The 57,671-nt window shown below is 31.5% G+C and carries 57 protein-coding genes (2 of these 57 cut by a window edge); 47 read left to right on the forward strand and 10 right to left on the reverse strand.

All coding sequences use genetic code 11. The features are described 5' to 3' along the window. From EQM05_RS03865 to EQM05_RS03880, 4 genes are all read left to right on the forward strand, one after another. Positions 1-752 carry the 3' portion of a D-alanine--D-alanine ligase gene (locus tag EQM05_RS03865; RefSeq protein ID WP_128748819.1) on the forward strand. It extends 154 nt beyond the left edge of the window, so the window shows 752 of its 906 coding nt (coding positions 155-906); its start codon lies off the left edge, out of view; its stop codon occupies positions 750-752. Between the two features lie 247 nt (positions 753-999). Then, positions 1,000-2,457 carry a PLP-dependent aminotransferase family protein gene (locus tag EQM05_RS03870; protein WP_128748820.1) on the forward strand — a complete coding sequence of 486 codons (1,458 nt, stop codon included), beginning with the start codon at positions 1,000-1,002 and terminating at the stop codon, positions 2,455-2,457. Positions 2,458-2,517: 60 nt separating this feature from the next. Beyond that, on the forward strand, positions 2,518-3,087 hold the full coding sequence (locus EQM05_RS03875; RefSeq protein ID WP_128748821.1) for a LemA family protein: 570 nt from the start codon (positions 2,518-2,520) through the stop codon (positions 3,085-3,087). 10 nt (positions 3,088-3,097) lie between these two features. After that, positions 3,098-3,922 (forward strand): TPM domain-containing protein, encoded by an 825-nt coding sequence (locus EQM05_RS03880; RefSeq protein WP_128748822.1) that lies wholly within the window; start codon positions 3,098-3,100, stop codon positions 3,920-3,922. 494 nt (positions 3,923-4,416) lie between these two features. Here EQM05_RS03880 and EQM05_RS03885 read toward each other — a convergent pair whose 3' ends face one another. Next, positions 4,417-4,863: a helix-turn-helix domain-containing protein gene (locus EQM05_RS03885; RefSeq protein WP_128748823.1), complete on the reverse strand. Its 447-nt coding sequence runs from the start codon at positions 4,861-4,863 to the stop codon at positions 4,417-4,419. A gap of 709 nt (positions 4,864-5,572) precedes the next feature. Then, positions 5,573-7,045, reverse strand: coding sequence for an IS66 family transposase (locus tag EQM05_RS03890; protein WP_128748824.1), 1,473 nt, complete (start codon positions 7,043-7,045; stop codon positions 5,573-5,575). A 616-nt stretch (positions 7,046-7,661) separates the two neighbouring features. Between EQM05_RS03890 and EQM05_RS03895 the strand changes: the two genes are divergently transcribed. From EQM05_RS03895 to EQM05_RS03910, 4 genes are all read left to right on the forward strand, one after another. Next, positions 7,662-7,937, forward strand: a complete 276-nt coding sequence (locus EQM05_RS03895; protein ID WP_128748825.1) for a hypothetical protein — start codon at positions 7,662-7,664, stop codon at positions 7,935-7,937. 75 nt (positions 7,938-8,012) lie between these two features. Beyond that, positions 8,013-8,447 (forward strand): GNAT family N-acetyltransferase, encoded by a 435-nt coding sequence (locus EQM05_RS03900; RefSeq protein WP_128748826.1) that lies wholly within the window; start codon positions 8,013-8,015, stop codon positions 8,445-8,447. 261 nt (positions 8,448-8,708) lie between these two features. Next, positions 8,709-9,200 carry an NUDIX hydrolase gene (locus tag EQM05_RS03905; protein WP_128748827.1) on the forward strand — a complete coding sequence of 164 codons (492 nt, stop codon included), beginning with the start codon at positions 8,709-8,711 and terminating at the stop codon, positions 9,198-9,200. A 165-nt stretch (positions 9,201-9,365) separates the two neighbouring features. After that, the gene (locus tag EQM05_RS03910; RefSeq protein WP_128748828.1) at positions 9,366-10,112 is read left to right on the forward strand and encodes a MerR family transcriptional regulator; all 747 of its coding nucleotides are present in this window, start codon (positions 9,366-9,368) and stop codon (positions 10,110-10,112) included. Between the two features lie 382 nt (positions 10,113-10,494). Here the strand turns inward: EQM05_RS03910 and EQM05_RS03915 are convergent, their stop codons facing one another. Next, positions 10,495-11,319 carry an MBL fold metallo-hydrolase gene (locus EQM05_RS03915; protein ID WP_128748829.1) on the reverse strand — a complete coding sequence of 275 codons (825 nt, stop codon included), beginning with the start codon at positions 11,317-11,319 and terminating at the stop codon, positions 10,495-10,497. A 1-nt stretch (position 11,320) separates the two neighbouring features. Next, on the reverse strand, positions 11,321-12,109 hold the full coding sequence (locus tag EQM05_RS03920; RefSeq protein WP_164917185.1) for a putative ABC transporter permease: 789 nt from the start codon (positions 12,107-12,109) through the stop codon (positions 11,321-11,323). 162 nt (positions 12,110-12,271) lie between these two features. Between EQM05_RS03920 and EQM05_RS03925 the strand changes: the two genes are divergently transcribed. The 3 genes from EQM05_RS03925 to cobO are packed head-to-tail and all read left to right on the forward strand — an operon-like array spanning position 12,272 to position 14,306. Next, positions 12,272-12,868, forward strand: a complete 597-nt coding sequence (locus EQM05_RS03925) for a GDSL-type esterase/lipase family protein (protein ID WP_128748831.1) — start codon at positions 12,272-12,274, stop codon at positions 12,866-12,868. A gap of 17 nt (positions 12,869-12,885) precedes the next feature. After that, positions 12,886-13,749, forward strand: a complete 864-nt coding sequence (locus EQM05_RS03930; RefSeq protein WP_128748832.1) for an aldose epimerase — start codon at positions 12,886-12,888, stop codon at positions 13,747-13,749. A gap of 35 nt (positions 13,750-13,784) precedes the next feature. After that, positions 13,785-14,306: a cob(I)yrinic acid a,c-diamide adenosyltransferase gene (cobO, locus tag EQM05_RS03935; protein WP_128748833.1), complete on the forward strand. Its 522-nt coding sequence runs from the start codon at positions 13,785-13,787 to the stop codon at positions 14,304-14,306. Positions 14,307-14,336: 30 nt separating this feature from the next. Here the strand turns inward: cobO and EQM05_RS03940 are convergent, their stop codons facing one another. The 3 genes from EQM05_RS03940 to pdaA form a co-directional block, all read right to left on the reverse strand. Continuing rightward, a complete protein-coding gene (locus EQM05_RS03940) occupies positions 14,337-15,134 on the reverse strand; it encodes a metal ABC transporter permease (RefSeq protein WP_128748834.1) in 798 nt (265 codons plus the stop codon). Then, positions 15,127-15,786 (reverse strand): metal ABC transporter ATP-binding protein, encoded by a 660-nt coding sequence (locus EQM05_RS03945; protein WP_128748835.1) that lies wholly within the window; start codon positions 15,784-15,786, stop codon positions 15,127-15,129. Before EQM05_RS03945 ends, EQM05_RS03940 begins: the two co-directional genes overlap by 8 nt. A gap of 150 nt (positions 15,787-15,936) precedes the next feature. After that, the gene (gene pdaA, locus EQM05_RS03950; protein WP_128748836.1) at positions 15,937-16,833 is read right to left on the reverse strand and encodes a delta-lactam-biosynthetic de-N-acetylase; all 897 of its coding nucleotides are present in this window, start codon (positions 16,831-16,833) and stop codon (positions 15,937-15,939) included. A gap of 114 nt (positions 16,834-16,947) precedes the next feature. Between pdaA and EQM05_RS03955 the strand changes: the two genes are divergently transcribed. The 4 genes from EQM05_RS03955 (at position 16,948) to EQM05_RS03970 (ending at position 22,024) form a co-directional block, all read left to right on the forward strand. Next, positions 16,948-18,720 (forward strand): N-6 DNA methylase, encoded by a 1,773-nt coding sequence (locus EQM05_RS03955; RefSeq protein ID WP_128748837.1) that lies wholly within the window; start codon positions 16,948-16,950, stop codon positions 18,718-18,720. A gap of 173 nt (positions 18,721-18,893) precedes the next feature. After that, complete coding sequence (locus EQM05_RS03960; RefSeq protein WP_128748838.1) at positions 18,894-20,162, forward strand: maltose ABC transporter substrate-binding protein; 1,269 nt, start codon at positions 18,894-18,896, stop codon at positions 20,160-20,162. 66 nt (positions 20,163-20,228) lie between these two features. Further along, on the forward strand, positions 20,229-21,158 hold the full coding sequence (locus EQM05_RS03965) for a sugar ABC transporter permease (protein WP_128748839.1): 930 nt from the start codon (positions 20,229-20,231) through the stop codon (positions 21,156-21,158). Positions 21,159-21,169: 11 nt separating this feature from the next. Then, complete coding sequence (locus tag EQM05_RS03970) at positions 21,170-22,024, forward strand: sugar ABC transporter permease (protein WP_128748840.1); 855 nt, start codon at positions 21,170-21,172, stop codon at positions 22,022-22,024. 416 nt (positions 22,025-22,440) lie between these two features. Here EQM05_RS03970 and EQM05_RS03975 read toward each other — a convergent pair whose 3' ends face one another. Continuing rightward, a complete protein-coding gene (locus tag EQM05_RS03975) occupies positions 22,441-24,162 on the reverse strand; it encodes an ABC transporter ATP-binding protein (RefSeq protein WP_128748841.1) in 1,722 nt (573 codons plus the stop codon). 381 nt (positions 24,163-24,543) lie between these two features. Here EQM05_RS03975 and spoIIAA point away from each other — a divergent pair, with 381 nt between their 5' ends. From spoIIAA to spoVAE, 6 genes are all read left to right on the forward strand, one after another. After that, a complete protein-coding gene (gene spoIIAA, locus EQM05_RS03980) occupies positions 24,544-24,879 on the forward strand; it encodes an anti-sigma F factor antagonist (RefSeq protein ID WP_128748842.1) in 336 nt (111 codons plus the stop codon). A 13-nt stretch (positions 24,880-24,892) separates the two neighbouring features. Next, on the forward strand, positions 24,893-25,324 hold the full coding sequence (gene spoIIAB / locus EQM05_RS03985; RefSeq protein WP_128748843.1) for an anti-sigma F factor: 432 nt from the start codon (positions 24,893-24,895) through the stop codon (positions 25,322-25,324). A 9-nt stretch (positions 25,325-25,333) separates the two neighbouring features. Next, entirely contained in the window at positions 25,334-26,089 is a 756-nt protein-coding gene (gene sigF / locus EQM05_RS03990; protein ID WP_128751024.1) for an RNA polymerase sporulation sigma factor SigF, read from the forward strand. An 87-nt stretch (positions 26,090-26,176) separates the two neighbouring features. Then, complete coding sequence (gene spoVAC / locus EQM05_RS03995) at positions 26,177-26,632, forward strand: stage V sporulation protein AC (RefSeq protein WP_128748844.1); 456 nt, start codon at positions 26,177-26,179, stop codon at positions 26,630-26,632. A 38-nt stretch (positions 26,633-26,670) separates the two neighbouring features. Continuing rightward, on the forward strand, positions 26,671-27,678 hold the full coding sequence (spoVAD, locus tag EQM05_RS04000; RefSeq protein ID WP_128748845.1) for a stage V sporulation protein AD: 1,008 nt from the start codon (positions 26,671-26,673) through the stop codon (positions 27,676-27,678). 27 nt (positions 27,679-27,705) lie between these two features. Beyond that, the gene (gene spoVAE, locus EQM05_RS04005; protein ID WP_128748846.1) at positions 27,706-28,065 is read left to right on the forward strand and encodes a stage V sporulation protein AE; all 360 of its coding nucleotides are present in this window, start codon (positions 27,706-27,708) and stop codon (positions 28,063-28,065) included. Positions 28,066-28,108: 43 nt separating this feature from the next. On the opposite strand, the gene EQM05_RS04010 is transcribed toward spoVAE, so the two are convergent. Then, positions 28,109-30,595 (reverse strand): PBP1A family penicillin-binding protein, encoded by a 2,487-nt coding sequence (locus tag EQM05_RS04010; RefSeq protein WP_128748847.1) that lies wholly within the window; start codon positions 30,593-30,595, stop codon positions 28,109-28,111. 290 nt (positions 30,596-30,885) lie between these two features. Here EQM05_RS04010 and yunB point away from each other — a divergent pair, with 290 nt between their 5' ends. Beyond that, the gene (yunB, locus tag EQM05_RS04015) at positions 30,886-31,530 is read left to right on the forward strand and encodes a sporulation protein YunB (protein WP_128748848.1); all 645 of its coding nucleotides are present in this window, start codon (positions 30,886-30,888) and stop codon (positions 31,528-31,530) included. A 41-nt stretch (positions 31,531-31,571) separates the two neighbouring features. On the opposite strand, the gene hpt is transcribed toward yunB, so the two are convergent. Continuing rightward, positions 31,572-32,099, reverse strand: coding sequence for a hypoxanthine phosphoribosyltransferase (hpt, locus tag EQM05_RS04020; protein ID WP_128748849.1), 528 nt, complete (start codon positions 32,097-32,099; stop codon positions 31,572-31,574). A 148-nt stretch (positions 32,100-32,247) separates the two neighbouring features. On the opposite strand from hpt, the gene hflX reads away from it, so the two are divergent. The 25 genes from hflX to EQM05_RS04145 form a co-directional block, all read left to right on the forward strand. Beyond that, complete coding sequence (gene hflX, locus EQM05_RS04025) at positions 32,248-34,032, forward strand: GTPase HflX (RefSeq protein WP_128748850.1); 1,785 nt, start codon at positions 32,248-32,250, stop codon at positions 34,030-34,032. Between the two features lie 11 nt (positions 34,033-34,043). Beyond that, a complete protein-coding gene (locus EQM05_RS04030) occupies positions 34,044-35,324 on the forward strand; it encodes an amidohydrolase (RefSeq protein ID WP_128748851.1) in 1,281 nt (426 codons plus the stop codon). A 147-nt stretch (positions 35,325-35,471) separates the two neighbouring features. Then, complete coding sequence (locus tag EQM05_RS04035; protein WP_128748852.1) at positions 35,472-36,368, forward strand: nucleotidyltransferase domain-containing protein; 897 nt, start codon at positions 35,472-35,474, stop codon at positions 36,366-36,368. Positions 36,369-36,449: 81 nt separating this feature from the next. After that, positions 36,450-37,865 carry a PLP-dependent aminotransferase family protein gene (locus EQM05_RS04040; RefSeq protein WP_128748853.1) on the forward strand — a complete coding sequence of 472 codons (1,416 nt, stop codon included), beginning with the start codon at positions 36,450-36,452 and terminating at the stop codon, positions 37,863-37,865. A gap of 13 nt (positions 37,866-37,878) precedes the next feature. After that, positions 37,879-38,553 (forward strand): HEAT repeat domain-containing protein, encoded by a 675-nt coding sequence (locus EQM05_RS04045; protein WP_128748854.1) that lies wholly within the window; start codon positions 37,879-37,881, stop codon positions 38,551-38,553. A 26-nt stretch (positions 38,554-38,579) separates the two neighbouring features. Beyond that, positions 38,580-39,233: a YigZ family protein gene (locus EQM05_RS04050; RefSeq protein ID WP_128748855.1), complete on the forward strand. Its 654-nt coding sequence runs from the start codon at positions 38,580-38,582 to the stop codon at positions 39,231-39,233. Between the two features lie 201 nt (positions 39,234-39,434). Next, on the forward strand, positions 39,435-40,709 hold the full coding sequence (locus EQM05_RS04055) for a transposase (protein ID WP_128748436.1): 1,275 nt from the start codon (positions 39,435-39,437) through the stop codon (positions 40,707-40,709). Positions 40,710-40,821: 112 nt separating this feature from the next. After that, a complete protein-coding gene (locus tag EQM05_RS04060; RefSeq protein ID WP_128748856.1) occupies positions 40,822-41,562 on the forward strand; it encodes a YebC/PmpR family DNA-binding transcriptional regulator in 741 nt (246 codons plus the stop codon). A 228-nt stretch (positions 41,563-41,790) separates the two neighbouring features. Further along, a complete protein-coding gene (locus EQM05_RS04065) occupies positions 41,791-42,369 on the forward strand; it encodes a hypothetical protein (RefSeq protein ID WP_128748857.1) in 579 nt (192 codons plus the stop codon). A 574-nt stretch (positions 42,370-42,943) separates the two neighbouring features. Beyond that, a complete protein-coding gene (ruvA, locus tag EQM05_RS04070; RefSeq protein WP_128748858.1) occupies positions 42,944-43,537 on the forward strand; it encodes a Holliday junction branch migration protein RuvA in 594 nt (197 codons plus the stop codon). Between the two features lie 12 nt (positions 43,538-43,549). Then, the gene (gene ruvB, locus EQM05_RS04075) at positions 43,550-44,587 is read left to right on the forward strand and encodes a Holliday junction branch migration DNA helicase RuvB (RefSeq protein ID WP_128748859.1); all 1,038 of its coding nucleotides are present in this window, start codon (positions 43,550-43,552) and stop codon (positions 44,585-44,587) included. A 34-nt stretch (positions 44,588-44,621) separates the two neighbouring features. Next, entirely contained in the window at positions 44,622-45,647 is a 1,026-nt protein-coding gene (queA, locus tag EQM05_RS04080; protein WP_128748860.1) for a tRNA preQ1(34) S-adenosylmethionine ribosyltransferase-isomerase QueA, read from the forward strand. A gap of 12 nt (positions 45,648-45,659) precedes the next feature. Beyond that, complete coding sequence (gene tgt, locus EQM05_RS04085; protein WP_128748861.1) at positions 45,660-46,790, forward strand: tRNA guanosine(34) transglycosylase Tgt; 1,131 nt, start codon at positions 45,660-45,662, stop codon at positions 46,788-46,790. Positions 46,791-46,840: 50 nt separating this feature from the next. Then, positions 46,841-47,179, forward strand: a complete 339-nt coding sequence (gene yajC, locus EQM05_RS04090) for a preprotein translocase subunit YajC (protein WP_128748862.1) — start codon at positions 46,841-46,843, stop codon at positions 47,177-47,179. A 62-nt stretch (positions 47,180-47,241) separates the two neighbouring features. After that, positions 47,242-47,610, forward strand: coding sequence for a TIGR04086 family membrane protein (locus tag EQM05_RS04095; RefSeq protein ID WP_243108113.1), 369 nt, complete (start codon positions 47,242-47,244; stop codon positions 47,608-47,610). Positions 47,611-47,677: 67 nt separating this feature from the next. Beyond that, entirely contained in the window at positions 47,678-47,815 is a 138-nt protein-coding gene (gene scfA / locus EQM05_RS04100) for a six-cysteine ranthipeptide SCIFF (RefSeq protein WP_128748863.1), read from the forward strand. 58 nt (positions 47,816-47,873) lie between these two features. Then, the gene (scfB, locus tag EQM05_RS04105; RefSeq protein WP_128748864.1) at positions 47,874-49,241 is read left to right on the forward strand and encodes a thioether cross-link-forming SCIFF peptide maturase; all 1,368 of its coding nucleotides are present in this window, start codon (positions 47,874-47,876) and stop codon (positions 49,239-49,241) included. An 84-nt stretch (positions 49,242-49,325) separates the two neighbouring features. Next, complete coding sequence (secD, locus tag EQM05_RS04110) at positions 49,326-50,597, forward strand: protein translocase subunit SecD (protein ID WP_128748865.1); 1,272 nt, start codon at positions 49,326-49,328, stop codon at positions 50,595-50,597. Beyond that, entirely contained in the window at positions 50,597-51,463 is an 867-nt protein-coding gene (gene secF / locus EQM05_RS04115; RefSeq protein WP_128748866.1) for a protein translocase subunit SecF, read from the forward strand. The genes secD and secF overlap by 1 nt, the downstream gene beginning before the upstream one ends. Positions 51,464-51,594: 131 nt before the next feature. After that, complete coding sequence (locus tag EQM05_RS04120) at positions 51,595-52,464, forward strand: DHH family phosphoesterase (RefSeq protein WP_128748867.1); 870 nt, start codon at positions 51,595-51,597, stop codon at positions 52,462-52,464. Between the two features lie 104 nt (positions 52,465-52,568). After that, positions 52,569-53,087 (forward strand): adenine phosphoribosyltransferase, encoded by a 519-nt coding sequence (locus EQM05_RS04125; RefSeq protein ID WP_128748868.1) that lies wholly within the window; start codon positions 52,569-52,571, stop codon positions 53,085-53,087. 127 nt (positions 53,088-53,214) lie between these two features. Then, the gene (locus EQM05_RS04130; protein ID WP_128748869.1) at positions 53,215-55,401 is read left to right on the forward strand and encodes a bifunctional (p)ppGpp synthetase/guanosine-3',5'-bis(diphosphate) 3'-pyrophosphohydrolase; all 2,187 of its coding nucleotides are present in this window, start codon (positions 53,215-53,217) and stop codon (positions 55,399-55,401) included. A gap of 13 nt (positions 55,402-55,414) precedes the next feature. After that, positions 55,415-55,864 (forward strand): D-aminoacyl-tRNA deacylase, encoded by a 450-nt coding sequence (gene dtd / locus EQM05_RS04135; protein ID WP_128748870.1) that lies wholly within the window; start codon positions 55,415-55,417, stop codon positions 55,862-55,864. 21 nt (positions 55,865-55,885) lie between these two features. Beyond that, a complete protein-coding gene (locus EQM05_RS04140) occupies positions 55,886-56,485 on the forward strand; it encodes an MBL fold metallo-hydrolase (protein ID WP_128748871.1) in 600 nt (199 codons plus the stop codon). A 33-nt stretch (positions 56,486-56,518) separates the two neighbouring features. After that, positions 56,519-57,671: the 5' portion of a coproporphyrinogen III oxidase gene (locus EQM05_RS04145; protein WP_128748872.1), read on the forward strand. The gene runs 275 nt beyond the window's last position; 1,153 of the gene's 1,428 nt are visible here — the first part of the coding sequence; it begins with the start codon at positions 56,519-56,521; its stop codon lies beyond the right edge, outside the window.

Raw genomic sequence — 57,671 nt, forward strand, 5'->3', positions numbered from 1 at the left:
GAATTGATTTTGCATTTATAGCACTACATGGTAAGTTCGGAGAAGATGGAACTGTTCAGGCTGTATTGCAGACACTTAATATTCCATATTCAGGATGCGGACCATTGACAAGCGGAATTTGTATGGACAAGGATATGACAAAGAAGGTTCTTAAGTCTCAAGGCATATTAACTGGAAAATGGATAAACTTAAAATCAGCTGAAGAAATTGACTATAGCAGAATTGAAGAATTAGGTTATCCAGTAGTAGTAAAGCCAAACAATGGAGGTTCCAGTGTGGCAACATCAATAATAAAGAAAAAAGAACATGTTAAAGCTGCAGTAATTGAAGCCTTAAAATATGACAATGAGGTTATGATTGAGGAATATATAAAGGGAGACGAAATAACCTGCTGCATGTTCAACGGTGAAATGTATCCAATCTTAGCCATAAAGCCTAAGGCAGAATTCTTCGATTATACAGCAAAATATGCTGATGGCGGATCAGATGAAATCATTGTTGAACTTGAAGAAAAATTACAAAGCAAAGTCAGAGATATGTCTATAAAATGCTGGGACTCATTAAAGTGCAGTGTATATGCCAGAGTTGACATGATAGTCAGGGAAGGAGTCCCATATGTATTGGAATTAAATACACTTCCAGGTATGACAAAAAACAGCTTGTTTCCAAAAAGTGCAGCATCCAAAGGTATATCCTTCGGTGAGCTGTTAAATATGATTATTGAACAATCACTTAAAGAGAATAGAAAGTAAATATCTAATCACCTTTAGCAGTCCCAAAAATCCTTGAGGATTGGATATTTTGTGACAGCTACGGTGAAGATATTTATTACTTTCTATATAGATAGAAAAGCGTAAATAAAGTAAGAAAATTCATGGTTAAATCTGAAATAAAATCATTTTAGGTTTTTACTGTGGTTTCTTACTTTTTATTTTGCACTTTATTATTTATAAGGTTATAGTATTAGTATAACTTTTTTAGGAATCAGAGGTGAAAAAATTGTTTGTAGATTTTAAACCTAATGGTAAAGCACCTGTTTACATTCAAATTAAAGATTATATTAAAGATATGATATTAAGAGGAATGCTTCAAAAAAATGAAAAACTTCCATCTACAAGGGATTTAGCTGCTGCATTAAATGTAAGCAGAAATACAGTAGTTACCTCATATGAATTTTTACAGGATGAAGGCTTTATTTACATGATAAAAGGTAAAGGAGCATATGTGGAGGATCTTCATATAGCATCTGAGGAAAACTGGAATGTTGACTGGAAAGATAAAATAAATCAGTACTGCACTATGGCAGAAGAACTTGATATTATAAAGCATGAAGCAAAATGGGTTAAAGGAATGATATCATTTAAGAGTATTTCTCCTGATGAAAAACTATTCAATATAGGTGATTTTAAAAAAGCATTTCTTAACAGGATTAGTTATGAGGGGGAAAAGCTTCTAAATTACGGATATGCCAAAGGATATAAACCATTAATTGAATATCTGCTTAAATATTTGAAAAATAAAGGTATTAATATAGAAAATAAGGATATTTTAATTACCAATGGGTTTACTGAAGGATTTGATATAGTTTTATCATGCTTAACTGAGAAAGGTGACAAAATAGTCTGCGAAAATCCAACTCATAATACTGCAATTAAAATAATGAAGCTCCATAAGCTTGATATATGCGGAATTTCTATGGACAGTACTGGAATTAATGAAGAAGAGCTTGAAAAGCTGCTTTCAAAGGAAAAGGTTAAACTTTCTTATTTAATTCCCTCTTATCATAATCCAACGGGAACAGTAATGAGTTCAGATAAGAGAATTAATGTATACAAAATTCTTAAGAAGTTCAATGTACCAATTATTGAAGATGGTTTTAATGAGGAATTAAGATATTCAGGAGCTCATTTGTCACCATTAGCAGCTTTATCAGCCCATGGCAACAGTGTTATTTATATCGGCAGCTTTTCTAAGGTGCTTTTCCCAGGAATGAGGATAGGATGGATTCTGGCAGATAAAAAGCTTATAAGTTATCTTGAAAGTGTAAAAAGAAGCAGGAATATCCACACTTCATTTATAGATCAGGGAATTTTATATGAGTACCTTATTGAAGGAAATTTTGAAAAGTATATAAAAAAGGTTAGAAAAGTGTATAAAGAGAAGTACGAAATTGCAATAAAGTGTGTTGAAAAATACATCCCTTCAGCTGAAATATTTGGTGAAGGAGGACTGCATATCTTTATTAGGATAAAAGGATTGGATTCAAGAAAACTTTTAAATTCATGTATGAAAAATGGAGTTATTTTTACTCCAGGGGATATTTTTTATACAGACGGACAAGGCAAAGATACCTTTAGATTAGGCTTTGCAAGATTAAGCGATGCTGAAATAGAAAAGGGTATTAAAATCATTGGAGAAGAGGCGTGTAAATATAAAACATGTTTGACTAATTTATAAAAATAAATTAGAATATTTTTTATAAATTGCTCTTATAATAGAATAAGGATGGTGTTAAAATTGAATAAAACTTTAAAAACCATATTAATTATCATAGCAGTTCTTGCAGTTATTATACTTCCTATAGCTGGAACATATAACAGCATGATAAGCTTAGAACAACAGGTTAATACATCAGAATCAAATATAGATACTCAGCTTCAAAGAAGATCTGACTTAATACCAAATCTGGTTGAAACAGTAAAGGGATATGCAGCACAGGAAAAGGGTATTTATACTGACATTGCCAATGCCAGGGCAAAACTTGCAGGTGCACAGACTGTAACTGATAAGGCCAATGCTGACAGCCAATTGTCTTCAGCTTTATCACGATTACTAGTGGTGGTAGAAAATTACCCAGATCTTAAGTCCAGTCAGAATTTCAGAGATCTGTCTGTGGCACTGGAAGGAACAGAAAATAGAATATCCGTTGCAAGGCAGCAGTATAACAATGCAGTAAATGAATATAATACCAGCATAAGAAAGTTCCCAAATTCCATTATAGCTGGGATATTTAGATTTAATGAAAAACCTTATTATAAAGCCAGCAATGGAGCTAAGGAAGTCCCCAAAGTAAACTTTACAAAGTAGGCATATTAATATGAATAAAAAAATAGTAAATAATAAAATATTAATTTTAATTTTTACTGTATTATACTTAGCTTTTAACTTTAACATAGTTTCAGCAGCAGATATTCCAAAGCCAACATCACTAAAATATGTTAATGATTATGCTGGTGTAATTGATAATGATACATCTAATTATCTTGTGTCAGTAGGAAAAGAAGTTGAAGATAAAACAGGAGCTCAAATCACTGTTGTTATTATAAACTCATTAAATGGCAGTGATATAGAGTCCTATTCAAACCAGCTATTTAATGAATGGGGCATTGGTCAGAAAAATAAAGATAATGGATTATTAATACTTTTATCTATGAAAGACAGAAAATGGAGAGTAGAAGTAGGAAAAGGACTTGAAGGAGCTATAACAGATATTTATTCTGCCAGAGTTATGGACAGTGTAGCTGCCCCTCTTTTTAAGCAGGGTAAGTATGGCGATGGGATTAAACAGGTATTTTCTATTTTTGCAGATGATATTGCTAAAGAGTATAACGTTAAATTAGATAAGAATATTAAAGTTACAGCACCAGATACTAATGCTGAAGATTCTAATAAAAGTACTCCCATTATTGCTTATATTATTGGAGGACTGTTTCTTATAGACTTATTGTTTAACAGAGCCAGAGTCACAAAAACACTAATTCAACTGATATTCTGGTCTTCATTCTTTGGAGGAAGAAGAGGAGGACGAGGCGGAAGAGGCGGTGGAGGTTTTGGCGGCTTTGGAGGAGGAGATTCCTCAGGAGGCTTTGGTGGATTCGGAGGAGGATCTTCCGGCGGCGGCGGGTCCTCTGGAGGCTGGTAGAAACTAAAGATTAAAGATTAAAGAACAAAGAACAAATAAGGTAGTTTTTCTTTACAGAAAAACTTAAAACTCAATTGATTAAGTGGGTCATAGGTTTTAATAACTAAAAATGATTTCAATTACAGTTTTGTCAGGTGATAAAAAAGACGCGGGAACGTAAATAGATTTGTGTAAAATTAAATCTATTTACGTTTTTTTTGTAAGGTACCTGTGACTTGGTTAAAGTTGGAAGCAATGATCTGTTTGCTTTTTTGTTTAAATAAATATTATTTTTTTGTATTTATTCGCAGCTACCCCATGTCGCTAAGCTGATAAAAACATGTCACTTTTAATGCGACATATTTATAGCAGCAAAGATTAAAGATTAAAGAACAAAGATCAAATAAGGATACTTTTTGCTGGCATCAAAAATTTATAATCAAATCAAGTAATTTAGGGAAACACAAAAAGCACTTCCGTAAAAGTGCTGAAAATTTATAGAATTTTAGATACGATTAACTTTTCTTTTTTATTTTCCTGAAATACTCCTTTTCCTCTTCGCTGTAGAAGCAGTCTTTAAATTCATCATCTTCTTCTTCAGTTTCAAAATAGGCAGGTGCTGTTTTATTTTTTGACTTAGGATTTTTCTTTGGAGATTTTCCAAATAAAGAAGCAGCAGTTTGTTTTGATTTTTCTGCTGTCCTTGTTAAAATCTGATATAAATTGCTTACGGAGCCTCTCCTCTTTATTATAATTATTCCATTTTCTATTAATTCCTTCATATACCTTTGAATTGTTCTGATGCACTTTTTCATTTGATCAGCTAAGGTTTTCTGAGATGGAAAACAGGTATCCTTATTTCCATAACAATATCTGTTTAAAATACAATACAATTTAAATGCCCCCTGGCTGATGTTTTTATTAGATATAATTTCATTTGGAATCATTGTAAAATTGATCATTTTATACACCCCCGAATTCAGTTATAAGTTAAAAGTTGGAAGTTCAAAGTTAATTAGTATAGAATTTTACTTCTTACTTCTAATTATCATATATGCATCAATAGGGAAAATAGGACAAGTTAAATTATAGACATATTTCGGGTGCTGCCTGGTTACATTCGACAAAAAATAACAAAGGTTAAAGAACAATTAACTAAATTTAAAGATTAAAGAATAAAGAACAAAGAACAAATAAGGTAGTTTTTCTTTACAGAAAAACCAAAAACTTAATTCATTAAGTGGATCATAGGGTTTAATAACTAGGAATGATTTCAATTACAGTTTTATTAGGTGATAAAAAAAGGATTTGTAAAAATCCTAAGTCGGTAGGCAGTCAATTAGCATAAAGAACGTAAATTAACAAATACCGATAACAAAAAAATAAGTTATGAGGGGCTGTTGCATTAGTTTAAGCTAAGCATCATAAACAATAAATTCTATGACGCTTTAATGTTCTAGATAATTAACCATAGATATGTATTTGCGAATTTTATATTTACTTGTATGTTAAAAAATGCTAATATTTAATAATAGGTAACTATTCAGCTACCCTAAAAAGTATATAAAAAAGCACCTTACTGTCAAATTCTTATGCATCTGACAGTAAGGTGTTAATATTAATTTTAGGTTCACCAAAAAGAGGTACTTCGTCCCTCTTTAAGCGGAGCTTTTACGTCAAAGTTGGATCAAATTGATTCACTGTAAATGTTGATTTTATGCAATCCAAAGCATTTTTGCCTTGTTTTCTTACAGTAGATACATATCCACGGATTCTAGTAAAAGCGTTAGCTCCAGCAGAACTTCTAAAGGTGCCTGAAATCTTTTGCTTAACTTTAGCCATACGTAAATCACGTTCTGCTAAATTATTATCAAAAGGTATATCAAAGTCATACATGAAAGCAAGTATTTGTTCCTTATAGCCATTTAATCTATTGAGTAAATTAAGACTGGCACTTTTCTTTACCTTCTTTTTAGAATATAATTCAATGTTTTTAGCATAGTCTTCATCAATGCCAGCTTTAAGTATTTTATCATACTTAGTTTCAAAATCCTGAATTTTATCTAAAGGTAAAGCATTTTGTTTGTCTTTAGCTAAATCTACCCCTTTTTTTATTTCTAACAATAGATTTTTCATTGGCTTTGCCCAATTTTGACCTTGTAATTCAGTTATACCATTCAATTCTCTTAATATATGAGCATTACATAGAGCATGATTGCAGTTAGTATACTTAAAATAAGTTTTAAAACCATCATGGACTGCCGTCCCAGTAAAGTTTGGAAGTATCGTAATATCATCAATAGCCTTTTTACCACGCTTTTCATGGCATTCATAATATGTAAGATTTTCATTAGAAGCAACATGAAGCCACTGGCGTTTTTTATCTATATAAATACCAGTTTCATCAAAATGAACTGCTCCTGTAGATGAGGTAAGGCTATTTCTAATCCTATTTGTTATAGCTTGTAAATTATCATGACAGTCTTGATTAAAGGTTACCATACTACCTTGACTTAAATGATGGTTAAATAAATCCTCAATGAGTTCAACAGCACGTTTATACGGAATCAATTGATATTGAGTTAAGTAAACAGCTATCGCTTTCAGGCGTTCTCCATATTGAACTGTATTCTTTATTTCCCCTGGGAAAGTAGCTGTATTTTTACTTTTACAATGAGGACATATTTTAACTTCTGCTCTATGCTCTACAATTTTAACTCTTACATCTGGTATATCTATAATTTGACGAACAATATATCTTTCAGGAGGTACATCCTTTAGAGATGCTCCACATTCAGTGCAATGTTCTACATTGTGAATTTTAATTTCATCAGGAGTATCATGTAAACACAATGTTATTCCTTCATGACCTTCTTGACCGCCAGGTTTTTTACCTGATTTTGTTCTTAAACTTTTAGTCTTTTTTTTAAAGCCATCTGACGATGGAGGTTTACTGCTATTACTACTGTTTTTGTTGACTTGGCTTTCTAATAATTTTACACGCTCGTTTAGAGCCTTATTCTCTTTAGAAAGTGTTTCTACTTGAGATTGTAGTTCTTTAATTTGATTTGATAATTCTTTAATAACACCTATAATTTGAGATACACCTTGATTGTAAATCTCGATGATTTGGCTTTCACTCACGATGTGTTACCACCTTATCATTAGTTTTTGCAAGACAGGCTTTATGATACCAAAAAATAATGATAAATGGAAGGCTTTTTTTCAATAAATTAATAATAACAGTAAATTTAAATTATTTTAATAGCTGAATAGTTACAATAATAGTTTTATTTACTGCACCCAGAACTTGAAAAATTAAATCAGTTTACATTAAATTAAAGGCAATTCTATGAATGGATTGGCAAGGTTAACACTTTTGAATTAGATGATCCTTGTTATACAATAGGTACAAGATTATTACGAGAAGGCCAGAATTATATATACTTACTTACTGACGGAGTATTAGAATGTGGGGACAGACCATTTGAAGATGCAAGGTATCTATATAAGATTTTGACAGAGGATATTGATGCATCTCAAAATATATTAAAAGTTTTTAAAGAAGTTCACAAACAAAAGGGCAGAGATAGTGCCACAATAATTGGCTGGTCATATTTTAATAATCATAAAGCGCAAAGACCCTCTGGCTAATATATTTTTTATAAGCTAATATGGAACTTAATTTATTGCTTCTAATTACTGTATAGCAGTCGTAAGACAAATGTGTAACAAGGTTTTAATAGGAAGGAGAGCAGTTATGGGGGGGAAGACATATATTTATACGATAACCTCTTTTATTTTATTAGCATTTGCAATATTAAAAAATGGTTTCGATACTGTTATTATGTGCCGCTTTGTTCTTGTTTTATCAGTGTTAATTGCTATTATTGGAATAGTACAGATAATAAGAATTTGGAAAAATGATAATAAAATTTTGAATGCTTTAGATTCATGGTTACTGTTATTAAATATATTATTGATAATAATAAACTCTTTCTGGTTATGGATTACAACCTTTAAAGATGGAATGTAATACGCATAATTCTTTCTTTGTGGCACAAGGTTAATTTAGTGTGACTTGTCTTACAACATAAGGGGAGGAGATATAATGAATAAAAATAATATTTCTGTACAAAAAGCTCAAAAAAAAGACTATGATGAACTACGCAAGATTTTTTTTAACACAAGACAGGAAAGTTTTACTTGGGTGAAACATGGTAGTATAAAATTAGAAGATTTTGATAGTAGCACGGAAGGCGAATTAATATTAACAGCAAAAATAGACAATGAAATTGTTGGATTTGCTTCAATTTGGGAAGAAGATAAATTTATTCACAATTTATTTGTTGCCTCAAATTTTAAAAAGTGTGGAGTAGGAAAAGCAATGATAAATCAGTCTGCAAAAGTAGTTGGATTACCGTTAACATTGAAGTGTGTAAAGGCAAATGTAAATGCTTTGCATTTTTATTTATCTCAAGGGTGGACAATGGAAAAAGAAGTTATAGAAAATGAACCTTATTATTTAATGAAATATGGGGGATAAATATGCTATTTAATTTCTATAAAACAAATTTACAGTTTAATAAAAATATGTATTAGCCCTGGTGTAACAAAAGTTTCAATTAAAGCTCCTAATAATAACAATGGTAGAATAATAATATAAATGCTTTTTTTATTTCCGGTATATTAAAATAATTGTAAAATAATACTTCCCAGTAATTTTCTTATCTTATTGATACAAGAGCAATTTATTGTTCAGTAATATTAGAGGAAAATTATGTCAAGTAGAAATAGGAGGTTGAATATGGAAACAGATTACAATAAAGACTGCTGCATTACTAATGACAGAAATTGGTTTAGATACCGTGCTGCAGCAATTATTGTTGAAGATGATTGCATCCTAATGGCAAGCAATGATGTATCTCACTATTACTACTCAGTAGGGGGCGGTGTTCACTTAGGTGAAACGGCAGAAGAATGTGTTGTAAGAGAAGTTTTAGAGGAAACTGGTGTAAACTATGAAATAGACCGATTAGCCTTTATACACGAGAACTTTTTTAACGGGGATGGAATAACTGCAGGCTTAAAATGTCACGAGGTGGCTTTCTATTTTTTGATGAAATCAAAGGGCTCACAGTTATTAAACAGCGATAGCATTTGTGCAGAGGGCAGAGAATACATGAATTGGATACCAATTAAAGAATTGAAAAATCACACCATCTATCCAACTTTTTTTGTAGAAAAATTAATAAATATGCCACACCAAATTGAACATATTGTGATAAAAGAGATATAGATAATTAACACACAAAATGAGCATAATGTTTAGCTGGGATATCTTGCATTCCTCTCATACTGTGTTACAGAGGTAATTAATTGTGAAACATAGATAAAAAAGTTTTAAAATAAACTTGACCCTTACCTTGGAGGAGGGCTTATGATTTATTTGAGGTGAAGAATTATGTTATACACGGTCAAAGAAGTTGCAGAATTAACAGGAGTTACTATAAAAGCACTACATTATTACCACAAAATTGGTTTATTACAGCCCTGTGAGATAACAGATGCCGGTTACCGTCTCTATGGGGGAAAAGAACTTGAGCGTTTGCAGCAGATATTATTCTATCGTGAACTTGATTTTTCCCTCAACGATATCAAAAAAGCACTTGAGGATGAACCGAATCGATTAGTATGCTTGACTAAACAACAGGAACTGCTCATTGCGCGCAAGCAGAGACTTGATTGTTTAATAAAGACTATTGGAGATTCTATTATCCTCTCCAAGAAAGGAGTAATTATGGATAAATCAGCGATGTTTAATGGTTTTAACAAAGAGGAATGGAAAAATGCACTTTCGGAACAGAGTGAATATCTTAAGGATAAATATGGATATGATATGCCAGAAGTAGAGGATACTCAAGTTGATAATTTAAATGAACAAGCAACAGAAGCAAAACAGTTTATTATTAGTGTATCAGATGCCCTAAAAGATGGCTGGAAAGCGAACGATGAGAGGCTTCAGCAGATATTGAAAAATCATATTACGTTTTTAAATAACCATGGACATAATACCGATGCAAAATCATTCGCGGCTCAAGCAAAGTTCTTTTTAGAGGATGATTTCCACAGGAATATGCTTGAAAATCAGCAACTAGGTCTTTCCTACTACCTTTGTATAACTGCAGATATATATGCAACTTCAAATTAATAGAGGTTGCTTGTAATATTTCTGCAAAAAATATTATATACAGAGGCAAGTATAGTGCTTGCCTCTGTTGGTTTAAACATTAAATGTGATTAAGCAAATATAAAAACCTTTGGAATTTAGTATTAACGCAGTTAATCTGTCGCATTATTCTTATAGGACACAATAAAGGCAACCCATCAAGGCTGCCTTTATAACTTCCATATTATTGCTCAGCATAGGATATTTCCAATTTTAATTTAGTCATATCCAATCCAATTTACACAAATCTGTGGATGTTCTCTTACTTCTTACTTCTTACTTCTTACTTCTTACCTTTTAGCTCTTACCTAATTTGTTCTTTATTCTTTAATCTTTGTTATTTGGATAAAATCTTTGTTATTTATTATAGTGTGACCGTTTGGCCAATATTAATTATTTTTATAGTGCCATCATTTATTTTACTTAATATATTTTCAGTTTCATAATCTTCATCTTGTGCTAATATAAAGGTTTTATAATGCACAGGAATCATAATTCTGCTTTTCATCATTTTAAACATTTCAAAACTCTGCATGGGAGTGCAGTGCATTTTTTCATATTCTACAGGCTTATAGCAGCCTACAGGCATTATAGCTGCATCAACAGAAATATTTTTATAAGCATCAGTAAATGCTGTATCACCAGCGTATAACACACTTTTATCATTACATTTAATTAAATAAGAATTGCTGCAGGTATTTTTACCAATATAATATCTTCTTCCATCATGAAGTGCCTTAATACATGTGATTGAAACATCTTCATTGGAATATGTTTCACCATGTCTTAATGGAATTACCTTTGCAAAGCCAATTAGTTTAAATAACCTGCTGTATTGAGGTGGTACAATTACAGTTGAATTCTTATCCAGTTTCAGCAAGGTATTAATATCAAGGTGATCCATGTGTCCGTGTGAAATTAATATATAATTGGTATTTAAGTTGTTTAAACAGGTGGATGGTTTAACCATACGTTTGATATATCCCAGATAATTACTTAATACTGGATCTGTAACTATTATATTGTTATATAAATTTATAACTGTAGTTGAATGTCCCACCCAGTGAACTGAGTTTTCCATAATTGTATCATGTTCAGGAAATTCAGCTGGTTTGAAATACAATTTAAAATTTCTGCTGCTAAGGTGATACATGTAATTCATTACTTTTATAAGATGAGGTATTTTCATTTTAATTATCTCCATTAGATTTAAATTTGTTTTTTATATCTAAAGCAATTTGATTAATCTTCATTTCAGTAAATTGCGGGAAAGCATTTGTAAGCCTTGAATATCTGCATTTAATCTTTTTCAATATATTTTCATATCGGTCTTTTACCTGGTGAAATATATACTCCTGAGAGCTTAATTTATTATCCTTAAAGTCTTTTAGATGTTCTAAGGCAAACTTTGATTCAATATAAACATTGTTTAACTGACTAAGCAGATTATTTAAGTTGGTTAGAGATTTTAATGTAAAAAGAAAATCAATAATTATTACAATAAATATAATTTGTAAGATTATATAGCCCGTATTTGTGGATATAATGTTTGATACATTTATTATAATTGGATGAATATATTTCATGAAAATAACTGATCCAATTCCCCAAAGTATTGAAAAGGTAATGCAGATCCTACCCTTTATATTTAAAAAATCATGGCTGTAATCCCACCAGGTAGTTTTAAAAGCAGTTTCAAGAATGTATCCTGTGAAGTACTCCAGGGCAGAGGCAGCTACTGTTGCAAATAAAAACAATGAAAATATATTATTTTTAATTGGATTTGAAAATACTATTAATATTAATGCGCCAAATCCATATACTGGACAAAGAGGTCCAAATAGAAATCCTCTATTAATAAATTTCTTATTTTTTATACTTGCATATATTGTTTCCAATGCCCATCCTAAAAAAGAATAAACAATCCAATAGAAAAATAAGTTGTAGAAATCAGCTCTAAACAAGGTTAAATATTTCAAGTAAATACCCCCCGGCATTTTATATTTGTAAAATTATAGTTATTATACAATTATACATTATGTTGTTATAAAAAGAATTATATATTATAATCAAATTGCACACAAGAAATAAATATACATAATGTAAAAACAGCATTTCATTTTGCGAAGGGTCCTGAAAAAATGAATGATAGAAGTAAAATAGTATTTATAGGAGATAGTATTACTTTTGGGTATGGGGTGTGTAAAGAAAGAAGATGGACAAATTTACTGAATTTAAATTCAGACATTGAAATAATCAATAAAGGGGTAAATGGTGATACTACAGCTGGTATTTTATCAAGATCTTATAAGGATATAATCAGTAATTATCCTAACTATACAGTAATATTGGCAGGTACTAATGATTTGCTTTTAGGTAGAAGTTTAAACAGCATAGAGGATAATATACAGCTGCTTATAAAAGAATTAACTGAACATAATATTACCTCAATTCCTGCAACACCTATTCCAATATGTTCTTCAATGGCAGATACTATGTGGGCAGAACATCTAGATTATAAACAGATAAATGAAGAGATTTATAATTACAGAAGCTTTCTTATAGAATATGCACATGAAAATAAAATGGAAGTTATAGATTTCTTTCCTATAATTAAAGATGCAGCTGAAAATAATAAAAACTCATTTATATATATAGATGGAATTCATCCAACTGAATATGGGCATAAACTTATGGCTCAATGTGCACTGAAAAAATTAAAATGTATTATCAAATGAAAGGAAGAAAATAGTATATGTATGAAATAAACGTTTTAGAGGATAAATATAAAATATATGAAATAAGGGATAATGACTCAGACTCATGGGTTAAAATTGCCCCTGAAAGGGGAGGCATAATAATTGGATATGGCGTGGAAGGAGTAGAAAAACTGTATCTGGATAAAGATACTTTTTATGATGAAAATGCTAATATAAGAGGAGGAATTCCAATACTTTTTCCTATATGCGGCAAATTAGAAAATGGCAGATATTCATTGGAAGGAAATGAATATGCCATGAAAAACCACGGTATTGCAAGAACAAGAAACTGGCAGGTTATAGATAAACATGTGGATAAAAATAGTGCTTTCATAAAAATTCAGTTAGACAGTGATGATATAACAATGAAAAGTTACCCTTTTGATTTCCAGGTTATATTTACATATACATTGGAAAATAAATGCTTAAAGATCAATCAGCAGTATTTTAATAAATCTAACAAACAGATGCCGGTTTATGTAGGATTTCATCCATATTTTAAGGCTGATAATAAAAATATTAAATTTAATACTGATGCTACAAAATACTTAGATGAAAACGATGGAAAAATAAAATGCTATAATGGAAAATTAAGCTTATATGGCTTGGTGGATTCTCCAATATTTTTAGACAGTAAACAAAATAACATAAGCTTTGCACCTATTAATAATGGTAAAAACATATTTTTAGAATATAGTAAGGAATTTAAATATATAGTGTTATGGTCTGTAGAGGGAAAGGATTTTGTATGTGTGGAACCATGGACGGCACTTGGTAATTCTATGAATACTAAAAATGATCTTTATTATATAAAACCAATGGATAGTTTAGAACTGTTTTTTAATATTAAGGCATTTTAAGCTTATAAAGATTTAAACTAATGGAGGTAAAAGTTATGAGCAATGAAAAAGGATATATTCAGGTATATACAGGAAATGGCAAGGGAAAGACAACTGCAGCTTTGGGGTTATCTGTAAGAGCTGTATGCTCAGGAAAAAAAGTTTTTTTTGGTCAGTTTGTAAAGGGCATGAAATACAGCGAACTGGAGGCTGTTAAATTCCTGCCAAATTTTAAAATGCAGCAGTTTGGAAGAAACACTTTTATATTTGATAAACCAACAAAGGCAGACATAGATGCTGCAAACAGTGGACTTAAGACAATTGAGCAGATCTTAATTTCCGGTGAATATGATGTAGTTATTATGGATGAAGTAAATATAGCTATTTTCTTCGAATTATTTTCTGATGAAGATGTAATTAAAGTGTTAAATAAAAAGGCTGATAATGTTGAAGTAATTTTAACTGGAAGATATGCTACAGATAGAATTATTGACAGAGCAGATTTAGTTACTGAAATGAAGGAAATAAAACATTATTATACACAGGGAGTACAGGCAAGAAAGGGAATTGAAAGTTAAATATTTTAAAGGAAGGCATACGAAATAAATTCAATATGCTTTCCTTATCTTTTTTATTAATATTACCACTAATAAAACTGCAACAGATGCAAGGGCAATAGTTCCTCCTGGTGCACTGTTAATATAATATGAGGAAAAAAGACCTGTCATAATAGCAATAAATCCAAATATAATAGAAAAAATAAATGTTGTATTAAAACCTTTATGAAGCTGCAGCGCAGCAGCTACAGGCATTGCAATCATTGATGATACAACCAGGATACCCATAATTCTTATGGAAACAGATACTGTGGTACCAACCAGCAATGCAAAAATATAATTGATAAGTTTAATTTTTATTCCTGAAACCTTAGCACCATCTTCATCAAAGGTGACATAAATCAGCTTATTATATAATAAAGCCAGAACAATTAATGAAATAACGCCTAATACAAGCACAGTTACTAAATCATTTTTAGTAACAGTAAGAATGCTTCCAAAAAGAAAAGAATTAATATTAGCATTTGTTTTGCCGCTGCTTATAAGAGTAATGGCAATACCAATGGAAAGCGTCATAATTATAACTAAAATAAGTTCAGCATATTTTTTAAAATAATCCCTTAAAAATTCAATAAGTAAAGCACAAAGAGAAGTAAAAATAAAGGCAGTTATTATGGGATTATATCCAAAAACAAGTCCTATTGCCACTCCTGCAAAAGAAGCATGAGAAAGTGTGTCTCCCATCATAGAATATCTTTTCAAAACTAAAAATGCTCCAACTGCCGGGCATAAAATAGAAATAATTAATCCAGCAATGAGGGCATTTTGCATAAAGCTGTATTCAAACATTTGCAACCTCCAAAAAACGACTGTATTCATCTACCGTATAAACATTGGCTTTCCCATTTTTAATAACACATATTTTAGTTGAATTATTAAGTGCAGCATTTAAGTTATGTTCTACAGAAATAACTGTTATTCCAAAATGAACATTTAAGTGCTTTATATAGCTGTATATTTCATCCTGACTTGCAATATCAATTCCAGTAGATGGTTCATCTAAAATAAGCAGCTTTGGATTTCCTAAAAGAGCTCTTGCAATAAATATCTTTTGAATCTGTCCACCTGACATATCACCCATTAAAGAATATTTATAATTAAGCATACCTATATCGTCTAAAGCCTTATCTATACATTTCATATCTTTTATCTTTAAAGATTTTAAATGAATTTTTAACATTTCATATACTGTAATTGGAAACTGCGTATTAAAGTTTTCAACTCTTTGAGCAACATATCCAATTTTATCTGTGTTAATTTTAATGCTTCCTGAGATAGGTTTAAGCAATGACAGTATAAGTTTAATAAGAGTACTTTTTGCACTGCCGTTTTCCCCTAAAATGGATACATACTCTCCTTCATTAATATGTAAATTTAAATTATTCAGTATATAGGGCTTTTTTCCTGTGTAAGAAAATATTAGGTTGTTAATTTGTAACATTATTAACTAATTACCTCCAGTTGTTTATAACAAAGAATATCTGTAAATTAATTATACATCTAAATGCGAACTATTTGCAACAAGTAAAATTATTATTATAATCATAAAAAAATGTGATGAAATTCAAGCTCCATCACATTTTATAAAAATTTATCTATCTGGTAAATCTGTAAGAGACTTTAATTCATATCCTGATGACTTCCAGTACTTCAATATACTGTCTAATATATTTGTATTGGTTTTTGATACAGCATGCAAAAGTACAATGGATCCATTATGAGTTCTCTGCATTATTACCTTTTTTGCATAATCTTCACTGGGTTGTTTCTTTATATCCCAATCACCATATGCAAAGCTCCAGAATATTGATTTATATCCAAGTTCCTTAGTATAGGCTAAGGACAATTCACTGTATTTTCCCATAGGGGGTCTGAAGAATTTAACCATTTTTTTACCTGTAACCTCTTCGAAAGCTTTTTCATTAACAGCAAATTCATTTACAAATTTTGATTTATCCTTTTTTGCAACAGCAGCCATTGAAGGATGATGTGTCGAGTGATTGCATACAAGGTGTCCTTCATTAACCATTCTTTTTATCAAATCTTTGTTGGAATTAATATAAGGTGTAGTTACGAAAAATGCTGCTTTAACATTATTTTCTTTTAATATATCCAATATCTTGGAAGTATAGCCATTTTCATAGCCTTCATCAAAGGTTAAATACATATATTTTTTTGATGTATCTCCCAGATAATACGCAGAATATTTATTAATTAAATCTAAGACTTCCTTTGGCTCTCCGGAAGGTGTGCCGTCATTTCTTGGCTGAAAAAACCAGTCAAGCTCCTTAGTATCCATGGAGGAAGTATTGTCTTTTATGGAGTTGTTTTCTTCTGCTTTTTTAACAGGAGGAGCAGTATTATTATCCTTATCAATTTCCAAAGGAGCAGTAATATTAGTAGAAGTGTTTATACTTTTAGGGGACCCTGAACAAGCTGATAAAATTAAGGTAAATATAATAAGTGGTAAAATTAATTTCTTAATCATTATTTATCCCTCCAATTACGATTCTTTTAACATAAAAACTGCAGTTGAATTAAAAAACTCATATGATATAATTTTACTTGTTTATAATAGTATTATACGATGGAGAGCTAACATATGGATGAATTTTTTATAGAAAAAGTGGACGAATTATATAAAATAATAGTTGAACCTATAGATAGTATGTACAAATTTACAGCAATTAATAATTATAAATATATGTTAAAGATTGATGACACATCCTCATTTGGAGCGCAATACCTTAAAAGGGTGTGCAAGGAAAAGTCAAAAGGCGCCATTTATACACCAAAAGAAATTTCAGAATTTATTGTGAAAAACACAATTTGTGAAGAAGATATAGTAAATAACCCATTTATTAAGATAGTAGATCCAGCTTGCGGAACGGGGAATTTATTAAAGGAATGCTACAAATACCTAAAATACATATACATTAAAAACTTAAATGAAATCAACAGCAGGTGGAATTTAAACTTAAATGATTTAAACATTAATCAGCATATTCTAAAAAATAACTTATATGGCTTTGATATAGACAAAACAGCATTAAAAATATTAGTTATAGATTTTTTTAGTATAACTGGAGTTGAAGCTGAATATAATTTTACTGAAAAAGATTTCATCATTGATAACATTGATGAAAAGTTTGATATTTATATTGGTAATCCACCATATATAGGACATAAGGCATTGGACAGAAATTACTCATTAATTTTAAAGAAAAAATATAGAAATATTTTTAAAGACAAGGGTGACATTTCCTATTGCTTTTTTCAATGTGCTATTAATAACATGACCCATAATGGAAAGCTTGGCTTTATTGTTTCCAGATATTTTTTGGAATCACCCAGCGGAGAGGGATTGAGAAAGGTATTAAAGGATTTTTGTACAATATATAAAATAGTTGACTTTTATGGCATAAGACCTTTTAAGAATACTGGCATTGATCCAGTTATTATTTTTTTAAAAAACAATATAAACCATAAATCTAAAATTAATATTATAAAGCCTTTAAATAACAAAGAAAAAAATAAAGGAAGCTTTTATAAATCTGTATTTTTAAATAATGGTGATGATTTCAGCCAGTTTTATATTGATAAAGCATATTTAAACAGTAATGGCTGGATATTAAGAAATGAGCAGGAAAGAAATATAATAAAGAAAATAGAAACAAAAAGTTTTACTAATCTTGATAAAATATGCAGCAGTCATCAGGGAATTATTACTGGATGTGATAAGGCCTTTATTGTCGATAACAGTACAATTGAAAATGAGAAACTGGAAAAGGATTTAATAAGGCCCTGGATAAAGAGCAGCAATATAAAAAAGAATGGGGTTACCTTTGAAAATAAATATTTAATAGATACTGATTTAATTAAAGATATTAGTGAGTACCCCCATGTTTATAAGCACATTATGCCATATAAAGAAAGACTGCTTAATAGAAGAGAATGTTCAAAGGGCAAAAGGGAATGGTATAGGCTGCAGTGGGGAAGAACATCAGATATATTTGAAGGAGAGAAAATTGTTTTTCCGTATAAATCCAGCAGTAACAGATTTGCATTAGATAAAGGAAATTACTTCAGTGCTGACGTGTATTGTCTTATCCTAAAAGAAGCAGTACCTTTTACATATAAATATCTTCTGGGTATTTTAAATAGTAAGATATATGAATTTTATTTTAAGACTTATGGCAAAAAGTTAGGAATGGATTTATATGAGTACTATCCCAATAATCTTATTAAGTTATGCATTCCAACTATGGATATAATAGATGACTACACCAAAATAAATTCTTCAGATTTTGATAATATATTATATAAATATTTTGACTTTACTAAAGAGGAAATAGAAATAATAGAATATCATTAATGAAATCATGGTTGTTAAACCCATGATTTTTCCATATATTGAAACAAAATGTAAACATTATTTCAAAAAAATGAAATAAATATGTTGACAATATCTATGGAATGGTTTACTATTGAATTGAGCAAACGATTGCACAACAAATTAACAACCTAATTAAAGACGGGGGGATTAATATGAAAAATGTTAAAAGAATAGTAGCTTTAGCTTGTACTGTTGCATTGTCAACAGGTTTGTTAGCTGGCTGCGGAAGTACAACGGACACATCTGATAAAGCAAAAACTAATACAAAGGTAGAATTAACATTCTGGGATCAGGACGATGCCAATGCTCAAAAGATACTTGACGGACTTATTAAAGATTTCCAGACTAAAAATCCAAACATAACAGTTAAGAGAACTCATTATGAAACAGAAGATTTAAGAAAGAACTTTACTTCAGCTGCTGTAAGCGGTAAAGGACCAGACGTAATTTTAGGACCAAATGATAACCTGGGTGTATTTGTTCCAGGAAATTTAGTACAACCAGCTACAGACATAATGGGAGAAGATTTCTTTAAGACATTAGATCCAAATTCATTAAAAGCAGCTCAATATGATGGAAAACAGTATATGATTCCAGACAGAAACGGAAATGAAATATTATTGACATATAATAAGAAACTGGTTCCTGAAGCACCAAAGACATTTGAAGATCTTGAGAAAACAGGATTACAGTTAAAGCAGGAGGGAAAAGTTGAATATGGTTTAGTATTTAACGAAGTAGAACCATTCTTCTCAATTCCATACTTAAAAGCATTTGGTGGAGAAGTATTTGATAATGCCAATTCATCAAGTCCAAAAGCAACTTTAAATACAAAGTCTGTAACAGACTGGATGACATTCATGAAGAAAATACATGATGAAGGATTAATACCAAGAGAAGCAGATGGAACTGTTGCAACAAATTTATTCAAACAAGGAAAAGCTGCTTTTATAATTGATGGACCATGGGGATTTGCAGATTATAAAAAGGCTAATGTAGATTTTGGTATAGCAGCTATTCCAAGCATTAATGGAGTTAACCCTGCCCCATACTCAGCAGTTAAGGGCTATGTAATTTCAGCTTCAGTTAAAGATCAGGCTAAGAAAGATGCAGTCAAGAAATTCTTAGAATTTGTTAACACCAAGGATGCTCAGTTAAAGATGGTTGATGCTCATCAGCAGTTACCTACTAACTTAGATGCTATGAAGGATTCAAAAGTAACTGGCAACCCATTAATAAGCGGACAAAAAGATCCACTTGCAAAGGCTATTCCAATGCCAATAGTTCCACAAATGAGAGCTATTTGGGATGCAGCTAAACCTGTACAGCAGGAAGTACTTTCAGGAAAAACCACACCAGCAGATGCAGGTGCTAAGATGCAGAAGAAAGCCGAAGAAGGAATTAAAGCTTTAGGTTTATAAAATTAATAAATTGGAATTTGGTTATTATGGGGGAGTTCTTCCCCCTTTTTTAGAAAGGAGATTAAAATGGAATCAGTAGCAAAACGTAAAAAGAAAAGCAAAAATGAACGAAGTTATAACTTAGCACAGACAAAATGGACACCAGTTTGGTTTCTGTTACCTGCAATTATTGTTATTGCTGCAGTTGTCCTGTATCCGCTTATTTATGAATTCAAAATGTCTTTTGAAAATGTTACCATTGTAAATTTAAAAAGCGGTAAATGGCCATTTGTAGGTTTAAGCAACTACAAACAGATACTTACAGATACTTTATTTTATTCCACCTTGCTAAGAACAGTGATTTGGACTGTTGTTAATGTGGTATGTCATGTAACTATAGGATTATTCCTAGCGGTATTATTAAATAGAAAATTACCTGGTAAATCCATAATAAGGATATTATTAATTCTACCTTGGGCAATACCTCAGTATATTGCAGCATTAACCTGGAAGGGAATGTTCAATGTAGAGTATGGTGCAGTTAACATAATTTTAACTAAATTATTTGGAAGCGGAGCAGCTATTCCATGGCTGTCAAATCCAAAATGGTCTTTTGTGGCATCCATAATTACAAACATCTGGTTAGGTATACCATTTATGATGATGATTGCTTTGGGAGGACTTCAAAGCATACCTCAGGAATTATATGAAGCTGCCGATATGGATGGTGCCACAGGATGGCAGAAATTTAAAAGTATTATTCTTCCTCTGTTAAAACCTATAATGACGCCTGCTATTGTGCTTGGAACAGTATGGACATTTAACCAGGTTAACGTTATATATATCATCACCTCCGGAGCAGCATCTGAAGATGCTCAGATTCTTGTAACACTTGTATATAAAAAGGCTTTCGAGTATATGAGATATGGTTATGCAGCAGCATTCTCAGTTATTATATTCTTAATTCTTTTATCATTTAGCTCAGCATTTATTAAAGCACAGAAGCTTGAGAATTAGGAGGGGTAAAAATGAAGATAAGTGAAAGATTTGATTTTAAAGATAAACCTTCTAAAATCATATTAATATATATAATTTTAATATTTTTCTGTATTTTGGCTGTGTTCCCAATTTTAAATACTCTCTCAATTGCCTTAAGACCAGCAGATGCAGTTTATGTTAAAACAATTAATCCAATTCCACATGGAGCCACTTTTGCAAATTTCAGAGATGCATTTGCAAAATATGATCTAGTAAGATGGATGTCAAACAGCTTAATAGTATCTATTTTAACTACTGTAATAGCAGTTGCATTATCCATTGGTGCAGGCTATGCATTTTCAAGATTTGATTTCTTTGGTAAGGATGTAGGAATGACAATGCTTCTGGTAACTCAGATGTTCCCAGCACCAATGATGCTTTTACCATTATATATAATGCTTACAAAAGCAGGCTTGTCAAACAATATTTTAGGGCTGGCTATAGTATATGTTTCCACTGCTATTCCATTTAATATATGGATGATGAAAGGATATTTTGATACCATTCCAAAGTCCCTGGAGGAAAGTGCTTATGTTGATGGAGCAGGTATTTTTAAATCTTTTTATAAAATAATACTTCCGCTGGCTACACCAGCAATAGCATTAACTGCATTATTTGCATTTATGGGTGCATGGTCAGAATATATTGTTGCAAGGGTTATACTTACAGATAATTCTTTGTTAACACTGCCAATAGGACTTGTAAATATGCAGGGACAATTTTCTACAGATTGGGGAATTTACTCAGCAGCTGCTCTTATGACTGCAGTACCTGTTATGATATTATTTGTATGCTTGTCTAAATATTTAGTTGGCGGATTAACACTTGGAAGTGTTAAAGAATAATACTACAGTTAAGAGTTAAGAGCTCATAGAACTAAGAGCTAAGAACTAAGAGATAATAGTTAATAGTAAAGGGTTTTGACCATGGCCAAAACCCTTTATTATTTTTTTATATTATTTTTCTGGAGTGAAAAAACATAAATGTTTTTACTAAGATGTTTACTAAAATGCCAATGAATAAAGTATATAGCCAAAATGTCATTATTTTAGATTCATTACTATATGATGTACTTGCCCAAAATACAATAAATAGTATCCCTAGAATTAGTATTGTTAATAAGTCAATTAACAAAATTGTTTTTATTTTTTTATCTTTGCTTGTGCTTATGTATAATATTGAACTTACTATTAATATGATTAGACATATTATTGGATACACCATCTTAATCCCCCCTAAATTAGTTATTAATGATTTCCAGTTAACTATTTATTGCATCTAAATATGTTTTACAGCGCTTCTGAAGCTCAGCATGAGTTCCCATATCTATAATTCTTCCATTAGCAATAACAATTACATAGTCTGTCCACAAAATCATATCTGGTTTGTGAGATACAACTATGCGTGTTTTGTTTTTTAGCTTTTTTAGATTTTCTATAATATTTCTTTCAGTGATATTATCAAGGGCTGAAGAAATTTCATCTAAAAGGATGATTTTACTTGAGCTTATAAAACAGCGGGCTATACCAACACGTTGTTTCTGACCGCCGGATAAATTTGAGCCTCGCTCTTTCAGCTGAGTATATGAACCATTTGGCAGCTCACAAATAAAATTTAATAAATCGCTCATAGCTAATGAGCTTGTAAATAGTTCATCGGTTACACTTTTGCCTAATACTATATTGTCATATATGGAAGAGTTATATATAAAGGTATCTTGAAATGCGCAGGTTATTAGTCTGCAGCGATCTTCATTTCTCATATCACTAATATCCATATCACCTATTTTAACTTTACCCTTAGTTGGTACATATAATCCAAGCAATAATTTTAAAAGGGTAGTTTTACCTGGGCCGCTTTGTCCAATAATTGCAACTGAACTTCCAAATGGAATCTTAAAATTTATATCCTCCAATATATTTTTAGTTTTATCAAAAGCAAAATTAACATTAGAAACCTCTATATCATAAGTGCTGCTGCCACATAACAAATTCCCATTATAAGCTTTATCAGAGTATGCATTTTTCATAATTTCATTATATCTTTCAATAACTACCTCAAGGTTTTTAAATACTATTATCTGATTAAATACTTCCATAACACCATTAAATACCGTACCCGAATATAATATCATTGCTGTTATATCACCAGGGTTTAATTCATGTGAAAGAGTTTTGTTAATAGCTAGTACCAGGATCACTGAAACCACCACTATGCCAAAAAAACTTAAAAGCCAAAATACAGCTGAACTTAGAAAATTGGACTTTATTCTTGCGTTTTTCCATTGGTTTTCTAAATCATCATATTTACCTAAAATCCATTTACTGCAATTATATACTTTGATTTCTTTAAAGCTTGACACAATCTCCTGTATAAAATCCTTAACAAAACCAGACTTTTCGGCTTCCTTTTTTGAGAGAGCTTTTTTCTTAGAGGATATTATTTTTGTGAGAATAGCCATACAAGGAATTAATGGTATAAAGGCTAAGGTAATTTCAGCATCAATCTTAAATAAAAAGTAAAAGGTGAATATTAATGTGGTTAATGACTTGCCAAGCCATGTAATTATATTTATAATTGCTGATACTAATTGACTTATAGCTTCAAATATTCTGGAAACAAATTGAGTTGATTGAATCTTTTCGAACTCCGCCATATCCATTTTAATAGTCTCATCCACAGATTTAACTCTAAGTTCACACTCTAAATTACTTGAAATATACTCCTGAAGATATTTCCCTAAAATGGTTATGGATAAGCTTATTATTCTAATAAAAACATACATAAGAATCACTTTTTTTACAGAATTAATACTTTCTTCTGTACTCAATAAGTTTATTATATCCCCTAATAATTTAGTGGGATATACACTTAAAAATGATCCTAAAACAAAAATCAAAAGTAACCACATAAATAAATTTATATTTTTCTTTAATGAACTCTTGAATAGTGGGGAAGAGTTAATAATTTTTATTATTCTCATAGTTTTCTCCTGTATTTTCCTATAAATATTGTAAACATTAAAACTTTATATGGAATTTTTTCTACTTTTTTACTTAATTAAAGTATAATTTCACTTTTGTGTTTTGTCTAGTATAATATTTCATCAGTTATCAACATTTTTTTATTTACTTTATTGTTTCTCTGTAAAGAAACTACCTTAACCCTTAGTTCTTACCTCTTAGCTCATCAACTCATAACTTTAAATTGAATACAAGCTCATAACTTTCAACTTTAAATTTCCAATTGAATAAGTTTTGTATAAAAAAATATAAATTGGGTAAAATAAAAAGGAGGGAATATATGGTATATGTAGAATTATAAGTAATATACCTTTATATTTAAGTGAAAGCGGGGGAAAAGGATGTATTTACAATTTGAGAATAGTTCTGACAAGCTTATAGTTTATATGATGGGAGAACTAGACCATCACAGTGCTGAAGAGGTTAGAAACAAAATAGATGACAGACTGGATAGGAATGGAATAAAGAATCTTATTCTGGATTTTAGCGGTGTAAGCTTTATGGATAGTTCTGGAATAGGTGTGGTTATCGGGAGATATAAAAAGATAAATTCTAATGGGGGAAAATTTTGTATTACTAATGTAGGTGACGGCGTGAAAAGAGTATTTGAGTTATCCGGTATGTTTAAGATTATTAAATTGTATGATAGTGTTAAAGATGCCATAGATAAAATTTAGTGGGGGGATAAAAATGTACGATAACATGATGAAATTAGAGTTTATGAGCAAATCTCAAAATGAAGGATTTGCAAGAGTTGCTGTGGCTGCATTTGTTTCGCAGCTTGATCCGACAATAGAGGAACTTACTGATGTTAAGACAGCAGTTTCCGAGGCTGTTACAAACTGTATAATTCATGGATATGGAAATGATGAAAAAGGTATAGTTAAAATTGAAGCATTTATAGAAAATAATGAAACAACAATTATTATTGAAGACAATGGTGTGGGAATAGAGAATGTGGAGGTTGCCAGACAGCCTTTATATACTTCCAGACCGGATCTTGAAAGGTCTGGAATGGGTTTTACTGTGATGGAAACTTTTATGGATAATCTTATTATAGAATCTGAAAAGGGAAAAGGAACTAAAATCACAATGAAAAAGATTTTTAAGTCCTTAAGTTAGGTGAAAAATATGAGGGAAGAAGCTGTAAAAAAAGATGTTTATAACTATGATGAAAATATTAAATTAATATTTTCTGCACAAAATGGTGATAAACATGCACTTAATAGGCTGGTTGAAGTTAATTTGCCCTTAGTGTCAGCAATAAGTAAAAAATTTCTTAACAGAGGTTATGAATATGAGGACATATTTCAGATAGGATCTATGGGATTAATCAAGGCAATTAATAATTTTAATTCAGAATTTAATGTAAAGTTTTCAACTTATGCTGTACCAATGATTATGGGTGAAATTAAAAGATTTCTAAGGGACGATGGTATGATAAAGGTAAGCAGAAGTATTAAAAACACAGCTAAAAAGCTTCATTATGATAGGGAGCAGCTTACCAAAGAATTAAATAGAGAACCAACAATAGAAGAGCTGTCAGGTTTTTCTGGAATATCAGCTGAGGACATTGTATTTGCATCGGAATCCATAAATAATCTTCAGTATCTATATGACACTATACATCAGGATGACGGTGCTCCTGTGCTACTTATAGATAAGTTAAGCGAAAACACTGAAGAAAGCGGGGACATGATAGACAAACTAGCCTTAAAAGAGGTATTAAATAATCTTGATGGAAAATCAAGAAAAATAATAATGCTGAGATATTTTAAAGACAAAACCCAGGTTCAGGTAGCAAAAATGCTTGGAATAAGTCAGGTGCAGGTATCAAGAATAGAAAAAAAAGTGCTTAAGACAATGAAACAAAAATTAGAGGGATAGAGTACTCAAAATGATGTACTCTGTTTTTTTGTTTAAAAAATAAAATTATGTATACACTATATTTAGAAAATAAAAAGAGGTGGGTTAATGGATAGCGATGAGTACAAGATAAAAAAGAAATTTAAGAAAATTTCAAAGGAAGCAGAGCCAAAAACAAAAACAGTAAAAAATTGCTTTAATGCTTTTATAGTTGGGGGCCTCATTTGTGATATAGGGCAGTTTTTCAATAATATTTATTTAAATTTCGGTGTACCAAAAGATGATGTTGGCACATATGTGTCTATTACCATGGTATTTTTAGGGGCACTTTTAACAGGAATGGGAATCTATGATAAAATTGCAGATTTTGCAGGAGCAGGTACAGTAGTACCCATAACAGGGTTTTCCAATTCAATAGTATCACCAGCCATGGAATTTAAAAAAGAAGGATTTGTATTTGGAGTTGGTGCAAAAATGTTTACTATAGCCGGTCCTGTACTTGTATATGGAATAAGCTCATCAGTAGTTGTAGGAATAATTTATTTTTTAATTACTAAATTATAAAGCAAGCTTGTATATTGATCAGTTAAGGATGTGAAAATATGAATAAAAGAGTAGGAAAACAAACTTTAAGGCTTGACAGTAATCCTAAGATTATAGCCACTTCAAGTATTGTTGGTCCAAAGGAAGGAGACGGACCATTAAAAAATTATTTTGACACTATATTGCAGGATGATTTAAATGGTAAAGATTCCTTTGAGAAAGCAGAAAGCAATATGCTTTATAATGCAGTTAAAGATAGTATAAATAAAGCTAATTTAAAGGAAAGTGATATTGATTTTTTACTGGCAGGAGATTTACTCAACCAGATTGCTTCCTCCAGCTTTGCTGCAAGAGATATGGATATTCCCTTTATAGGATTGTATGGTGCCTGTTCAACCATGACAGAATCATTAAGTATAGCATCCATACTAATGGATGGAGGCTTTGCTAATTATGTTATAGCTGCAACATCATCTCATTTTTCTTCAGCAGAGAGACAGTTTAGATTTCCATTAGAATTTGGAAGCCAGAGAACGCCTTCAGCACAATGGACTGTAACTGGAGCAGGTGCTATGCTTCTAGGGAAACAAGGTAACTTTCCAGGTATAACATATGTTACCATTGGCAAGGTAAAGGATTATGGCGTAACTGATGCAAATAATATGGGAGGTGCAATGGCTCCAGCTGCAGTGGATACTATTTTAGCTCATTTTCATGATACTGGAAGATCACCTTCGGATTATGATTTAATTGCATCTGGAGATCTAGGCAAGGTTGGCAGGGAAATTACACAAAAACTGCTTATGGAAAAGGGCATAGATGTTTCAAAAGTTTATATAGATTGCGGTGAAGAAATATTTGATAATGAAAGGCAGGGAACAAATTCCGGGGGAAGCGGATGCGGATGCTCTGCAGCAGTTGATTGCGGATATATTTATAAAAATATGTTAAATGGTAAATTTAAAAAGGTGCTATTGATTTCTACTGGCGCACTACTTAGTACCATATCATCATTACAGGGAGAAAGTATACCAGGAATTGCTCATGCAGTAAGTATTGAATTTTAAATTAATAACACAAGGAGATGCTTATTTATGACAGATTACATTATGTCATTTATTGTTGGAGGAATAATATGCGTTATTGCACAAATACTTATGGATAAAACAAAATTTACTCCTGCAAGGATATTAGTAAACTTTGTAACAATTGGAGTATTCCTTGGAGCTTTGAACATATATGATGTGGTGGTAAAGTACGGTAAGGCTGGTGCTACAGTACCACTTCCGGGGTTTGGGTACACCCTTGCAAAAGCTGCAATAAAGGAGGTAAACAGTAAAGGAATAATGGGTGCCTTTACTGGTGGTATAAAAGGAGCTGCCGGAGGGATTACTGCAGCTATAATATTTGGTTATTTAATGGCTATCTTATTTAACCCTAAAACCAAGAAATAAAATAAACCAAAATGCATTGTACATTTTGGCTTATTTTTGCATATTATTTTTTCTTATTATTTATAACACCTGTGGCATCACCAGTGTTATTGCCGTTATTTTGATCTCCAGGAGGATTCACCGGATGGTCAACTGGAGGGTTCACCGGAGGATTTCCAGGAGTTGTACCTGGTGAAGTTTCACCGGTTTTAGCTGGTGGCGCAGGCACTTCTGGTAATGCTGACACTGTATCATCAGTTAAGGATGGCACTACATACTGCTGATCAGAAACTGGATGAATTGGTGTATAATCACGCTTTATAAATACTCTGGATTCAATTAAACCCGATGGTGTTGCTTCAGTAGCAAGTTTACCATTTAGTTTATTTACCTTTGCTTCCACATGTATATCACATAATGAAGTTGGGACTGTACCAGCTATAAACATTTCTGAAATATCCTGTGATCCCCTAGGATCTCTGGCACATAAATCTGTAGGAACTTTTCCTGATTCTTTACATATGGTTGCAGTAACAATTCCATTAGGCATTGCTACATCTTTTGGACTTAAGTCCTTGTGTGCAGATTTCATAATTTTACCCCATATGTCTGCAGCATAGGAACTTGTAATTCCAGTGTCAGAATAGTCATCATTACCTATCCACACTGCAGCTGAATAATAAGGAGTTAATCCACAGAACCATAAATTTTTTGAATCAGTAGATGTACCGGTTTTTCCTCTTACAGGCATAGTTCCAAAGTTTGCACCTGGACCTGTTCCTCCAGGACTAACTGGACCTTTTAATAAATCATAAACTAAATATGCAGCCTGAGGGGATATTACTGATTTTGTCTGAGGCTTGCTCTCAAGAATAACTTTACCGCTTTTATCAACAACCTTTGTATACATTCTTGCATAAGTATAAGTACCGTTATTACCGAAAACACCATATGCCTGAGCCATTGTTAAAGGATTTGTACCTTTGTATTCGCCATTATCCAACTGTCCTAAAGCAATGGCTGATATACTTCCTTCATCTGTTTTATCAATTTGAAGGCCATATTTTTTACCATATTCTACTCCAGTATTAATGCCGATTTCATTTTCCAGTTTTAAAGCATATATATTTACTGATCTCATTATAGCTTCTCTCATGGTTATATAACCAGTAAAGCCTGCTGGGCTGTTTTGGGGGTCATAGTTTGCACCATTATTCATTTTTCGTCCAAGTTCAGGAGTCAATGGGGCATCGTCCAATACAGTGCCAGGAGTAGCCTTTTTTGAATCCAATGCAGGGCTGTAAACTGTAAGAGGCTTAATGCTTGAACCTGGTGCCCTCAGGAAATCATTAGAAGCAGCTCTGTTATATGAACGGGCAGGCTGCTGACCCCTTCCACCTATAATTGCCTTTACTTCACCTGTATGATAATCCATAATTACAGCAGCTGCCTGAGGCTGCACTAGGTTGTTCTTGTTTGTTCTGGTTACAATATTATCTATGGTTGACTGGGTACTATTTTGAATATCCATATCCATTGCTGTGTTAATCTTTAAACCGCCGTACATTAATAATTTGTCTATTTCACTATCTGTATAGTGGTATTGACTTTTTAAATCATTTTTAACCTGGTTTATTGCGGGAATTGAATACCATTCATAATTTAATCTGTTTTTATTTAATGAAGTAATGGACAATCCCAGCTTATTATTTATTAAATCATTAATACATTGATCATACTGCTGTTTTGAGATGTTGCCATTTTCATACATCTTATGTAAAACAGTTTTGGTCCTGTTAACGTAATAAATAGAAGAAGTATTCTTATGTGCTGCCATATCGTCAGCATTCTTTTTTGATACCGCAGATGAATAGAATGAAGAAGGACTTTGAGCAACTCCGGCAATGAAAGCGCATTGTAATAAATTTAAGTCTTTTGCACTTTTATTGAAATATTGATTTGCTGCTGACTCAACTCCATATGCATTTCCACCAACATTAATAGTATTCATATAAGCTTCTAAAATCTGATCTTTGGATAAATGCTTCTCCAATTGTACTGCGAGATACATTTCCTGAAGCTTTCTTTTAATTGTCACTTCATTTGAAAGCACAGTATTTTTTAATAACTGCTGTGTAATAGTAGAAGCACCCTGAACACCAGTCTGTTTTGTTATCTTATTTTTTATATCTATATAAATAACTCCAGTAATACGCTTTATGTCTATTCCGTTATGTTTATAGAATCTTTCATCTTCTATGGATACAAATGCATTTTTTAAATCCTGAGGCATATCCTTATAAGGAATTACAGTTCTGTTTTGATCTGTAGAAACTATATCCATAAACTTTCCATTTGCAGCATAAAGTACAGAAGGTTCATTTAGGGATAATATCTGGTTTACATCAAGCGGCGGAGCTGTTTTAATAATTGCCAGACCAATTCCAACGCCTGCTACAGCACAAAATGATATTAAAATAATAATGATAACTAAAAATATCTTTAAAAATCTAAAACGATGTTTTTTCTTTCTGGTTTTAGCTTTAGCCATTATCTTTCCTCCTTGACACAAAAAAATTGTCAACTTTAAAATATTATATCATATTATCTTTTATATATAAAATAAATTGATAATGCCAATACTTAGCAAAGAATGTATCATGTAATAATACAATACTTATAAATAATATTGTACCATTAATTACCATAATATACATTAATATTATGGCATTTTATTATTTTATTTTACGAATAGTCATATAAATAATATATAACAATATGAGGAAGTGATATTTTATTTCATATAATAAATTAAAATACAAAAAAAGCAAGGCTAATAAAATAGGTTTTGGATTAAAGCTGCTATTATTATTTTTTTTAATTATAATAGTGTTTAATATTTTCATCTATGCCTTTGATAAAATTATTATATCAAATGTGTTAGATGTAGCAGAAAAAGAGGCAAAAGGAAAAGTAAACAACATAGTAAATAATGTAATTTTAAAAGAGTATTCTAAGCAGTTCAATTATGATGAAATAATTAAAGTTGAAAAGGACAATGAGGGGAATATAAATTTATTAAAAGCTGATACATTAAAAATGAATAAAATTGCCTGCGATGTATCTTTGGATGCAGGAGAAGAAATAAGAAAGATGGGATCAATGGGAGTAAAGATACCAATAGGGTACATTTCAAAAAACAATATTCTGGCACAATACGGCCCTAAGATTACAATGAAAGTTCAGCCTGTGGGATATACTGAAACCAAATATTTATCAAAGTTTGAAAGTGCAGGGATAAACCAATGCAGACACAAGATTTATGTGCAGGTTAAGACTAATATAAGAATATTTCTGCCCTTTAGGAATAGAGATATAGAAGTGATAAATGAAGTCCCAATTTCAGAAACCATTATTGTAGGAAAGGTGCCTCAGACTGCAATACAATTTGGTGAAGATAGTAATGGATTTAAGTTAAAAAATTAATGCTGATAACTTAAAAATAAGTTATCAGCAATGTATAAAAGCTATTTTTCTTCCCAATTAAATACATATGGTACATTTCTATAATAATCACCATAATTTAAACCATACCCAACTACAAAAACATCAGGAATGTGGAAGCAGCAATAATCTGGTGTTAGATCTAGTTTTCTTCTTTCAGGCTTATCCAATAAGACGCAGGACTTTACTGATCCGGCTTTAAGAGATTTTACATGATTTATTACAAAATTCATTGTTATGCCTGTATCCACTATATCATCAACAACAAGTACATCGTAACCTTCAATATCATCTGGTATATCATTTATAATTTTAACTTTTCCAGAAGATGTTTCGTTGTCACCATAACTTGAAGTTGTCATAAAACCAATTTTAACTGGAATATTTATGCTTCTTACTAAATCAGCTGCATAAATAAAACTTCCTCTTAGCAGTGATAGAACATATAAATTTTTTCCATTATAGTCTTTTGAAATTTCTGCACCTAATTCTGAAACTCTTGCCTGAATCCGTTCTTTAGTAATAAGTATATTTTCTTTCTTATCCTCCATTAATATGCCTCCACGTATTTATATTTACAATATTGTTATAATAGTATAAAATAATATGAAAGTTGTCAAGTATATTGAAAATTCTACATTTATATAAACATATGAACTTTTAGTTAAAAAACCTATAAATGAAAGTGAGAGAGAATTTATGATAAGTGGAAATACAAGTGGAATTAGAAATACCATTTTAGATAAACTGGAAGATCTATATAATATACAAGTTCCAAAGGATACTATATGCTCTGAGGAAGTAATTAATATTATAAGCTTAATTAGCGGGGAACTTAATAAAGAAATAAGTGTAGCTATAGACAGGAGAGGCAACATTGTTTCAATATCCATAGGAGACAGCAGTACAGTTGAGGTCCCTGTAATCACAGCTAAAGAAAAGAAACTCTGCGGTATAAGGATTGTCCACACACATCCAAATGGTAATCCCAGGCTTTCTGCAGTAGATTTATCTGCTCTTACAAAGCTGAAATTAGACTGCATGGCAGCAGTGGGTGTTAATGATAATAAGCCTGAGTCAATTGTTATGGGATTTTGTGATGTGGAAGAAAATATTCTATCCTATGAAACTACGGCTATATTAACCATAGAACAAGGAATAAATTATAATATTATTAGTAAGATTTCTGAAGTAGAAGATAAGTTTAAGGAATACAATTATATTGATGATGAAACTGAAAGAGCTGTTTTAGTTGGAATTGAAAATCAGGAAAGCATTGATGAACTTGCAGAGCTTGCCAAAACTTGTAATGTAAAGGTTGTAGGAAGCCTTTTGCAAAATAGAAGCAAGATTGATAAAGCCTTTTATATAGGAAGTGGTAAAGTCGATGAGCTTGCATTAAATGCACAGATGTTAAATGCAAATCTGATAATTTTTGATGATGAGCTTACAGCTTCACAGGTTAGAAATCTGGAAGAAAATATAGGGTTAAAGGTTATAGACAGAACAACATTAATATTGGAGATCTTTGCAAGAAGAGCAAGGAGCAAAGAAGCAAAAATACAGGTTGAACTGGCTCAGCTAAAGTATAGACTGCCAAGGCTGTCGGGGCTTGGAACTGTATTGTCAAGAACAGGAGCAGGAATTGGAACAAGAGGCCCTGGAGAAAAGAAATTAGAAATAGATAAAAGGCATATAAGGGATAGAATATATGATTTAAACAGTGAGCTTGAAAAAGTAAAAAGGACAAGAGAAACTCAAAGGATAAGGAGAAATGAATTAACCAAGGTTTCCTTAGTAGGCTACACAAATGCAGGAAAATCCACCTTGAGAAATGCACTTTGTGAAACCTGCTTAAGCAGGGAAGCAGCAGCTAAAGAAAAGGTTTTTGAAGCAGACATGTTATTTGCCACATTAGATACCACCACCAGAGCTATAGTACTTCCAGATAATAGACCAATAACTGTTACTGATACAGTGGGCTTTATCAGAAAACTGCCTCATGATCTGGTTGAAGCATTTAAATCTACATTGGAAGAGGTTATCTATTCAGATTTACTTCTGCATGTTGTGGATGTATCCTCAGAATATTGTATGGAGCAGATAGAGGCAGTGGATGATGTGCTAGATCAGCTGGGTGCTGTAAATAAACCTATTATATTAGTATTAAATAAAATTGATAAAGCTGATGAACAAAATATAAAAATGATAAAAGAAAAATATCCTGAAATGACCATGGTTGAAATTTCTGCTAAGAAAAAAATAAATTTAGATGGACTTTTAAATGTTTTATGTAAGGTTATTCCTAATACTATTAGAAAAACAACATATCTCATACCATACTCCGACCAGTCAGCTGTAGCCTTTCTGCATAGAAATGCAAAGGTTGAAAGTGAGGAATATGCTGAGCAGGGGACCTTAATTACAGCTTTAGTGGACGAAGAGGTATATAACAAATATTCAAAATGGATATTTGAGAAATAGCGGGGGTAAGTATGAAAATTCTAATTAAAAATGCAATGATATTAACTATGGATGAAAATGAAAATATAATTAACAGAGGATATGTACTGATTAATGATAATGTAATAGAACAGGTTTCTTCAGGGGACTTCCAGGGTCAAACCAGTGATTTTACCATTATAGACGGAAAAGGTTATTGTGTAATGCCTGGGCTTATTAATTGCCATACTCATGCTGCAATGACTCTTTTAAGAGGATACGGGGAAGGGCTTCCTTTAATGAGATGGCTCAATGAGAAAATATGGCCAATGGAAGCTAAATTTAAGGAAAAACATATTAAACTAGGCACTGAACTTGCTGTGATAGAAATGTTAAGAAGCGGAACAACTACATTTAATGATATGTATTTCTTGCAGAATATAGTTAAAGAGGCTGCCATTGAATCGGGAATGAGAGCTGTTTTAGGCATAGCGCTTATTGGTGACAAATGGGAAAGTCAGCTGAAAGATGCATGCAATCTGGCTGATACTGTGATTAATGAAAAAAACGATCTTGTTGATACAATGTTTTCACCTCATTCTCCATATACGTTAAATGAAGAAGCTTTAAAAGAAATTTCTTCTGAAGCTAAAAGATATAACAAGGGGATTCATATTCACATATCAGAAACGCAGGATGAAAACAATATTATAAGCAATAAGTACAATATGACCCCATGTGAATTACTTGAAAAATGCGGTATTTTTCAAAACAAAACAGTTGCTGCTCATTGTGTTCATTTAAGCAAAAATGACATGGATATTTTATCAAATTACAAAGTCAGCCCTGTATATAATCCGCAAAGTAATATGAAACTAGCAAGTGGTGTGGCAAAAGCAGGTGAGATGCTTGAAATGGGAATAAATTTATGCTTGGGCACAGATGGTACTTCAAGCAATAATAATTTAAATATGTTTGAAGAAATGGAAACAGGAGCTATGCTGCAGAAACTTTATTATAGAGATGCAACAAAATTCGGCGGAAAAACCATGCTTAAAGTTTCTACTGTTAATGGGGCTAAAGCACTTAATATTAAAAATTTAGGAAGTATAAAAAAAGGTTATAAGGCAGATATGATATTAATAAATTTAAACAAGCCCAATATGATACCACTATATGATATTTACTCAAATATTGTATTTTCTGCTAATGGCAGTGAGGTAGAATATGTTATTATTAATGGTAAAATTATAATGGAAAAAGGCAATTTTGTTAAAATCGATGAAGAAAAAATAAAATATGAATGTAATAAGCTGTGCAGTACAATTGTATAATTGTAATATTTGAAAGGAAATATTCACAATTTTACATTAACTATTGTTTTTAAGTCAAATACTATATATAATAGTATAAAATATAGTAAATGATTTACTTTATTTATCCTTGAGTTTATCATTTCAAGTTTTGTGGGGGGTACTGAAATGGAAAAAACTATTATGCAATATCAAAGGGCTTTTAACAGTATTATTGATAGAATGAAAAACAATGATTGTGTATTAGCAGCTATGGTATTTGGAAGTATGGTTACAGGAGATTTATGGGAAGAGTCTGATATAGATTTATTTGTAGTAATTGATTGTAAACTTATTGAAATTAAGAATATTTATACAGAGGAAAAAAATATACCTGTTCATGTTAAATTAATGAGTAAAAACAGATTTCTTCAATTGTATGAAGAAGATTTAAGAGGAGGATTTATTCATAGGATTTTTGCAGCTTCAAGATTAGTTTTTTCAAAAGATATGGAAATTACCATGAGATATGATAATGGCAGATATTATCCTGATATAGACAGAGAAAGATGGAACATAGTATATTTAGGAAACGTTTTAAAGCAGATTGGGGTGTGTAAAAAATATCTCAGTAATGATGGTGTTTATACTGCATATACTTCTGCTGTAAAATTCATTGAAGAGTTTTCAAAGCTATATGTTAATTCATCTGGATACATGATAAGTAAAGATGCAATGACCATGGCAATGAATCTTAATGACAGCTTCAGAAAATGTGTTGATGAACTGTTCTTCAACAAAATTGATATCAGCAAAGCAATATTAAGTACAATTGATTATATTCAGGAATTTATTGATGATAACATTAGAAACATAAGCAATCTGTTAATTAACTTTATGAGAGAAAAAGACTGTTTCTTAAGTGCAGAGGATGTTAATAATGATAAATTATTTAAAAGTTATGACATTGAAATGGAAGAAGTTTTAAATAGATTATGGGAAAGAAATATAATTAAAAAGGATACAAGAGATTACAAGACATCAGATGGAAAATCAATATTTAAAGAAAATGTATACTTTATTTAAATAATGAATATCAACATGAATAATTATGAACTTAAATTCAATATTTAAGTTCTTTTATTTTTGATGATACCGGGGGGAAGCATGGATAAGTATAGTTTTAGAATATATGATAGTGAAACTCCAAAATATATACAAATATACAAATATATAAAAAAGCAGATTGATTTAAATAACATTGAAGATGGAGAAAAGCTGCCATCTATAAGAGATTTATCTAAATTGCTGAAAGTAAATAATGTTACCATAGTAAGCGCATATAAAAAGCTGCAAAGTGAAGGTTATGCTGCTCAGAAAATGGGAAGCGGAACTTTTGCAAAAAGGAAAGATAGTGCTAAAAGCTTTAAAAGGGAATACTCAGAAACATTTAAATCTATTAATGGAGACGAAATAAAAAAGTATATAGATTTTACAGGTGAAACAGCCTGTGGTGATTTTTTTCCCGTATCAACATTTAAAGAGGTTTTAAATAAAGTTTTAGACAGAGATGGAATAGATGCATTAAGCTATCAGGAAGCATTAGGATACAAAGGCCTTAGAAAAAATATAAATAAGTTTTTCTGGAATAATACTTTAAACATGGATAATATATTAATTGTATCAGGGGCTCAGCAGGGAATTGATATTGTATCAAAGGCATTATTAAATACAAATGATAATATAGTTGTTGAAAAACCCACTTACAGCGGAGCATTAAATGTATTTAAATGGAGAAGAGCTAATATTTTTGAAGTCAATATGGAGAGCGACGGTATAGATGTGGATCAGCTTGAAAGAATTGCAATGAAAAATAATATTAAATGTTTTTATACAATGAGTTACTTCCAAAATCCAACAGGTATCAGCTGCAGCCTTGAGAAAAAAAAGAGAATTATAGAACTTTCAAATATATATGATTTTTATATAATTGAAGATGATTATCTATCAGAACTTATATATGACAAATTTTTAGAATACAGAAGCTTTAAAAGTCTGGATAAATACGATAGAGTAATATACATAAAAAGCTTTTCCAAGATATTTCTTCCAGGTATTAGGATAGGCTATTTAATTTCACCTTCAATATTTAATGAAAGCATTCAGAATTCTAAAATAAATACTGATATTTCCACTTCAAGTCTTATGCAGAGAGCACTGGATCTGTATATAGAAAAAGGATTCTGGAAGGAATATATCAGCAGATTAAATACATTCTATAAAAGTAAATATAACTATACTTATAATTGTCTTATAAATATTTTAAAAGATAAAATCAGTTTCATACCGCCAAGAGGAGGATTGCATTTTTATATTAAAATTTCAGATGAAATCAATATGGATTCTATAGAATTATTTTATAAATGCAGAGAAAATAAAGTATTAATTTCACCGGGAGTACTATTTTATAAAAACAGCAATGAAGGAAAAAAATATTATAGAATGGGATTTACTCAGACTGACAATGAAAAGATTAAAGAGGGCATTGAAATAATCAATAAAATATTACAAGATGTTAATTAAGGAGTAAAGATTTATGAACCTTTTTCACATACACTGGGATAAAATCAATGATATTACAGAAGAGGATATAACTTATTATTTATTTCTTGAAAATAAACCTATTGAGGCTATTTGTAAAATAAGAGGACTGGATATTGAAACTGTAAAATCACACATATTATATGGTAAGATCAAATACGGTACCATAGTTAAAAGTAAAAATGAAAAAGAATTAATTAAGAATATTTCTTTAAAAGCTAAGGAAGAAAAAAGGGAGATTCTGGACACACTCCAGCCAGATAATAAGTTAAAACTAATTGAATATATAAAAACAGGTTATGCAGATATGGGACCAAAGGAAAAAGAAGCTGCTGTGTGGATAATAGGAGAGTTAAAAGCTGATTCATGTTTAAGTATTTTAGATCGTGCCAGTGTACATAAGTTCGTAAACATTAGAAGAATGGCAGTTTCAGCTATGGGTAAAATAGGAGATATGCGGTCAGAGGCTGCATTAATAAGGGCACTTGATGATAGTAATCCCCAGGTAATCACTTATGCTATAAAGGCTCTTATAAATATAAAAAGTTATAATGCAAAGACAAAAATAGAAGAAATATTAAATTCTCCAGATTCAAAGGAATATGTTAAGGAAAAAGCTAAAAGATATATAGAAATCAGCAGTAGAAATTTTAATGCTGAGGACTTATGAATTATTAAAGAAAGCAGTGAGACCATTTGAGTTATTTTACTTTAAGAAATCAATCAAGGGATGAATTTGAGGAAAAGAAATCAATATTTATTGGACAGGCAAAAAGAATTTACAGCGAAGATGAAGCCAGGGAATTTATTGATTCTGTAAGGCAGAGTGAAAAGGAAGCAAGACACAATGTATATGCTTACATAATAGGTGAAAACAAGGGTATTCAAAGATACAGTGATGATGGAGAGCCTCAGGGTACCGGTGGAATTCCTGTGCTGGAAGTAATAAAGAAAAACAATATTACAGATACAGTAGTAGTTGTGACAAGATATTTTGGGGGTATTTTATTAGGTAAGGGCGGTTTGGTAAGAGCATATTCAAAAGCTGCAGCTATGGCAGTGAAAAAAGGTGAAATTGTTGAAAAAGTACTGGGGTGCAGCATAGAAATTACCATTGATTATGATTTACTTGGCAAATTGCAGTATAGCTTTCAGCAAAAGCAGTGGTTCATTGAAAATATTGAATACACCGATAAAGTCATGTTAAACATATATTGTGAGGAAAACAATATTCCATCTGTAGAAAATGAGGTTTACAATATTACAAATGGAAGATGCAATATTGTAAAAAGCGAAAAAGAATACTATTTTAAATTAGGTAACAGATTATATAAAGAACAGCATATATAAACATTTTTCCTATAGTATTGTTAGAGTTTCCCCTTTTTTTAAAAGACTATTTAAATAAAACCTGTGGATAAGTAAATTTAAGATTTAAAACTATCCACAGATTTATAAAATTGCATAAAAAATGAATAAAACAGTCCATTGTTTTGATATAATGAATTTGCGACAAAACAAAAATCAATAGCAGATGGAGATGTTTTATTCATGATTAATTATAGCAAATTATCGTACCAAATAAAAAGAAAATTATTAACTTTTTCAAAAAAAATCTCAATAAATTTATCAAGACCTAATTATAAATTTATTGCACAGATGATTTATGGAATTTCAGAAAGCCAGACTGTGCTTTTAAGTGGCATATCAAGAGCTCTTAAAGAGGATATCTCTTTAAAGAAAACCATTGAAAGACTTTCTAATAACCTTAGAACGTTTGATAAACAAAGTGTTGTAATAAACAACTACATTTCTGAAATAAAACCATACATTAATGACAATACAGTATTTTGCGTTGATGGTTCTGAAATCACAAAACGTAATAGTAAAGTTTTAGAAGCTATGGGCAAGGTACGTGATGGCAGCACAGGTGAAACCAATGTCAATGGATATAATTGTCTTGAAATTGCTGCACTTACAAGTAAGTATAGTATGCCTATATCTGTGTACTCAAAAATGTATTCAAACATTGAAAAAGGCTTTGTAAGTGAGAATGAAGAAACTTTTAAAGGATTAAATTTTATTAGACAAAGTTTTAATAATAAGGGCATTAAAGCTCTTGATAGGGGTTATGATAGCAGAAAGTTTTATGAATACTTTATAGATAATAAAGAAAACTTTGTTATTCGAGCAAAAGGCAATAGAAATGTTATTCATAATGGTAAAGTTATGAATATACTTAAACTTGCAAACAAGTATAAAGGAAAGTTTTCGACTATAGTCACCAATAAAGCTGGTAGGGCTAAAAAATGCAAATTTAGCTTTATACAAATAACATTGCCAGATATACCTGATAAGCCTCTTACACTTGTAGTAATAAGAGGCTTTGGCAAAATACCTATGATGCTTATCAGCAATATTAAGCCTAATGATAAGAAATTAACCTTAGCTATAATTAAGGTTTACATTAAACGTTGGAAGATAGAAGAATATTTCAGATTTAAAAAACAGCAGTTTGATTTTGAAAATATAAGAGTAAGAAGTTTAAATTCAATAAGAACTATGAATTTATTTCTAACCTTAATTATAGGTTTTGCTGCAACACTTTCAGAAAAAAGAGGAGAAAGTGCATTAATCATATGCATTCAAAACATATCTAAGCGTATTTATGATATACCTGATTTTAATTATTATGCATTAGCTGATGGTATTTATGCAGTATTAAAGAAAACGCATACTGGTATTAAAAATTTTATTAAACCGGTTTCCAAAACCAAGACTACACAACAACTAATTATGGCTCAGGTACTAGAATTAGTAGGATAACCTTAATTCAAGATATTAATTTTGGGGAAACTCTAAATAGTATTGAGTTTGATACCATTTTACATGTGTGATATAATTATTTAGGTGTTTTTCAAAAAGGAGGAGATATATCATGTCAGGTCATTCAAAATGGCATAATATTCAGGCAAAAAAAGGTAAGTTAGATGCAAAAAGAGGTAAGATTTTTACTAAAATAGGTAAAGAATTAGCTATAGCTGCAAAAATGGGCGGCTCTAATGTAGATGGTAACAGTAAATTGAGAGATGTAATTGCTAAAGCCAAAGCTAGTAATATGCCTCAGGATACTATTACAAGAGCAATTAAAAAAGGTGCCGGTGAAATGGAAGGAGTAAACTATGAAGAAATAGTTTATGAAGGCTATGGACCATGCAGCGTGGCTGTAGTAGTCAGCGTTTTAACTGATAATAAAAACAGATCAGCAGGAAATGTTAGGTCCTACTTCACAAGATGTGGTGGTAATCTTGGCGCCAACGGATGTGTAGGATGGATGTTCCAGAAAAAGGGCCAGTTAATCATTGAAAGAAAAGACGGAATGGACGAGGATGAATTAATGATGGTGGCACTAGACGCTGGTGCTGATGACTTTGAAGCTTCTGATGAAGTATTCGAAATCTCTACTACTGTGGAGGATTTTGGTTCAGTAAGAGAAAAGCTTGAAAGTGAAGGATATGAGTTCTTATCTGCAGAAATTACAATGATTCCTGACACAACAGTATCACTTGACAATGAATCTGCTGAAAAGGTACAAAAGCTTATAGACAAACTAGAAGACGACGATGACGTTCAGGATGTATACCATAATGGTGATTTCCCTGAGGATTGGGAAGGCTAAGCAGTACCAAGACTTTAAAATGGCTGGATTTAATACTTAATTTATTATAAATACATATAAATTATCAAATGGATTAATATAAATATAGAAAATTAGATCCTATGGATAATGATATATATAAAATCACTCTAAAAGTTGTGAGAAATCAGCTAAATGAGTGATTTTTTATTTTTTATTTATGTATAATTTTTTATGCTTTTGACCATAATATTCCACAGGAGGGATATTATGAAATACAAAAAAATTATTATTATTGCAATTATAGTTTTATTGGCTGGTACTACATTTGGAATCAGCTATTACTGGAGTTTAAATAGATATAAAAATACAGACATTAACAACAGACAGCAGGTAAATAATAAGAATAATGCTGTTTCAGTTCAGGGTAAAAAAGATGAAAAAATTAAGCCAAATTCCAGAATTGTTTTTTTAACCAAATATTTAAACAGCGATTTGGTTAAAACAGACAAAGTTGATACAAGTAATATTTACAGCGGGAAAACCACTTCACAGCTGGAAAAAGTATTTGAAAAAGATGGATATAAATTCAGCAGTATTTCTGGAGATGATGTTACATTTCTTCGTGAACTTGAGAAGTATAAGTATTCACCAAATAAATATGTACTAGGCGTAAAGGATAATACAATTGTAATTTATAAAACTGATGAGGATTCAGTACTTCAGGTTGATGAGATTACAAATATAAAGATTGACAGCACAGACTCTAAAAGACTAGAAATAGGAGGACCTGAATTCCAGTATGATACAAAAGAAAATGCTTTGGATGCCAGCTCGGAATACAGATAGCTGGCAGGCAGCCATCTGTATTAAAGAACAAAGATTAAAGAACAAAGATTAAATATTGAGGATTTTCTGCTTTGCAGAAAATCTTAAAATACAATTGATTAGGTCAGCATCATCCGTTGGACGGGTGGTGCTGACTTGTTCCCTTAATATATATTATTAGGGAATCACAAATAGTACGCAAAGGTCTTAATAATACCACAGCCCCTTACAACTTATTTATGTTATCGGTATTTGTTAGTTTACGTACTTTATGTTAATTGGCTGCCTGTCGGCCTAGGATTTTTACAAATCCTTTTTTAGCACCTAATAAAACTGCAATTGGAATCATTTTTAATTATTAAAACATATGATTCACTTAATTAATTGAATTTTTGGTTTTTCTGTAAAGAAAAACTACCTTATTTATTCTTTGTTCTTTATTCTTTAATCTTTAAATTTAGTTTTTTGTTCTTTAATCTTTTTACTTTTCAACATAAAAGGGATTTTGCAGTGCAAAATCCCTTTTATGTTGAATTATGTTTTTTAAAATGTTAAAGTATATATGTTAATTTGAAATGGATGCGGGGGTGAAAGTTTGTACGAATATATAACTGGTATCTATAAGGGTATGAATAAGGATTATATTATTATTGAAAACAATGGAATCGGCTATAGAATTTTTACCTCTGGAAGTACTATTGCAAAAATGCCAAAAATCAACGATGAAATACAGCTTTATTTAGAGCAGATAGTAAGAGAAGATTTCATAGGACTTTATGGATTCTTAACCAGAGATGAATTGAATATGTTTAAGCTTTTGCTGACTATTAATGGTGTTGGAGCAAAGGCAGCATTGTCACTTTTGTCCATAAGTAATGTAGATAAATTAAAATATGCAATTATTTCTGAAGATGAAAAAACTATAGTTAAGGCTCAGGGAATAGGTAAAAAAACTGCTCAAAGAATAATATTGGAATTAAAAGATAAAATAAAGCCTGAAGAATTGTCTAAGCAGATTAATGATGATAATATTGATTTGATAAATGGCAACACTGCAAATGAAGCTAAGGAAGCATTAATAGCCTTGGGTTATAGTGAAAAAGAATCTATAAATGCATTAAATAAGGTTAATTTAAATGATTCTCTGGAAAATATAATCAAGTATTGTTTAAAGTATTTAATGAATTGAAAGGAGTAAATAATGGATGATAGAATAATTACCCCTTTAAGTATAAATGAAGATGAAAGTACTGAATATAGTTTAAGACCTCAAAAATTAAAAGAATATATTGGACAAACAAAAGTAAAAAATAAATTAGATATATTTATTAAAGCTGCAGCAAAAAGGCAGGAAGCATTGGATCATGTATTGTTATATGGTCCTCCTGGACTTGGAAAAACTACTCTTGCAAATATCATTGCCCGGGAAATGGGAGGAAGCCTTAAGATCACATCTGGGCCTGCCATTGAAAGAGCAGGGGATTTAGCTGCAATTTTAACGGGCCTCAATGATTTTGATGTTTTGTTTATTGATGAAATACATAGATTAAACAGGAGTATTGAGGAAATACTATATCCAGCAATGGAAGATTATGCTCTTGATATAGTAATAGGAAAAGGTGCAGCTGCAAAATCCATAAGACTGGATCTGCCAAAGTTTACGTTAATAGGTGCTACCACAAGGGTGGGACTGCTTACTTCTCCATTAAGAGACAGATTTGGTATACTATGTCCTATGGAGTTTTATGATGAAAAACAGCTCAAGGAGATTATAGTAAGGTCAGCTAAAATTTTAAATGTAAAAATTACCGATGAAGCTGCCTATGAAATTGGAAGAAGATCAAGAGGAACTCCAAGAGTTGCAAACAGACTTTTAAAAAGAGTAAGAGATTTTTCAGAGGTAAAGGGCAACGGAGAAATTACCATTGACACAGCAAAGGAAGCCTTGAAATTATTGGATATTGATAAAGAAGGCTTTGATGGAATAGATAATAAAATACTAACTGCAATAGTAGATAACTTTAATGGCGGCCCTGTAGGTCTTGAAACCCTTGCTTATTTTATAGGTGAGGAGCTGGATACAATTCAGGATGTTTATGAACCATATTTGTTGCAAAAGGGATTTATAATAAGAACTCCAAGGGGAAGAGTAGCATCAGATAAAGCGTATGCTCACCTTGGAAGAAAAATTAAAAAAAATAATGATAATACCACACAATGTACATTTCTTAATGAATAGACATTGCTTGTTATAACAAAGGAGAGGAATAAATTTGAAGGTTACTGATTTTGATTTTGATTTACCAAAGAGGCTTATAGCTCAAAGCCCTTATGAAAAAAGAGATGAAGCAAGACTTATGATATTGGATAAGAAAGATGGTAATATACAGCATAAGGTGTTTAAGGATATTATTGATTATTTAAATCCTGGAGACTGCCTTGTATTAAATGATACAAGAGTTATACCTGCAAGACTGATTGGAGAAAAACAAGGTACTGGCGGCAAAATGGAGTTCTTACTTCTGAAAAGAGTAGATAAGGACTGCTGGCAGACACTAGTGAAGCCTGGAAGGAGAGCTCAGATTGGAACAAAGTTCACCTTTGGAAATGGAGAATTAAATGCTGAAGTAACAGATTTAAGTGATGATGGAAGCAGAATAGTAAAATTTCAGTATGAGGGTATTTTTGAAGAAGTACTGGATAAGCTTGGGCAAATGCCTCTGCCCCCATATATAAAGGAAAAGCTTAAAGATAAGGAAATGTATCAGACTGTTTATTCAAAAGAGCAGGGTTCAGCTGCAGCACCAACAGCAGGATTACATTTTACAAAGGAATTATTACATAAAATTGAAGATAAAGGAGTAAGCCTGGCTTTTCTCACACTTCATGTAGGACTTGGAACATTCAGACCAGTGAAAGTAGAAAACATTGAAGAGCATCATATGCATTCAGAATACTATAGAATTGATGAAAAAACTGCAGATTTAATAAATAAAGCAAGGGAAAATGGAAAAAGGGTAATAGCTGTAGGTACAACTTCCTGCAGAACACTTGAAACAATAGGAGATTCAGATGGAAAAGTTAAAGCTTCCAGCGGCTGGACTGATATATTTATTTATCCTGGGTATACTTATAAAGTGGTAGATGCCCTTATAACTAATTTCCATTTACCTCAGTCCACACTTTTAATGCTGGTAAGTGCATTAGCAGGCAGAGAACACATTTTAAATGCATATAAAACTGCAGTAGAAAACAATTATAAATTTTTCAGCTTTGGAGATGCAATGTTTATAAAATAAAGGAGCGTTAACATGTACAAATTACTTAAAAAATGCGGAAAGGCACGCAGAGGAGAGTTTACAACACCCCATGGTGTTATACAGACTCCTGTATTTATGAATGTAGGCACACTAGGTGCAATTAAAGGTGCAGTATCCAGCATGGATTTAAAGGAAATTAACTGCCAGGTGGAGTTATCCAATACATATCACCTTCATTTAAGACCCGGGGATGATGTAATAAAAAAAATGGGCGGATTACATAAGTTTATGAATTGGGATAGACCAATATTAACGGATTCAGGAGGATTTCAGGTCTTTTCCCTAGCTCATATAAGAAAGATAAAAGAAGAAGGAGTATATTTTAATTCTCATATAGATGGAAGAAAGATATTTATGGGACCAGAGGAAAGTATGAGGATTCAAAGCAATATTGGTTCAACTATAGCCATGGCTTTTGATGAATGTATAAAAAATCCTTCTCCAAGAGAATATGTGGAAAAGTCAGTTGCAAGAACAACAAGATGGCTTGAAAGATGTAAAATAGAACTTGATAAGTTAAACTCTATGGATGATACTATAAATAAGAATCAAATGCTGTTTGGCATAAACCAGGGTGGAACTTATGAAGATATCAGAATAGAACATGCAAAAACCATAGCAGCCATGAATTTGGATGGGTATGCCATTGGAGGCCTGGCTGTTGGTGAAAGTCATGAAGAAATGTATAGAATAATAGATGCTGTAGTTCCTCATCTTCCTGAAGATAAACCAATTTATTTAATGGGAGTTGGAATTCCAAGCAACATACTGGAAGCAGTGGATAGAGGAGTGGACTTCTTTGATTGTGTGCTGCCAGCCAGAAATGGAAGGCATGGCCATGTATTTACAAAGGAAGGAAAAATTAATTTATTTAATGCTAAGTTTGAACTGGATGGAAGACCTATAGATGAAGGCTGCCAATGTCCAACCTGCAGAAACTATTCCAGGGCATATATAAGACATTTATTTAAAGCAAAAGAAATGCTGGCTATGAGATTATGCGTTTTACATAATTTGTATTTTTATAATAATCTAATGGCAGAAATAAGAGAAGCTATTGATGGTGATTACTTCCCTGAGTACAAAAAAAACAAGCTGCAGCAGTGGGGGGGAAGAGCATAATAGATGTTAAACATTGAATCACATACAAAATTAAATAAGGAGGTGAGAACATGCAGGGTCAATATGCAACACTAATATCATTAGTAGTAATGATAGGTATATTTTACTTAATTATCTTTGTTCCTGAAAACAAAAGAAAGAAAAAATATAATGCCATGATAAATGCCTTAAAGGTAAATGATGAAATTGTAACTAAAGGCGGAGTCATTGGAAAAATAGTAAATATTCAGGATAAATTTATTATTTTGCAGTCAGGACCAGACAGAACAAGACTTAAAATTGATAAATATGGTGTCTTAAGTGTATCTGCTGAAGGCAGAGAAGAAGTTAAAAAAGAAGAAGTTAAGAAAGAAGAAGTTAAAAAAGAAGAGGCTAAAGAAGAAAAGTAATTTTAAATAAGTTTATATTCATAAAACATCTCCAATCTACATAGATAGTATTGGAGGTGTTTATGTTGGAAAAAAATAAATTTATTTTTATTGCTGAAGGAGTTTTAAGAGGAATTATCCTGACCACTATTCTTTTTTTGGTTTTGGCTTCCATAATGACATTTACAGAGGTAAATAATAGTTTTACATCAGTATTTTATCTTCTCACTACTTTAGTCAGTATTATGTATGGAGCTGTATATTCAGCTAAAAAAATTCAAAGAAAAGGATGGCTTGTTGGATTAGCAATGGCAATTATGTATATGATTATACTATATGCTGTTTCTATTGCGTCAAATAATTCAACAGGCATGGATTCAAGCAGAATAATAAGAACCATACTTGCTTTAGTGGTGGGAACACTGTCTGGCATGTTAGGAATAAATCTATAAAATACTTTATTTTATTACTGCTGTATGTTATAATCAAACGGAAAACTTTATGAATGGAGGAATTTTTATGAAACATATAAAAACAATAAATAGTGCTAACATAAAAGAAAGTTTAAAAAAACCAGGATGCAAGGAATGTGCAAATTCATGCCAATCAGCTTGTAAAACATCCTGCACTGTAGCTAACCTGGCTTGCGAAAACTAATTTATTCATGGGCAGTAACTTTTGTTACTGCTTTAATCTTAATTAGGAGGAAAAGATTTTGGCAGATATACATAAATTTAATCAAGGTGGAGAATACTATGTAATAGATGTAAATTCAGGTAGTGTACATGCTATCGATGAATTAGTTTATGACATTTTAAATGAAGAAGGCATTGAAGAAAAAGATGCTGTAATAAAAAGATTAAATAATAAATACTCCACTTCTGATATTATAGAGGCTTATGATGAAGTTCAACAATTAATAAATGAGGGAATTCTTTATTCCAAAGATTTATATGAACCAATAGGAATAAGAGAAAATAAGGAGCCTGATTATATAAAGGCTTTATGCTTGAATATTGCACACGATTGCAATCTAAGATGCAAATATTGTTTTGCTGATGAGGGTGAATACAAGGGGAAAAGAGAAATTATGACTGCTGAAATCGGCAAGAAGGCTATTGATTTTGTACTTGAAAAATCAGGACCAAGAAAAAATATAGAAATAGATCTTTTTGGCGGGGAACCACTTTTGGCATTTGATACAGTAAAAGAAATCGTGGAATACGCTAAGGTGCAGCAGGTTAAGTATAATAAGAATATAAGATTTACCATGACTACAAATGCAACGCTGTTAAATGATGAGATTATGGAATATTTAGACAAAAACATGGGCAATATAGTATTAAGCATTGATGGCAGAAAAAGCGTAAATGATAATGTAAGAGTAAGACGTGACGGCAGCGGAAGCTATGATGCTATTTTACCTAAAATTAAAAAAATGGTTAATATGAGAGACAAATCAAAGCAGTATTATGCCAGAGGAACCTTTACAAGAGAAAATACGGATTTCTTTGAAGATATTATGCATCTGGCAGACAATGGATTTGATGAAATCTCTGTGGAGCCTGTTGTGCTTCCAGAGGATAATCCATTATCCCTGAGGGAAGAAGACTTACCAAAAATATTTAAGCAATATGACAAATTATATGAAGAAATGTTAAAGAGACACAGGGAAGGCAACAGCTTTAAGTTTTATCATTTTAACATAGACCTGCAGGGAGGACCCTGCGTTTATAAAAGAATCAGCGGATGTGGAGCAGGACACGAATATGTGGCCATTACACCCTCAGGAGATATTTATCCATGTCATCAGTTTGTAGGAAATAAAGATTTTATCCTTGGTAACTTAAATGACCCTGATAAATTAGATAAAACTATAATTAATGAGTTTAAGAACGCTAACGTTTATAATAAACCACAATGTAAAAAGTGCTGGGCAAGATTTTACTGTAGTGGAGGCTGTCAGGCTAATAATTATAATTTTAACGGAGATATGCACATACCATACGAATTGGGATGTAAAATGCAGAAAAAGAGAATTGAATGCGCTATAGCTTTAAAATCCAAGATTATGAGTGAATAGAATGGTATTATTGACTAAATTTAACAAAAGGAATATAATTTCTTTATGTGATGACATAATGATTAAGGGGGTAAACGGATAAAGATGAAAAATAGGAATTCTGGAAAAAGTCTTATATTTTTCGTAATCATGGTACTACTTATCGGATTCTTAGCTTATGCTGGAGCCTATGGTGTAACACTAGGTGATTATAGATTCAAGCCTTTCTCGGAGACTTTGAAAAAGGGATTAGACCTTCAGGGCGGAGTTTCTGTTCTTGAAGAAATTCAGGGAAATAATGTGGATCAAAAGACAATAGACAGAACTATACAGCTGTTATCCTCCAGGGTAAACAAATTAGGAGTAAGCGAAACAGTTGTAACACAAGAGGGTAAAAAAAGAATCAGAATTGAGGTTCCCGGAAAATATGATACTAAAAGTGTAATTGACAGTATTGCAAAAACAGGAGAACTTAAATTTGTGGGACCGGATCAGTCTATAATTTTAACAGGAAAAGATGTTAAAGATGCTACAGCATATGTTGATCAAACTAATAAACCTATAATATCACTTGAATTTAATGATACCGGTAAGACAAAATTTGCAGAAGCTACGCAAAAGTTTTTAGGTAAGCCCATTTCAATATATATGGATAATGATCTGCTTACAAATCCAACTGTTAACAGTGTTATCCCAGATGGAAAGGCAATAATTGAGGGCAGCAAGAACCTTGATGAAGCAAAGAAAAATGCTGATATGATAAAGTCCGGAGCACTTCCAGTAACAGTAAAACCAGTTGAATCCAAATTAGTTGGAGCAACATTAGGAGCAAATGCCCTGCCGCTAAGTATATTGGCTGGAAAAGTTGGTATAGGCATAGTATTATTGTTTATGATTTTATACTACAGAGTGCCGGGATTAATTGCAGATATTGCATTGGTGTTATATGTTGTTTTAGTACTTGGAACTTTTGATGCCATAGGTGCAACATTAACTTTATCAGGCATAGCAGGTTTCCTATTAACAGTTGGTATGGCTGTTGATGCTAATATATTAATCTTTGAGAGAATGAAGGAAGAGTTAAAGAGCGGTAAATCCATAAAATCTTCCATTGATGCAGGATTCCACAGAGCTATGTCTTCAATTTTAGACTCTAACATTACAACAATTATTGCCGGAATAGTTTTATACTATCTGGGATCGGGATCTGTTAAAGGGTTTGCATTAACACTTATGATTGGTGTTGCTTTAAGTATGTTTACAGCAATTACAATTACCAGAACGTTAATAAAACTCGCATCCAACTTTGGAATGTTTAATGCTAAATGGACTATTGGTACATTTGGTGTCCATGACATGAGAAGGAGGCAGGCATAATGTTAAAGATTATAGAAAAAACAAAAATCTGGTTTGCTATTTCCGGAATTATAATTTTAATTGGCATGGTAAGCCTTGCTACCAAAGGACTTGATTATGGACTTGATTTTAAGGGCGGTACAGTTATAGAAATCAATATGAATAAGAGCTTTGATAAAGATCAGGTTGATGAAATAGTTAAGAAATATGCTCCTGACTATCAGTCTAATAAAGTAAATAACACTTCTATTGAGATCAAAAGTGCTAATTTGACAAATGAAGGAATTAACAGCATGGTAAAGGAAATAACTACAACATTTAAAGGAAGTGCTGTTACCAATCAGGAAAATATAGGTGCTTCCATTGGAAAAGAAACAAGAAATAAGGCTTTTCAGGCAGTTATCATAGCTGCTGTAGCCATGCTGATATATGTAGGAATAAGATTTGAATTCAAATTTGGAGTTGCAGCAATTTTGTCATTGGTTCATGATGTTCTTATAATGCTGACAGTTTACTCAGTGTTCCAAATACCTGTGGATTCAATGTTTATAGCAGCTATTCTTACAGTTATAGGATATTCCATTAACGATACTATAGTTGTTTTTGACAGAATAAGAGAAAACCAAAAGTATATGAGAAAATCAAATGTGACAGAACTTGCTGATGCTAGTATTACACAAACTATGACAAGATCCATTAATACTGTATTAACAGTATTAATAACATTGATTTCTGTGTATATATTCGTACCTTCACTTGATAACTTTGCAAAGCCTCTTTTGGTTGGTATTATATCTGGATGTTATTCATCAATATTTATAGCCAGCCCATTCTGGGTAATTTTTAAAAATCATGCTGCAAAGAAAAAATTAGCTATTAGCAAATAAATAATAAAATCCAGAGCATACTAAGTTCTGGATTTTATTATTTAAAAGAAAATCCCTAATAAAGTGTTTGTATTATACGACAATATCAATTATAATATATATGCTTTCGATAAAATTGGAGGATTTTTATTATGGAAAAACATGAGGATAGTTTACAATTTTCCAAATTAAATGGTATGCATAATCCATTTTCTTTAAAAGGCATGAATGATGCCTTAAGAAGAATTGCCAAGGCTGTTAATGAACGGGAAAAAATAGTGATTTACGGGCCTAATAATGTGGATGGCGTTACAGCAGTATCTCTTTTAATACTTGTATTAAGATATCTAAATGCAGATGTAGAATATTATATTTCTGATGCTTTAAATGAAAACAGCGGTATTAATGGAGATGTAATCAAAAATCATATTAAATTTATTGGGACAAAACTCATTATTACTGTGGCATGTGGAATTAATAGCTTTGAAGAGGTAGAGCTATGCAAAAAATTTGGAATGGATATAATAATTACAGATAACCATAAGTGCATAGGTAAAATTCCTGATACCATTGTTATTAATCCAGGTCAGAGTGGATGTAACTATCCTTTTAAGGATTTAACAGGTGCTGGAGTTGCATTTAAGGTTGTTCAGGCTACAGCTGTATACTATCAGATGAAATGTATATCAAAGTATCTTGATTTGGTTATGCTTGGAACCATTTCAACGGGAATCCTTCCAATTGGAGAAAATAAAATAATTGTAGATGAGTGCATATATCATTTAAATTATACTAATAATTATGGACTTAGAGCTTTAATGAAAGTAAATCATATTTCAAAAATAGATTATAATTCAGTTGAACAGTTAACGAAAAGTATTGTTAGTGAAACTTATTTCAAAAAGACCGACAATGCAAGGATCACTGTGGAACTTTTTACAACCAGTAATATGGATAGAGCAGAGCAGATAGCTAAGTATTTAAAAAATGAACTTAAGACAAATAAAATATGCGCCTGCTAACTTTATCACTTGAATTGTTTTGCTATTTTATTATATAATAAAATGTAGGCTAAAAATAACAATATATAGTAAATGCTGGATACGTAGAGGTAGGGGGTATTAAATTGAATTTAAAAGATAAAATCAGAATAATTGAAGGTTTTCCAAAGGAGGGTATCAGCTTTAAGGATGTGACAACTTTATTGCAGGATAAAGATGCCCTTAAATATACAATAGATAAATTAGCAGAACATCTTAAGGATAAAAATATTGATATTGTGGTTGGACCAGAAGCAAGAGGATTTCTATTTGGAGCACCTGTAGCATATGCTATTGGGGCTGGTTTTGCACCTGTCAGAAAAAAAGGTAAACTGCCTTATGATACTATAAACAGTAATTACGATCTTGAATATGGCAGTGATGAATTGGAAATCCACAAGGATGCAGTTAAACCAGGCCAAAGAGTTGCAATAATAGACGATTTACTGGCTACTGGAGGAACTATAAGCACCGTGGCAAAGCTTGTAGAACAAGTTGGCGGTAAGGTTGTTAGTTTTGATTTTGTAATAGAACTTACAGATTTAAAAGGAAGGGATAAATTAGGTAAATATGATGTTTTGTCCCTAATACAGTACAATATATAAAAACTAGTATTTTACTTTACAATTTATTCACAGATAAATTGCATGTTTCAACAAAATATAATATAATGTTATTAAAAAATATTGGCTGGTTTTCTAAACCAGCCTTTGATTTTAGGAGAGAACCTTTATGCTTACCAAATTGATGAAAAAAATTGATATGAATTGCAACAATGTGGATAAACAGCTGATAACCAAGGCTTATAATTTTGCCTATAATGCGCATAAGGAGCAAAAGAGAGAATCTGGAGAACCATATATTATGCACCCCGTAGAGGTGGCATGCATTCTGGCAGAAATGGGCATGGATACAAGTGTCATTGTAGCTGGTTTACTTCATGATGTAATAGAGGATACGGATTATACATATGAGGATATATCCAGAGAATTCGGCGTAGAGGTTGCAAATTTAGTTGAAGGGGTTACAAAACTTGGTAAGATACAGTATAAAACAAAAGAAGAACAGCAGGCGGATAACGTAAGAAAAATGCTGGTAGCTATGGCTAAGGACATTAGAGTTATTTTAATTAAACTGGCAGACAGACTTCATAATATGAGAACATTAAAGTATATGCCAATTGAAAAACAAAAGGAAAAGTCAAAAGAAACACTTGATATTTATGCTCCATTAGCTCATAGATTGGGAATGTCAAAGATTAAATGGGAATTAGAAGATTTAGCATTCAGATATATAAATCCAAATGAATATTATGATTTAGTGAGAAAAATAGCAGAAAAAAGGACAGAAAGAGAGCAGTATATTTCTCAAATAATTGCACAACTTAAGGAAAACCTGGAGAAATCAGGCATAAATTCTGAGATAGACGGCAGACCAAAACATTTTTTCAGCATTTATCGTAAAATGGTAAATAAAAATAAAAGCCTTGAGCAGATATTTGATTTAACTGCTATAAGAATATTAGTTGAAACTGTTAAGGACTGCTATGCAGTATTAGGTATTGTGCATACCATATATAAGCCTATACCAGGAAGATTTAAAGACTATATTGCAATGCCAAAGCCTAATATGTACCAGTCACTGCATTCAACAGTAATTGGGCCTCAGGGAAAACCTTTTGAGATTCAAATAAGAACATTTGAAATGCATAAGACTGCAGAATATGGAATTGCAGCCCACTGGAAGTATAAAGAAGGAATTCCCAATGAAAATGATAATTCAAATTTGGATTCAAAGCTGTCCTGGCTTAGGGAGATTTTGGATTGGCAGGGGGAAACCTCAGATGCATCTGAATTTATGGAAGGACTTAAAATAGACTTATTTTCTGATGAAGTTTTTGTGTTTACTCCTAAAGGTAAAGTTATAAATTTACCTGCTGAAGCCACACCAATTGATTTTGCATATAGAATTCATACGGACATTGGTAATAGATGTGTAGGTGCAAAGGTAAATGGAAAGATGGTACCTTTAGATTATCACCTGCAGACAGGAGAGATCGTTGAGATATTGACATCACAGGCACCAAAGGGGCCAAGTATAGACTGGATGAATATGGCTAAAAGCAATCAGGCAAAGAGCAAAATCAGATCCTGGTTCAAAAAGGCAAAAAGAGAAGAAAATATTGCAAAAGGTAAGGAAATATTAGAAAAGGAAACAAAAAGACAGGGCTATAACTTTGGCGAAATTGCAAAGGGTGATGCATTAAATCAGATATTTAAAAAGTATAATCTCAATACAATGGATGACTTATATGCAGCTGTTGGTACAGGAATTATACTTAGTCCTAATATTGTTTCAAAGTTAAAAGAACAGTTTGTAAATGGAAATAAAACCAATGAAGATGAGTGGAAGGATATTGAGGATCAAATAACAAAGAATACTGCTAAGCACAGTAAGGAGAAAGTTAAGTCTCCCGGAGTAATTGTAAAGGGTGAAAGTAATGTTCTGGTTAGATTCTCAAAGTGCTGTAATCCTGTACCTGGTGATGAAATTATAGGCTACATTACAAGAGGAAGAGGAGTGTCAATTCATAGAAAGGATTGTAAAAATGCAGAAGCACTTCTCCAAAATGAAAATAACAAAATAGTGGAGGTTTCATGGGGTATTCCAAAAGGTGCTGAATATTTAGCGGAAATAGCTATTATTGCTGTGGATAGAGAGGGACTATTATCTGAATCAATGCAGATAATATCCGAAAGCAAAACATTTTTATATGCTGTAAATGCTCATCCAAGCAAAGATGGAATAGCTAATATGGATATTAAACTTAAAATTTCTAATATAGATGACTTAAAAGATGTAATGAAGAAGATTAAAAGGCTTAAGGGCGTAACTGATGTATACAGAAAGAAAAATTAAAGAGGTGTGTTTTTTGAGAGCAGTTGTTCAGAGAGTTAAAAGTTCAACAGTTAAAGTAGACAATAAAGAAATTGGAAGTATAGGAAAAGGGTTCAATGTTTTGCTTGGAATTTCAAAAGAAGACACCAGAGAAGATGCAGTATATTTAAAAGATAAGATTTTAAACCTGAGAGTTTTTGAAGATACAGAAGGAAAGCTTAATAAATCGCTTTTAGAGGTAGGTGGGGAACTTCTTGTAGTTTCCCAATTTACTTTGTATGGAGACTGCAGAAAAGGAAGAAGGCCTAGTTTTATTGAAGCTTTGGGAGGCAATGAAGCAGAAGATCTGTATAATTATTTTGTAAAGATCTGCAGAAAAGACCTTGGAAAAATTCAGACAGGTAAGTTTGGGGCAGATATGATGGTAAATATAGATAATGACGGACCTGTAACTCTGCTTATTGATAGTAAAAAGAATTTTTAAATATTTTAAGGAGTTGAGAATATGATTTTAAAAAGAATACCTGCAGGTGTCTATGCTGCAAATTGTTATATAATTATGGATGAGGCTTCTAAAGAAAGTGCAGTAATTGATCCAGGCGGTGATGAGGATCATATTATAAATGAAATACGAAAGTTAGGAGCAAAAGTAGACATAATACTTTTAACTCATGGTCATGCTGATCATACAGGTGCTGTAGATAAGTTAAAGAAAAAATATAATGTTCCTGCAGCACTTAACAGTAAAGATAAGGAAATGATGATGAATCATGAATTTATGTATGGCAGCATAAATTACGAAATAGAAAAGGATATTAAAGATGGAGACAGATTTACTGTAGGCAGTTTAGAGATAAACTGCGTAGAAACTCCTGGTCACACCCCTGGAGGCGTTTCATTTATTGTGGGAAATACAGCATTTACAGGCGATACCCTTTTCCAGGGCTCCATAGGAAGAACTGATTTTAAAGGGGGAGATCATGATGCAATAATTAGAAGCATAAAGACAAAGCTTTTAACTCTGCCTGAAAATACAATAGTTTATCCTGGACATGGACCAGAAACTACAATAAAATATGAATTGGTAAATAATCCATATTTATAATAATACACATAGGGGAGAAAAATAAATTTTATAATGAAAATAACAATAAAATTAAATGAAGATAAGTATAGATATGATATTTTCCAGATGTTTAACATATTTTATGGATTTAAACACATAGAGTTTTCTCATGAAGATTTTGACTTCTCTATTGATATATCAAATGAAATGGTTAAATGTAAATTTGGATCAATGGAAGAAGATTATAAAATAAATAATCAAAATAAAATTAAGGAAGAAATTAAACTTGCTGTATTTACATTCCTTACAAAAATAACAAAAAAGTCTATGCCATGGGGAACGCTTGTAGGTATAAGACCAAGTAAAATAGCATTAAATCTTATAAGTTCAGGAAAAAGTGACAGGGAGATAATAGATTATTTTTATTCTAACTATAAAACAGCAGAAAATAAAGCAAAACTTTGTATTGATGTAGCTAAAGTTGAAAGGGAAAAGGTAACCTTAGATAATAAGCTTATAAGTATATATATTGGTATGCCATTTTGTCCAACCAGATGTTTATACTGTTCCTTTGCATCCAACTCAATAGCCTCATGCAGCAGATTAGTACCAGAATATCTGGAAGCTTTAATGCTTGAAATAGATAAAGTATCACATTATATTTCTGAAAAAGGACTTAAAATACAATGTGTTTATTTTGGAGGTGGAACACCTACATCAGTTTCGGATCAGCAGTTTAAAATTATTATGAATCACATTTATAACAGCTTCATAAAAGATAACAATGTTTTGGAATTTACTGTTGAATGCGGGAGACCTGACAGTATAACTGAAGATAAGCTTATTACCATGAAAAAGTATAATGTGCACAGAATAAGCATTAACCCTCAAAGCATGAATGATAAAACTTTAAAACTTATTGGCAGGAATCATACTGCAGGAGACACAATTGATAAATTTAATCTGGCAAGAAAACTTGGATTTGATAATATAAATATGGATATAATCGTAGGACTGCCTGGTGAAGGTATAGATGAAATAGAGAGAACATGCAGCAGTGTATATGAATTAAATCCCGATAATATTACAATACATGGATTATCAATTAAAAGAGCATCAAGATTATATGAAGAAATAATTAATAAAAAAAATTACAGCATTGCAGAACATGAAGATCTTATTAAGATGTATAATAGAACTACACTTCTTGCCAGGGACCTTAAAA

The sequence above is a fragment of the Clostridium sp. JN-9 genome (genome assembly GCF_004103695.1).
GTDB lineage: Bacteria > Bacillota > Clostridia > Clostridiales > Clostridiaceae > JN-9.

Coding starts and splice junctions, on each gene's coding strand:
- EQM05_RS03880 (WP_128748822.1), top strand. CDS start 3,098: ATGAATAAAAAAATAGTAAATAATAAAATATTAATTTTAATTTTTACT.
- EQM05_RS03885 (WP_128748823.1), bottom strand. CDS start 4,863: ATGATCAATTTTACAATGATTCCAAATGAAATTATATCTAATAAAAAC.
- EQM05_RS03895 (WP_128748825.1), top strand. CDS start 7,662: ATGGGGGGGAAGACATATATTTATACGATAACCTCTTTTATTTTATTA.
- EQM05_RS03900 (WP_128748826.1), top strand. CDS start 8,013: ATGAATAAAAATAATATTTCTGTACAAAAAGCTCAAAAAAAAGACTAT.
- EQM05_RS03905 (WP_128748827.1), top strand. CDS start 8,709: ATGGAAACAGATTACAATAAAGACTGCTGCATTACTAATGACAGAAAT.
- EQM05_RS03910 (WP_128748828.1), top strand. CDS start 9,366: ATGTTATACACGGTCAAAGAAGTTGCAGAATTAACAGGAGTTACTATA.
- EQM05_RS03915 (WP_128748829.1), bottom strand. CDS start 11,319: ATGAAAATACCTCATCTTATAAAAGTAATGAATTACATGTATCACCTT.
- EQM05_RS03925 (WP_128748831.1), top strand. CDS start 12,272: ATGAATGATAGAAGTAAAATAGTATTTATAGGAGATAGTATTACTTTT.
- EQM05_RS03930 (WP_128748832.1), top strand. CDS start 12,886: ATGTATGAAATAAACGTTTTAGAGGATAAATATAAAATATATGAAATA.
- cobO (WP_128748833.1), top strand. CDS start 13,785: ATGAGCAATGAAAAAGGATATATTCAGGTATATACAGGAAATGGCAAG.
- EQM05_RS03940 (WP_128748834.1), bottom strand. CDS start 15,134: ATGTTTGAATACAGCTTTATGCAAAATGCCCTCATTGCTGGATTAATT.
- EQM05_RS03945 (WP_128748835.1), bottom strand. CDS start 15,786: ATGTTACAAATTAACAACCTAATATTTTCTTACACAGGAAAAAAGCCC.
- pdaA (WP_128748836.1), bottom strand. CDS start 16,833: ATGATTAAGAAATTAATTTTACCACTTATTATATTTACCTTAATTTTA.
- EQM05_RS03955 (WP_128748837.1), top strand. CDS start 16,948: ATGGATGAATTTTTTATAGAAAAAGTGGACGAATTATATAAAATAATA.
- EQM05_RS03960 (WP_128748838.1), top strand. CDS start 18,894: ATGAAAAATGTTAAAAGAATAGTAGCTTTAGCTTGTACTGTTGCATTG.
- EQM05_RS03965 (WP_128748839.1), top strand. CDS start 20,229: ATGGAATCAGTAGCAAAACGTAAAAAGAAAAGCAAAAATGAACGAAGT.
- EQM05_RS03970 (WP_128748840.1), top strand. CDS start 21,170: ATGAAGATAAGTGAAAGATTTGATTTTAAAGATAAACCTTCTAAAATC.
- EQM05_RS03975 (WP_128748841.1), bottom strand. CDS start 24,162: ATGAGAATAATAAAAATTATTAACTCTTCCCCACTATTCAAGAGTTCA.
- spoIIAA (WP_128748842.1), top strand. CDS start 24,544: ATGTATTTACAATTTGAGAATAGTTCTGACAAGCTTATAGTTTATATG.
- spoIIAB (WP_128748843.1), top strand. CDS start 24,893: ATGTACGATAACATGATGAAATTAGAGTTTATGAGCAAATCTCAAAAT.
- sigF (WP_128751024.1), top strand. CDS start 25,334: ATGAGGGAAGAAGCTGTAAAAAAAGATGTTTATAACTATGATGAAAAT.
- spoVAC (WP_128748844.1), top strand. CDS start 26,177: ATGGATAGCGATGAGTACAAGATAAAAAAGAAATTTAAGAAAATTTCA.
- spoVAD (WP_128748845.1), top strand. CDS start 26,671: ATGAATAAAAGAGTAGGAAAACAAACTTTAAGGCTTGACAGTAATCCT.
- spoVAE (WP_128748846.1), top strand. CDS start 27,706: ATGACAGATTACATTATGTCATTTATTGTTGGAGGAATAATATGCGTT.
- EQM05_RS04010 (WP_128748847.1), bottom strand. CDS start 30,595: ATGGCTAAAGCTAAAACCAGAAAGAAAAAACATCGTTTTAGATTTTTA.
- hpt (WP_128748849.1), bottom strand. CDS start 32,099: ATGGAGGATAAGAAAGAAAATATACTTATTACTAAAGAACGGATTCAG.
- hflX (WP_128748850.1), top strand. CDS start 32,248: ATGATAAGTGGAAATACAAGTGGAATTAGAAATACCATTTTAGATAAA.
- EQM05_RS04030 (WP_128748851.1), top strand. CDS start 34,044: ATGAAAATTCTAATTAAAAATGCAATGATATTAACTATGGATGAAAAT.
- EQM05_RS04035 (WP_128748852.1), top strand. CDS start 35,472: ATGGAAAAAACTATTATGCAATATCAAAGGGCTTTTAACAGTATTATT.
- EQM05_RS04040 (WP_128748853.1), top strand. CDS start 36,450: ATGGATAAGTATAGTTTTAGAATATATGATAGTGAAACTCCAAAATAT.
- EQM05_RS04045 (WP_128748854.1), top strand. CDS start 37,879: ATGAACCTTTTTCACATACACTGGGATAAAATCAATGATATTACAGAA.
- EQM05_RS04055 (WP_128748436.1), top strand. CDS start 39,435: ATGATTAATTATAGCAAATTATCGTACCAAATAAAAAGAAAATTATTA.
- EQM05_RS04060 (WP_128748856.1), top strand. CDS start 40,822: ATGTCAGGTCATTCAAAATGGCATAATATTCAGGCAAAAAAAGGTAAG.
- EQM05_RS04065 (WP_128748857.1), top strand. CDS start 41,791: ATGAAATACAAAAAAATTATTATTATTGCAATTATAGTTTTATTGGCT.
- ruvB (WP_128748859.1), top strand. CDS start 43,550: ATGGATGATAGAATAATTACCCCTTTAAGTATAAATGAAGATGAAAGT.
- tgt (WP_128748861.1), top strand. CDS start 45,660: ATGTACAAATTACTTAAAAAATGCGGAAAGGCACGCAGAGGAGAGTTT.
- yajC (WP_128748862.1), top strand. CDS start 46,841: ATGCAGGGTCAATATGCAACACTAATATCATTAGTAGTAATGATAGGT.
- EQM05_RS04095 (WP_243108113.1), top strand. CDS start 47,242: ATGTTGGAAAAAAATAAATTTATTTTTATTGCTGAAGGAGTTTTAAGA.
- scfA (WP_128748863.1), top strand. CDS start 47,678: ATGAAACATATAAAAACAATAAATAGTGCTAACATAAAAGAAAGTTTA.
- secD (WP_128748865.1), top strand. CDS start 49,326: ATGAAAAATAGGAATTCTGGAAAAAGTCTTATATTTTTCGTAATCATG.
- secF (WP_128748866.1), top strand. CDS start 50,597: ATGTTAAAGATTATAGAAAAAACAAAAATCTGGTTTGCTATTTCCGGA.
- EQM05_RS04120 (WP_128748867.1), top strand. CDS start 51,595: ATGGAAAAACATGAGGATAGTTTACAATTTTCCAAATTAAATGGTATG.
- EQM05_RS04130 (WP_128748869.1), top strand. CDS start 53,215: ATGCTTACCAAATTGATGAAAAAAATTGATATGAATTGCAACAATGTG.
- EQM05_RS04140 (WP_128748871.1), top strand. CDS start 55,886: ATGATTTTAAAAAGAATACCTGCAGGTGTCTATGCTGCAAATTGTTAT.